This is a genomic window from Bradyrhizobium sp. 149, from assembly GCF_023073915.1.
Classification (GTDB): Bacteria; Pseudomonadota; Alphaproteobacteria; order Rhizobiales; family Xanthobacteraceae; genus Bradyrhizobium.
In genome coordinates this window covers 1-57671 of record NZ_JADPKK010000005.1, presented here as the reverse complement: position 1 = coordinate 57671, position 57671 = coordinate 1, and the positions used below count along the sequence as shown (strand labels likewise).

The 57671-nt window shown below is 61.9% G+C and carries 49 protein-coding genes, 1 tRNA gene and 1 pseudogene (1 of these 51 running past the window's edge); 29 read left to right on the top strand and 22 right to left on the bottom strand.

Annotated elements, in window-relative coordinates; genetic code table 11:
* The 3 genes from IVA88_RS01490 to IVA88_RS01480 all read right to left on the bottom strand — a co-directional run.
* Nucleotides 1-420 carry the start of an EamA family transporter gene (locus tag IVA88_RS01490; RefSeq protein WP_247495538.1) on the bottom strand. Its footprint begins 447 nt before the window's first position, so 420 of the gene's 867 nt are visible here — the first part of the coding sequence; its start codon is at nucleotides 418-420; the stop codon falls past the left edge of the window.
* Between the two features lie 85 nt (nucleotides 421-505).
* Entirely contained in the window at nucleotides 506-1231 is a 726-nt protein-coding gene (gene phbB / locus IVA88_RS01485; RefSeq protein WP_247495537.1) for an acetoacetyl-CoA reductase, read from the bottom strand.
* Between the two features lie 253 nt (nucleotides 1232-1484).
* Nucleotides 1485-2663: an acetyl-CoA C-acetyltransferase gene (locus tag IVA88_RS01480; protein WP_247495536.1), complete on the bottom strand. Its 1179-nt coding sequence runs from the start codon at nucleotides 2661-2663 to the stop codon at nucleotides 1485-1487.
* A gap of 304 nt (nucleotides 2664-2967) precedes the next feature.
* Here IVA88_RS01480 and phaR point away from each other — a divergent pair, with 304 nt between their 5' ends.
* Nucleotides 2968-3564 carry a polyhydroxyalkanoate synthesis repressor PhaR gene (gene phaR / locus IVA88_RS01475; RefSeq protein ID WP_247495535.1) on the top strand — a complete coding sequence of 199 codons (597 nt, stop codon included), beginning with the start codon at nucleotides 2968-2970 and terminating at the stop codon, nucleotides 3562-3564.
* Nucleotides 3565-3622: 58 nt separating this feature from the next.
* A complete protein-coding gene (locus IVA88_RS01470; RefSeq protein ID WP_247495534.1) occupies nucleotides 3623-4249 on the top strand; it encodes a class I SAM-dependent methyltransferase in 627 nt (208 codons plus the stop codon).
* 39 nt (nucleotides 4250-4288) lie between these two features.
* Here the strand turns inward: IVA88_RS01470 and IVA88_RS01465 are convergent, their stop codons facing one another.
* Nucleotides 4289-5176, bottom strand: coding sequence for a branched-chain amino acid aminotransferase (locus tag IVA88_RS01465; RefSeq protein WP_247495533.1), 888 nt, complete (start codon nucleotides 5174-5176; stop codon nucleotides 4289-4291).
* A 112-nt stretch (nucleotides 5177-5288) separates the two neighbouring features.
* Here IVA88_RS01465 and IVA88_RS01460 point away from each other — a divergent pair, with 112 nt between their 5' ends.
* Complete coding sequence (locus IVA88_RS01460; protein WP_247495532.1) at nucleotides 5289-6224, top strand: alpha/beta hydrolase; 936 nt, start codon at nucleotides 5289-5291, stop codon at nucleotides 6222-6224.
* Nucleotides 6225-6233: 9 nt separating this feature from the next.
* Here the strand turns inward: IVA88_RS01460 and IVA88_RS01455 are convergent, their stop codons facing one another.
* The 4 genes from IVA88_RS01455 to IVA88_RS01440 form a co-directional block, all read right to left on the bottom strand.
* Nucleotides 6234-6479 (bottom strand): hypothetical protein, encoded by a 246-nt coding sequence (locus tag IVA88_RS01455; protein ID WP_247495531.1) that lies wholly within the window; start codon nucleotides 6477-6479, stop codon nucleotides 6234-6236.
* Nucleotides 6480-6603: 124 nt separating this feature from the next.
* A complete protein-coding gene (locus IVA88_RS01450) occupies nucleotides 6604-7164 on the bottom strand; it encodes a carboxymuconolactone decarboxylase family protein (RefSeq protein ID WP_247495530.1) in 561 nt (186 codons plus the stop codon).
* Between the two features lie 107 nt (nucleotides 7165-7271).
* Complete coding sequence (locus tag IVA88_RS01445) at nucleotides 7272-8435, bottom strand: PLP-dependent cysteine synthase family protein (RefSeq protein ID WP_247495529.1); 1164 nt, start codon at nucleotides 8433-8435, stop codon at nucleotides 7272-7274.
* A 45-nt stretch (nucleotides 8436-8480) separates the two neighbouring features.
* Entirely contained in the window at nucleotides 8481-8945 is a 465-nt protein-coding gene (locus IVA88_RS01440; protein WP_247495528.1) for an Lrp/AsnC ligand binding domain-containing protein, read from the bottom strand.
* Between IVA88_RS01440 and IVA88_RS01435 the strand changes: the two genes are divergently transcribed.
* Nucleotides 8944-9105 carry a hypothetical protein gene (locus tag IVA88_RS01435; protein WP_247495527.1) on the top strand — a complete coding sequence of 54 codons (162 nt, stop codon included), beginning with the start codon at nucleotides 8944-8946 and terminating at the stop codon, nucleotides 9103-9105. The two genes, IVA88_RS01440 and IVA88_RS01435, sit on opposite strands and share 2 nt — an antisense overlap.
* A gap of 2 nt (nucleotides 9106-9107) precedes the next feature.
* A complete protein-coding gene (locus IVA88_RS01430; protein ID WP_247495526.1) occupies nucleotides 9108-10121 on the top strand; it encodes a 1-aminocyclopropane-1-carboxylate deaminase in 1014 nt (337 codons plus the stop codon).
* A gap of 11 nt (nucleotides 10122-10132) precedes the next feature.
* On the opposite strand, the gene recQ is transcribed toward IVA88_RS01430, so the two are convergent.
* The 6 genes from recQ to IVA88_RS01400 form a co-directional block, all read right to left on the bottom strand.
* Nucleotides 10133-11998, bottom strand: coding sequence for a DNA helicase RecQ (gene recQ / locus IVA88_RS01425; protein WP_247495525.1), 1866 nt, complete (start codon nucleotides 11996-11998; stop codon nucleotides 10133-10135).
* 127 nt (nucleotides 11999-12125) lie between these two features.
* Nucleotides 12126-12869 carry a polysaccharide deacetylase family protein gene (locus IVA88_RS01420; protein ID WP_346657551.1) on the bottom strand — a complete coding sequence of 248 codons (744 nt, stop codon included), beginning with the start codon at nucleotides 12867-12869 and terminating at the stop codon, nucleotides 12126-12128.
* A gap of 105 nt (nucleotides 12870-12974) precedes the next feature.
* Nucleotides 12975-13976, bottom strand: a complete 1002-nt coding sequence (locus IVA88_RS01415; RefSeq protein WP_247495523.1) for a homoserine O-succinyltransferase — start codon at nucleotides 13974-13976, stop codon at nucleotides 12975-12977.
* Between the two features lie 12 nt (nucleotides 13977-13988).
* A complete protein-coding gene (locus IVA88_RS01410) occupies nucleotides 13989-15290 on the bottom strand; it encodes an O-acetylhomoserine aminocarboxypropyltransferase/cysteine synthase family protein (RefSeq protein ID WP_247495522.1) in 1302 nt (433 codons plus the stop codon).
* 248 nt (nucleotides 15291-15538) lie between these two features.
* Nucleotides 15539-17113, bottom strand: a complete 1575-nt coding sequence (locus IVA88_RS01405) for an amidase family protein (RefSeq protein WP_247495521.1) — start codon at nucleotides 17111-17113, stop codon at nucleotides 15539-15541.
* Between the two features lie 212 nt (nucleotides 17114-17325).
* The gene (locus tag IVA88_RS01400; protein ID WP_247495520.1) at nucleotides 17326-18507 is read right to left on the bottom strand and encodes an MFS transporter; all 1182 of its coding nucleotides are present in this window, start codon (nucleotides 18505-18507) and stop codon (nucleotides 17326-17328) included.
* Nucleotides 18508-18605: 98 nt separating this feature from the next.
* Between IVA88_RS01400 and IVA88_RS01395 the strand changes: the two genes are divergently transcribed.
* The 3 genes from IVA88_RS01395 (at nucleotide 18606) to IVA88_RS01385 (ending at nucleotide 21472) form a co-directional block, all read left to right on the top strand.
* Complete coding sequence (locus IVA88_RS01395; protein WP_247495519.1) at nucleotides 18606-19559, top strand: LysR family transcriptional regulator; 954 nt, start codon at nucleotides 18606-18608, stop codon at nucleotides 19557-19559.
* Between the two features lie 161 nt (nucleotides 19560-19720).
* Nucleotides 19721-20944, top strand: coding sequence for a site-specific integrase (locus tag IVA88_RS01390; protein WP_247495518.1), 1224 nt, complete (start codon nucleotides 19721-19723; stop codon nucleotides 20942-20944).
* 243 nt (nucleotides 20945-21187) lie between these two features.
* Nucleotides 21188-21472, top strand: coding sequence for a transposase (locus IVA88_RS01385; RefSeq protein ID WP_346657550.1), 285 nt, complete (start codon nucleotides 21188-21190; stop codon nucleotides 21470-21472).
* A gap of 10 nt (nucleotides 21473-21482) precedes the next feature.
* Here the strand turns inward: IVA88_RS01385 and IVA88_RS01380 are convergent, their stop codons facing one another.
* Entirely contained in the window at nucleotides 21483-22127 is a 645-nt protein-coding gene (locus IVA88_RS01380; RefSeq protein ID WP_247495517.1) for a TetR/AcrR family transcriptional regulator, read from the bottom strand.
* Between the two features lie 100 nt (nucleotides 22128-22227).
* On the opposite strand from IVA88_RS01380, the gene IVA88_RS01375 reads away from it, so the two are divergent.
* From IVA88_RS01375 to IVA88_RS01305, 15 genes are all read left to right on the top strand, one after another.
* The gene (locus IVA88_RS01375; protein WP_247495515.1) at nucleotides 22228-23124 is read left to right on the top strand and encodes an NAD(P)/FAD-dependent oxidoreductase; all 897 of its coding nucleotides are present in this window, start codon (nucleotides 22228-22230) and stop codon (nucleotides 23122-23124) included.
* A 21-nt stretch (nucleotides 23125-23145) separates the two neighbouring features.
* Nucleotides 23146-23619 carry an isoprenylcysteine carboxylmethyltransferase family protein gene (locus tag IVA88_RS01370; RefSeq protein ID WP_247495703.1) on the top strand — a complete coding sequence of 158 codons (474 nt, stop codon included), beginning with the start codon at nucleotides 23146-23148 and terminating at the stop codon, nucleotides 23617-23619.
* A 339-nt stretch (nucleotides 23620-23958) separates the two neighbouring features.
* Nucleotides 23959-24957, top strand: coding sequence for a hypothetical protein (locus IVA88_RS01365; protein ID WP_247495514.1), 999 nt, complete (start codon nucleotides 23959-23961; stop codon nucleotides 24955-24957).
* A gap of 86 nt (nucleotides 24958-25043) precedes the next feature.
* Nucleotides 25044-26024: a hypothetical protein gene (locus IVA88_RS01360; RefSeq protein WP_247495513.1), complete on the top strand. Its 981-nt coding sequence runs from the start codon at nucleotides 25044-25046 to the stop codon at nucleotides 26022-26024.
* A gap of 64 nt (nucleotides 26025-26088) precedes the next feature.
* The gene (locus IVA88_RS01355; RefSeq protein ID WP_247495512.1) at nucleotides 26089-27135 is read left to right on the top strand and encodes an endonuclease domain-containing protein; all 1047 of its coding nucleotides are present in this window, start codon (nucleotides 26089-26091) and stop codon (nucleotides 27133-27135) included.
* Between the two features lie 22 nt (nucleotides 27136-27157).
* Entirely contained in the window at nucleotides 27158-28522 is a 1365-nt protein-coding gene (locus tag IVA88_RS01350; protein ID WP_247495511.1) for a hypothetical protein, read from the top strand.
* A gap of 129 nt (nucleotides 28523-28651) precedes the next feature.
* Nucleotides 28652-29356: a hypothetical protein gene (locus tag IVA88_RS01345; protein WP_247495510.1), complete on the top strand. Its 705-nt coding sequence runs from the start codon at nucleotides 28652-28654 to the stop codon at nucleotides 29354-29356.
* A gap of 362 nt (nucleotides 29357-29718) precedes the next feature.
* Nucleotides 29719-29940 carry an AlpA family phage regulatory protein gene (locus IVA88_RS01340; RefSeq protein ID WP_346657548.1) on the top strand — a complete coding sequence of 74 codons (222 nt, stop codon included), beginning with the start codon at nucleotides 29719-29721 and terminating at the stop codon, nucleotides 29938-29940.
* A 3-nt stretch (nucleotides 29941-29943) separates the two neighbouring features.
* Entirely contained in the window at nucleotides 29944-30939 is a 996-nt protein-coding gene (locus tag IVA88_RS01335; protein WP_247495508.1) for a bifunctional DNA primase/polymerase, read from the top strand.
* 453 nt (nucleotides 30940-31392) lie between these two features.
* Nucleotides 31393-32463 carry a hypothetical protein gene (locus IVA88_RS01330; protein WP_247495507.1) on the top strand — a complete coding sequence of 357 codons (1071 nt, stop codon included), beginning with the start codon at nucleotides 31393-31395 and terminating at the stop codon, nucleotides 32461-32463.
* Complete coding sequence (locus IVA88_RS01325; RefSeq protein WP_247495505.1) at nucleotides 32460-33236, top strand: hypothetical protein; 777 nt, start codon at nucleotides 32460-32462, stop codon at nucleotides 33234-33236. Before IVA88_RS01330 ends, IVA88_RS01325 begins: the two co-directional genes overlap by 4 nt.
* 222 nt (nucleotides 33237-33458) lie before the next feature.
* Nucleotides 33459-35255: a site-specific DNA-methyltransferase gene (locus tag IVA88_RS01320; RefSeq protein ID WP_247495504.1), complete on the top strand. Its 1797-nt coding sequence runs from the start codon at nucleotides 33459-33461 to the stop codon at nucleotides 35253-35255.
* Nucleotides 35252-37852 carry a DEAD/DEAH box helicase family protein gene (locus IVA88_RS01315; protein ID WP_247495503.1) on the top strand — a complete coding sequence of 867 codons (2601 nt, stop codon included), beginning with the start codon at nucleotides 35252-35254 and terminating at the stop codon, nucleotides 37850-37852. The genes IVA88_RS01320 and IVA88_RS01315 overlap by 4 nt, the downstream gene beginning before the upstream one ends.
* Nucleotides 37853-37897: 45 nt before the next feature.
* On the top strand, nucleotides 37898-38545 hold the full coding sequence (locus IVA88_RS01310; protein WP_247495502.1) for a hypothetical protein: 648 nt from the start codon (nucleotides 37898-37900) through the stop codon (nucleotides 38543-38545).
* Nucleotides 38542-39456 (top strand): GIY-YIG nuclease family protein, encoded by a 915-nt coding sequence (locus IVA88_RS01305; RefSeq protein WP_247495501.1) that lies wholly within the window; start codon nucleotides 38542-38544, stop codon nucleotides 39454-39456. The genes IVA88_RS01310 and IVA88_RS01305 overlap by 4 nt, the downstream gene beginning before the upstream one ends.
* Nucleotides 39457-39520: 64 nt before the next feature.
* On the opposite strand, the gene IVA88_RS01300 is transcribed toward IVA88_RS01305, so the two are convergent.
* Complete coding sequence (locus IVA88_RS01300) at nucleotides 39521-42145, bottom strand: AAA family ATPase (protein ID WP_247495500.1); 2625 nt, start codon at nucleotides 42143-42145, stop codon at nucleotides 39521-39523.
* A 308-nt stretch (nucleotides 42146-42453) separates the two neighbouring features.
* Nucleotides 42454-42543, bottom strand: a tRNA-Ser gene (locus tag IVA88_RS01295).
* A gap of 196 nt (nucleotides 42544-42739) precedes the next feature.
* On the opposite strand from IVA88_RS01295, the gene IVA88_RS01290 reads away from it, so the two are divergent.
* On the top strand, nucleotides 42740-43081 hold the full coding sequence (locus IVA88_RS01290) for a hypothetical protein (RefSeq protein ID WP_247495499.1): 342 nt from the start codon (nucleotides 42740-42742) through the stop codon (nucleotides 43079-43081).
* Nucleotides 43082-43135: 54 nt separating this feature from the next.
* Here IVA88_RS01290 and IVA88_RS01285 read toward each other — a convergent pair whose 3' ends face one another.
* The 3 genes from IVA88_RS01285 to IVA88_RS01275 form a co-directional block, all read right to left on the bottom strand.
* A complete protein-coding gene (locus IVA88_RS01285; protein ID WP_247495498.1) occupies nucleotides 43136-44599 on the bottom strand; it encodes a trehalose-6-phosphate synthase in 1464 nt (487 codons plus the stop codon).
* Nucleotides 44600-44854: 255 nt separating this feature from the next.
* Complete coding sequence (otsB, locus tag IVA88_RS01280) at nucleotides 44855-45694, bottom strand: trehalose-phosphatase (RefSeq protein WP_247495497.1); 840 nt, start codon at nucleotides 45692-45694, stop codon at nucleotides 44855-44857.
* 3 nt (nucleotides 45695-45697) lie between these two features.
* Nucleotides 45698-47185, bottom strand: coding sequence for an MFS transporter (locus tag IVA88_RS01275; RefSeq protein ID WP_247495496.1), 1488 nt, complete (start codon nucleotides 47183-47185; stop codon nucleotides 45698-45700).
* A 180-nt stretch (nucleotides 47186-47365) separates the two neighbouring features.
* Between IVA88_RS01275 and IVA88_RS01270 the strand changes: the two are divergent.
* Nucleotides 47366-47702, top strand: a pseudogene (locus tag IVA88_RS01270) (DUF3175 domain-containing protein).
* A gap of 39 nt (nucleotides 47703-47741) precedes the next feature.
* On the opposite strand, the gene IVA88_RS01265 reads toward IVA88_RS01270, so the two are convergent.
* On the bottom strand, nucleotides 47742-49775 hold the full coding sequence (locus IVA88_RS01265) for a HAMP domain-containing methyl-accepting chemotaxis protein (protein ID WP_247495495.1): 2034 nt from the start codon (nucleotides 49773-49775) through the stop codon (nucleotides 47742-47744).
* A gap of 307 nt (nucleotides 49776-50082) precedes the next feature.
* Complete coding sequence (locus IVA88_RS01260) at nucleotides 50083-52122, bottom strand: HAMP domain-containing methyl-accepting chemotaxis protein (RefSeq protein WP_247495494.1); 2040 nt, start codon at nucleotides 52120-52122, stop codon at nucleotides 50083-50085.
* 340 nt (nucleotides 52123-52462) lie between these two features.
* On the opposite strand from IVA88_RS01260, the gene IVA88_RS01255 reads away from it, so the two are divergent.
* The 4 genes from IVA88_RS01255 (at nucleotide 52463) to IVA88_RS01240 (ending at nucleotide 57514) form a co-directional block, all read left to right on the top strand.
* Nucleotides 52463-52963 (top strand): (2Fe-2S)-binding protein, encoded by a 501-nt coding sequence (locus IVA88_RS01255; RefSeq protein WP_247495493.1) that lies wholly within the window; start codon nucleotides 52463-52465, stop codon nucleotides 52961-52963.
* Between the two features lie 86 nt (nucleotides 52964-53049).
* Nucleotides 53050-55392: a xanthine dehydrogenase family protein molybdopterin-binding subunit gene (locus IVA88_RS01250; RefSeq protein ID WP_247495492.1), complete on the top strand. Its 2343-nt coding sequence runs from the start codon at nucleotides 53050-53052 to the stop codon at nucleotides 55390-55392.
* 15 nt (nucleotides 55393-55407) lie between these two features.
* Nucleotides 55408-56208 carry a xanthine dehydrogenase family protein subunit M gene (locus IVA88_RS01245; protein WP_247495491.1) on the top strand — a complete coding sequence of 267 codons (801 nt, stop codon included), beginning with the start codon at nucleotides 55408-55410 and terminating at the stop codon, nucleotides 56206-56208.
* A gap of 199 nt (nucleotides 56209-56407) precedes the next feature.
* Nucleotides 56408-57514, top strand: a complete 1107-nt coding sequence (locus IVA88_RS01240; RefSeq protein ID WP_247495490.1) for a CaiB/BaiF CoA-transferase family protein — start codon at nucleotides 56408-56410, stop codon at nucleotides 57512-57514.
* The last annotated feature ends 157 nt before the right edge of the window (nucleotides 57515-57671 follow it).

The window sequence follows — 57671 nt, the reverse complement described above, 5'->3', positions numbered from 1 at the left end:
GGTGTTACCGGCGAACAGCAGCACGGTGCCGACGAGGCCGAGCACGGCGCCGATGATGTGATGCACGGCAAGCCGCTCGGCCGGCAGAAACGACGAGAACAGCACGATCAGGAGCGGCCACAGATAATTCAGCAGGCCGGCTTCGGCCGGCGGCGCGAAGCGTAGCGCGAGGAAATACAGCGCGTGATAGCCGAACAATCCGCCGACACCGACGGTCCACACGGCCAGCGGCTGACGCAGGCTTTTGGCCGCCTCGCCGCGGCCGATCCAGGTGAGCAGGCCGACGAGACCGCCGATCGCGAACGTCATCGCGGCCAGCTGGAACGCCGGGATCCTTCCGGTCGCCACCGTCATCACTGACAGCAGCGACCACATCAGGATCGCGGTCAATCCGATCAGCGTCGCGGTGCGGGGGGTCATCAATCGAGGGCTCTGAGGACGCGGATGCCCGGCACGAGGCCGGGCATGGCGTCTTCATTATCGTCTTGTTGCGCCAAACGCCATATCAGGCGTGGTACTGGCCCCCGTTGATAGTCAGCGTCGAGCCGGTAATAAAGCCGGCCTCGTCAGCTGCGAGGAACACCACGGCGCGCGCGATTTCCTCGGGTTCGCCAAGACGATTCACCGGGATCTGCGGAATTACGTTCTTTTCCAGCACATCCTTGGGCACGGCCTGCACCATTTCGGTGTTGATGTAGCCCGGCGCGATCGCGTTGACGGTGATGCCACCCTTGGCGTTCTCGATCGCTAGCGCCTTGGTGAAGCCGATGTCGCCGGCCTTTGCGGCGGAATAGTTCACCTGGCCGAACTGGCCCTTCTGGCCGTTGATCGACGAGATCGAGATGACGCGGCCGAACTTGCGGGCACGCATGCCTTCGATCACCTGGCGTGTCATATTGAACAGCGAGCCGAGGTTGGTGTTGATCACGGCGTTCCACTGGTCGAGCGTCATCTTGTGGAAGGCGGTGTCACGGGTGATGCCGGCATTGTTGACGAGCACGTCGACGGGACCGAGATCTGCCTCGACCTTCTTCACGCCTTCCGCGCAGGCGTCGAAATTGCTGACATCCCATTTGTAGACGGCGATGCCGGTCTCGGCCTTGAACTTCTCCGCCGCCGCATCGTTGCCGGCATAGCTCGCCGCAACCTTGTAGCCGGCCGCCTTCAGCGCCTTGCTGATCGCAGCTCCGATGCCCCGCGTACCACCCGTCACCAATGCAACACGTGCCATATCGTATTTCCTTCCCTTGGACTCTTCGGACGTTTCTGAAGTGATGGTTTTTAGCGGTGGATTATGCGGCAGGTTTGACGGACATCAAGAACAAAACGCCCGGCGTTGAGCCGGGCGTTTCTCTTTAATCGAGGCTTGTACGGTTGCGAAGAATATTTGATTTGCAACCGCTGCCTTTTTAATCGCGTGCAACGCACTCAATCACGTGTGCAGCGCACGCGCAAATTACGCGTCAGTCACGCGTAAGCTATCGTCAGTCGCGCGCCAGACACATCGCGATACCCATGCCGCCGCCGATGCACAGCGTGGCGAGGCCCTTCTTCGAATCGCGCTTCTGCATCTCGTGCAGCAGCGTCACCAGCACACGCGCGCCGGAGGCGCCGACCGGATGGCCGATCGCGATCGCGCCGCCGTTGACGTTGACCTTGGAGGTATCCCAGCCGAGATCCTTGTTGACGGCACAAGCCTGCGCCGCGAAGGCTTCGTTGGCCTCGATCAGGTCGAGATCGCCGACGTTCCAGCCGGCCTTCTTCAGCGCGGCGCGCGAGGCCGGGATCGGGCCCGAGCCCATGATCTTCGGATCGACGCCCGCCTGCGCCCACGACACGATCCGCGCGAGCGGCTGCTTGCCTTCCTTGGCGGCCTGCTTGGCGGTCATCAGCACCACGACGGCAGCGCCGTCATTGATGCCGGAGGCAGAGCCTGCCGTGACCGTGCCGTCCTTCTCGAAGGCGGGACGGAGCTTCGCCATCGCGTCGATCGTTGCGCCGTGACGGGGATATTCGTCGGCGCTGACGACGACATCGCCCTTGCGTCCCTTGATGGTGACGGGAACGATTTCGTCGTTGAATTTACCGGCCTTCTGCGCGGCCTCGGCCTTCTGCTGCGAGGCGACCGCGAACTCGTCCTGCTGGGCGCGGGTGATCTGCCACTGCCGCGCGACGTTCTCGGCGGTGTTGCCCATGTGATAGCCGTTGAAGGCGTCCCACAGGCCGTCCTTGATCATGGTGTCGATGAATTCGACTGCACCCATCTTGACGCCGCCGCGCAGATACTGGGCGTGCGGAGCCATGCTCATGGATTCCTGGCCGCCGGCGACCACGATCTCGGAATCGCCGTTGAGCAGCGCCTGATAGCCGAGCGCAACAGTGCGCAGGCCCGAACCGCAGAGCTGGTTGACGCCCCAAGCCGGGCTCTCGACCGGAATGCCGGCATTGATTGAGGCTTGGCGGGCGGGGTTCTGGCCTTGAGCGGCAGTCAGGATCTGGCCCATGATGACTTCGGAGACCCGGCCAGGCTCGATGCCACCGCGCTCCAGCGCAGCCTTGATGGCAATGGCGCCGAGATCGTGGGCGGGAAGGGTTGCGAACGCTCCGTTGAAGCTTCCGACCGGGGTGCGGGCGGCGCTGACGATGACGACATCGTCTGACATGGGCATCTCCTGGGTTGAATGGGGGCAGACGGGGCTGGGGAAACGGCTCGCCAGTCTCGGATGGCATCCTGTTAACGTCGTTGAGGCATGTCAATCGGCCGGCGGCCGAATTCATCCCGCAGCGCATTCAAAATAGCGTTCTTGGCGCTTTCGCAAGCACGTTTTTGCTGCCCGATTAACCGTGGCGCACAAAACGGTAGCGTGACCCCTTTGAAAATGCTTATTTTGTTGCGTTGCGTACTCTTCCCGCCCTGCGGCATTGGCCCGACAGGTTCCCGTTCTCCGCGTTTGCAAGTGAGAGCCCATGGCGAAATCAGACCAACCCACCACCATCAAGAAATACGCGAACCGCCGGCTCTATAATACCGGAACGAGCACTTATGTGACGCTGGAAGACCTCGCCTCCATGGTCAAGGACGGCGAAGATTTCCTGGTCTACGACGCCAAGACCGGCGACGACATCACGCGGTCCGTGCTTGCCCAGATCATCTTTGAGCAGGAGAACAAGGCCGGCCAGAACCTGCTCCCGACCACCTTCCTGCGCCAGCTCATCCGCTTCTACGGCGACAGCATGCAGATGGTGGTGCCGAAATATCTGGAGCAGGCGATCGCGTCGCTCACGCAGGAGCAGGAAAAGTTCCGCAAGCAGATCGCCACCTCGCTCTCCGGAACCCCGTTTGCGCCGCTGGAGGAACAAGTCCGCCGCAATATGGAGTTGTTCCAGCAGACCTTCTCGATGTTCAAGCCTTTCGCGCCCACCGCGGGCCGCCCCGCAGGCTCCGCGGAGCCGGAGCCTGACGCGACCGCCGAAGCGCCGAAGGACAGCAATATCGACGAACTGCGCCAGCAGATGAAGGACATGCAGGAACGCCTCGAGCGGATGTCGAAGAAGGACGAGTAGATCGTTCCTATGCGCCGGCTGCCCGGCAAGGGCTCCCCGGCAAGCCGGAGGACGCGCCATGTCCGACCGAAGCACCCATTGGGACAATGTCTACGCCACCAAGGGCGAAGCCGAGGTCAGCTGGTTTCAGGACAGTCCGGCGACCTCGCTCGCGATGATCAGAGCGGCCAATCCGGACCGCGGGGCCGCCATCCTCGACGTCGGGGGCGGCGCATCGCGGCTGGTCGATGCTCTCCTGCTGGACGGATATCGCGACGTCGCCGTGCTGGATCTCTCTGCCAATGCGCTTGACGCGGCAAAGAAGCGAATCGGCGGAGCCGCTTCAATGGTCGACTGGATCGTTGCCGACGCCACGACATGGCGCCCGGCAAAAACATACGATCTATGGCACGATCGGGCGGCGTTTCACTTCCTGACCGATTCCCGCGACAGGACCGCTTACATCGAGCGCCTGCGGTCCGCGCTTGCGCCCCGCGGCCACGTCATCATTGCGACGTTTGCGCTCGGCGGCCCGGAGAAGTGCAGCGGCCTGCCGGTGCAGCGTCATGACGGCGCGAGCCTTGCGGCAGAGCTCGGGCCGGCGTTCGAGCTGATTGAAACGCGCAACGAGGCGCATCAGACGCCATGGAATTCGACGCAGGCGTTTCAGTTCAGCCGGTTTAAGCGACGCAGCCAGCTCCCGTAATCTCCGGGGTTTTCCGGGCATGACCACGGAAAGACCGGATCAAGCCGCCAGCTTCACCGCATGGGCGAAGTCCCAATAGAACTTGCGCGCGCGCGTGTAGAGCGGGCCCGGCTTCAGCTCGCGATCGTCGATGCGGATCACCGGCGCGACTTTTGCGAAATTGCCTGTCGAAAAGATCTCGTCGGCAGCGAGGAAATCGGCATAGCGCAGCGTCTTCTCGGCCACGGTGACGCCGTCGCCACGAAGCAGGCTGATGACGCGCTGGCGCGTGATGCCGTTGAGGAAGGTGCCGTTCGGCACCGGCGTGTAGACCACGCCGTCCTTGGCCATGAACACGTTGGAATTGCCGAACTCCGCGACGTTGCCGAGCATGTCGAGCATCAGCGCATTCTGGAAACCACGCGAGGCGGCTTCAGCAAGCGCGCGTGAATTGTTCGGATACAGACACGCGGCCTTGGCCTCGACCGGAGCGCATTCGGCGGTGGGCCTGCGGAACGGCGAGAGCGTGATCGCGTTGCCGACGGGTTTTGGCATCGGCGCCTCATAGATGCACAGGCACCAATCGGTGGTCTCGGGATCGAACAGCACGCCGCCGCCCGAGCCGTTCCGCGCCCAGTACATCGGACGGACGTAGAGCTCGGCATTCGCTGCGAAACGTGCGATGCCCTCGTTTGCGAGTGCCAGCCAGGTGCCGGTATCGACCACCGGCTTCAGGCCAAAGTTGATCGCGGATTGATTGGCACGGGCGACGTGACGGTCGAGATCGGGCGCGACGCCTTCGAACGCACGCGCGCCGTCGAACACGACCGAGCCAAGCCAGGCCGCATGCGTGCGCGGGCCCATGATCGGCACATTGCCGTCATGCCATTTGCCGTCGAAGAAGGTCCAGCTCGGCGAATATTCGATGGGCTTTTTGATTTCGGCCATGACCGGCCTCCCCTTGGCATGGTGCCGCATTATAGCGCCACTATTGGGCGCAATTTCTAAATGATTCCCTGCGGGAAAGTGAGCTACCCTCCCACAAGGGAAAGGAAGCACCATGCCGCTCGATCCGCTCGCAAAGCGTTTGTTGACCATGATGGCTGCGGGTGCGCCGCAGGCACGGAGCCGGCCGAGCGTGGAGGCACGGCGACAATCATTGGCAAAGCTGATGCAGTTCGCGCGCACCGATGCGCCTGACGTGACGACGTCCGACGGCGTGCTGCCTGGTCCCGCCGGCGCGCTGCGCTATCGCCTCTATTCACCCGCAAGCGCCGGTGATCGAGCGCCCGGCTTCGTGTTCTTTCACGGCGGCGGGCTCGTTGCCGGCAGCATTGCCACGCATGACCGCGTCGCAGCCGCGCTGGCACACGCGACCGGCTGCCGTCTCGTCTCGGTCGATTACCGGCTGGCGCCCGAGCACAAATTCCCCGCCGCCGTGGACGATGCGATCGCCGCCACCGAATGGGTGGCGCGCGAGGCCTCATCGCTCGGCATCGATGCCCATCGTCTGGTGCTCGGCGGCGATTCCGCCGGTGCAACGCTCGCTGCGATCGTGTGCCAGGAGGCGGCGCAGACCGCAGGTCTTTCCATCGTCGCGCAATGCCTGATCTGCCCGGTGCTGGACTTCGAGGAGACTTCACCTTCGCGCGAGGCGTTCGCCGAGGGCTACCTGATCGACCGCGTCACGATCGAAGCCGATCTCGCCGACTATCTGCCCGAGGCCTTTGATGCCGCCGATCCGCGCATCTCGCCTTTGCGCGCGACACGGCTTGCGGGCCTGCCGACCGCAATCATCCACACCGCCGAGTTCGACCCGATGCGCGACGAGGGCAATGCCTATGCCCGCAAGCTGCTCGCGGCGGGCGTCGCCGTGGAGCACGTTTGCCACGACGGCATGGTTCACAATTTCCACGCCATGGGCGCAATCCTGCCGCAGGCGCGGCTCGTGCTGTCGCAGATCGGTGAGCAGGTCAGGCGGGCGGTGGGGGCGTGAGAGCCTGAATCAGACGCGTGCGTCGAGCACCGCCCTGGCTGCCACGACATATTCGGGCCAATGCGCATCCGCATAGCGCTCGGACTGCCGCGCGCAGGTGACGTCGGGCGCATGTGCGGCTGCGATCGTGCGCGCAAAGCGCTCTTCAGCGACCGTCACGCCATCGGCCGCGGCCAAGGGCGCGGCTCCTGCGGCGGTTGGCGCGACGGCGAGCCCTGCCAGTCCGGCAAGCAGGAGGCGGCGTGACGTATCCATGGCTTCCATTCCCTATTGTCTTGCTCTGCTATTGCACTTCGATCGTGACCGGCGAATGCGTCGCCACGGCGGCGGCAGGGTACCGTTACGCTTCCGTCCGGTCCAGGAGCCGCGACAACGCGGCCTACTCCGGCACCGGCACGTCGAACGTGTTCAGCGTGACCGACACCATGCAGTAAACGCCGACGAGATAGGACAGCTCGGCCGCGCCGTGCTCGCCGAATTCCTTGACTGCGGCCCGATAGGTCAGTTCCGGCAGCACGCCGCCGCCAACCAATGCGGACGCCACGTCGTAGGCGACGGCCTCCTGCTTGGTGAGATCGACCGGCCGCTGTCCGGCGACGATGGTCGCGAGCTTCTCGTCGGAGAGGCCGCGCTGCTCGGCGACCAGCACATGCGCATAGAGCTCGTAGCCGGAGCGGAAATGCGAGCCGGTGACCAGGATCGCGACCTCGCGCACCGGCGCCGGCAGCAGCGGGTTCGACGCGATGGCCTTGACCAGCTCCCACACCGGCTTGCCGAAGCGCGGCTCGCGGATCCATGGATTCCACGGCCCGAGCAGCGCGCCGTCGTCGCGCATGTTTATGAAGCCCTTGAAGTGGTCGGTGATGCCCGTTCGCATGTCGTCGTAGAGCGGCTTCTGTTCGGCAGTCAGGTCTTTCGGATCGAGAATGGGAAGGCGCACGGCAGGTCTCCTCGTTGAGAGGCGCAAGGCTCGCCCGCGTGACGGCGCAAGGCAAGTGAAGTTGCCGTGACGACCGTGCAATTTTGCAGATGGCAGGGAGGCCCCGGCTATAAGACCGCAGGATTTCGTAAGTTCTGCGGATTCGTTACGTCTTCGAACTCAAGCGCCAGTGGCTGCGCTGTATCGAGGAACGACGACAAGGCCGCTTCGAACGGCGCGGGATCGAGACCGCGTGCTTTCAGCCACGCGGGCTCATAATAGGTCTGCCGGTAGCGCTCGCCGGAATCGCAGATCAGCGTCACCAGCGACCCCGCCTGATTGGTCTTTCGCATCTCCGAGGCAAGCCGGCACACCGCCAGGAAATTGGTGCCCGTAGAGCCCCCCACCGCGCGGCGCAGCCGGCGCGACAGCACGTTCATCGCCGCGATCGAGGCCGCATCCGGGATCTTCATCATGCGGTCGACCACGCCCGGCACGAAGGAGGGCTCGCAGCGGGGCCGGCCGACACCTTCGATCAGCGAGGGGCGGTCGCAAACATGCGAGCGGTCCTGTGTACGGAAGCAGTCGAAGAAGGCGGAATGCTCGACATCGGCGACGCACAGCCGTGTCGGATATTGGCGATAACGCAAATAACGTCCGATCGTGGCCGAGGTGCCGCCGGTGCCAGCGCCCATCACGATCCAGTCCGGCAGCGGTCTCGGCTCGCCCTGCAACTGCGTGAAGACGGATTCGGCGATGTTGTTGTTGCCGCGCCAATCGGTGGCGCGCTCGGCGAAGGTAAACTGGTCCATGTAGTGGCCGCCCAGCCGTGCGGCCAGCGCGCCGGCTTCCGCATACAGCGCGCGGCCGTCGTCGATCAGATGGCAGTTACCGCCGTAATGCTCGATCGCGGCGATCTTTTCCGCCGAAGTCGTGCGCGGCATCACGGCATAGAAGGGCACGCCGATCATTTGCGCGAAATAGGCTTCCGACACCGCGGTCGATCCCGACGAGGCCTCGACGACAGGCGTGCCTTCGCGGATGTGGCCGTTGCAGAGCGCGTAGAGGAACAGTGAGCGCGCCAACCGGTGCTTGAGGCTACCGGTCGGATGCGTGGATTCGTCCTTCAGATAGATATCGATGCCTGATAGCGCCGGCACGATCAGCCTGATCAGATGCGTGTCGGCCGTGCGGCACTGGTCGGCCTCGATCGCGGCGACCGCCTCGTCCACCCACCCGCGCCGATAGGCCGGCCCGGCCGGGTTGAGGTGGCGGAAGGGGAATGTCTGCATCACCTGAATCTCTCATGATGCGGATCGCGCATCAATAGCTTCCGTTCAAAACTCCAGCGGCGCGTTGTCGACGACTTCCTTCATCACGAAGAAGGTGCGGGTCTGGCGCACGCCAGGCAGCGCGATCAGCTGCTCGCCGTGGATACGGTTGAAATCCTCCATGTCGCCGACACGGATCTTGAGGAAATAGTCGAAGTCGCCCGCGACGAGGTGGCAGTCGAGCACGAACTTCAGCCTGGCGATCGCCTGCTCGAAGATCGCAAAGCTCTCTGGCGTCGAACGGTCGAGCACGACGCCGACCATCACCAGCGTGCCCTTTGCCACCTTCTTCGGCGCGACCATGGCGCGGACGGCGGAAATGAAGCCGTGCTCGAACAGGCGCTGGGTGCGCCGATGGCAGGTGGCCGGGCTGATGGCGACGGTTTCGGCCAGATCCGCGTTACTGAGCCGGCCGTTATTTTGCAGCAATCGCAACATCTTAAGGTCTATGCGGTCGAGACGAGCGGACATGGAAGAAGCTTCCGTTGCTGGCGGCTATTACGAAAGAAACAGTATCTCTTGTCAGCCATTCCGCAAGATCGTGCGCAATAAGACCGCAACATTTGAAAGCACCTTTTTGCGCCGCGATGCTAGCCTTTCCCCAACACCAACGCCAATCGGGATGACCTGACGATGCTCGAAAAATTCGCGCGCTATCCGCTGACCTTTGGTCCGACGCCCATCGAGAAGCTGGAGCGGCTATCAAAGCATCTCGGCGGCAATGTCGAAGTCTATGCCAAGCGCGAGGACTGCAATTCCGGGCTCGCCTATGGCGGCAACAAGCTGCGCAAGCTCGAATACATCATCCCCGACGCGATCGCCTCAAACGCGGACACGCTGGTCTCAATCGGCGGCGTGCAGTCGAACCACACCCGTATGATCGCCGCGGTCGCGGCCAAGATCGGCATGAAGTGCCGCCTGGTGCAGGAGGCCTGGGTGCCGCACGAGGACGCCGTCTATGACCGCGTCGGCAACATCATGCTGTCGCGCATCATGGGCGCCGACGTGCGCCTGGTCGACGACGGCTTCGACATCGGCATCCGCAAGAGCTGGGAGCAGGCGATCGAGGAGGTGAAGGCGGCGGGCGGCAAGCCCTATGCGATTCCCGCCGGCGCCTCCGTGCACAAATTTGGCGGCCTCGGCTATGTCGGCTTCGCCGAAGAAGTGCGCAAGCAGGAAGCCGAGCTCGGCTTCAAGTTCGACTACATCGTGGTCTGCACCGTCACTGGCTCGACCCATGCCGGCATGCTGGTCGGCTTCGCCGCCGATGGGCGCGCGCGAAAGGTGATCGGCATCGACGCCTCCTTCACCCCGGCGCAGACCAAGGCGCAGGTGCTCTCGATCGCGCAGAACACGGCCAAGCTCGTCGAGCTCGGCAAGGATCTCGTCGCCGATGACGTCGTGCTGATCGAGGATTACGCTTATCCAGCCTACGGCGTGCCGTCGGAAGAGACCAAGGAGGCGATCCGCCTCACCGCGCGTCTCGAAGCCATGATCACCGATCCCGTGTACGAGGGCAAGTCGATGCAGGGCCTGATCGACCTGACGCGGAAGGGCTATTTCGAGAAGGGTGCAAAGATCCTCTACGCTCATCTCGGCGGCGCGCCGGCGCTGAACGGCTATGGGTATGCGTTTCGGAACGGCTAAGATCCGTAGCCCTACCGTGCCCTGACAATCTGCAGCAGCTCGTCGCCGTAATGCTCGAGCTTCTTGTCGCCGATGCCGGGCACATTGCGCAGCTCGTCCAGCGTGGTCGGCCATGCGCGAACGATGCCGTCGATGGTGGCGTCGTGCAGCACGACATAGGCCGGCACCCCGCGCTCGCGGGCTATGTCCGAGCGCCATGCTCGTAGCCGCGCGCGCAATTCGGGATCGACATCGCCCTGCGGCGCGTCGGTCGCCGGCGCCAGATCGCCGCGGCGGGATTTGGCGCGGCTCGAACGTATCCGGGTGCCGGGCGCTTCCTCGCGAAGCCACACTTCCGTTTCGTCGCGCAGCACGCCGCGCGACGAATCGGCCAGCTTCAGCGCGCCAAAGGCTTCGCTGTCGCTCCACAAATGTCCCATCGCCACGAGCTGCCGCAGCACCGTGCGCCATTGCTTCTCGTTGAGCTCGCGTCCGATGCCGAACACGGTGAGCTTGTCGTGGCCGAACTGCGTCACCTTCTCGGTCAGGCGTCCGATCAGCACGTCGATGAGATGCATCGCTCCGAAACGCTGGCCGGTGCGATAGACGCAGGACAGGAGCTTTTGCGCCAGCACCTTGCCGTCGCGCATTTTCGGCGGCGTCAGGCAATTGTCGCAATTGCGGCAGCCCTCGCCCATCACAATCTCGCCGAAATAGGCGAGCAGCCGCCGACGCCGGCAGTGGGGCGTTTCGGCAAGGCCAACGAGCGCATCGAGCTTGCCGATCGAGACCCGCTTGAAGTCGTCGGAGCCGCTCGACTCGTCGATCATGCGGCGCTGCTGCACGATGTCCGAAAGACCGTAGGCCATCCAGGCCGCCGACGGCTTGCCGTCGCGGCCGGCGCGTCCTGTCTCCTGGTAGTAGGCCTCGATGCTCTTGGGCAGATCGAGATGGGCGACGAAGCGCACATCCGGCTTGTCGATGCCCATGCCGAAGGCGATGGTCGCGACGATGACGATGCCGTCCTCGTTGAGGAAGCGGTCCTGGTTGCGCGAGCGCACGCTGCTGTCGAGCCCGGCGTGATAGGGCAGCGCCGCAATGCCGGCATCGTCGAGCGCGGCGGCGACCTCCTCGACCCGTTTGCGGGACAGGCAATAGACGACGCCCGCGTCTCCCGCGTGGCGCTCCCGGATGAATTCCTTCAGCTGCGACACAGCGTTGCGCTTGTCGACGATCTCGTAACGGATGTTGGGCCGATCGAAGCTGGAGACGAAGTGCGGACTGTGTGCAAGCTGAAGCCGCTCGACGATCTCCTTGCGGGTCAACTCGTCGGCCGTCGCGGTCAGCGCGATGCGCGGCACGTCGGGAAAACGCTCGGCGATGACGGACAGGCCGACATATTCTGGGCGGAAGTCATGGCCCCATTGCGAGACGCAATGCGCCTCGTCGATCGCGAACAGCGCCACCTTGGCCCGCGCCAGCAGCGACAGGCAGCGCGGTGTCACCAGGCGTTCCGGCGCGACATAGAGCAGGTCGAGTTCGCCCGCGATCAAGCGCCGCTCGATATCCGAGGCTTCCTGCGAGGTCAGCGACGAGTTCAGCGCGGCGGCGTTGACCCCGGCTTCGAGCATGGCGGCGACCTGATCGCGCATCAGCGCAATCAAGGGCGACACCACGATCCCGCAGCCTTCACGCAGCAGCGCCGGCAATTGATAACACAGTGACTTGCCGCCGCCGGTCGGCATCAGCACCAGGCAATTGCCGCCGTCGGTGACGTGCCGGATGATCTCGCCCTGCGCGCCGCGGAACCCGGGCAGGCCGAACACCGAATGCAGCACCGACAGCGCATCGCGGCCCTTGGCCGGCGCAGGCAGCGGAGCGGTGGAAGGAGAGGACATGGGCATGTCGGGGTGAGGCCGTGAGATTTGTCACAAGGCCAGTCGCATGACCGCGCGGGCGTGGCAAGACTGTTTGCGCGGCAGGACGCCGTCTTCCCCCTCGACCTGTTGAGGAAAGAAAGCTTTCTTACGCCCCGATCCTTCGCAGTGCTTCCGCGACCGTCACGATGGGCATGTCGCGCTTCCCGGCCGCCTGCAGCGCATGGCGCATCAGGTCTGGCGTGCAGCCATACGGGCTCGGCGCGGCGGCGATGTCATGACCATAGAAGATCAACCATCCGCCGCTCTCGACCGCCTCGTCAAAATAGCGATCGACACCTGTCGTATTGATCTCGCGATCGACCAAGGGCGAAGCGCGCAGGAACTGGAGATCGATGACATCGCGATTGACGCCGGGAAGGATGCCGCGCGCCGAGCGGAAGGTCTTGGCGAGCTGCGGCTTGCGCCACACCGACGCCATGCCATAGGGGTAAGCGAAATTTTCCAGTGTGATCGAAGAATCGATGCCGCGAAAATGGCTGCGGTTTCGCTCGATCTCGCTGGCCATGGCGGCCTCGTCGAGATTGGCCGCACTCTGGTGCGAGAAGGTGTGGCAGGCGATCTCGTGCCCGGCCCGGTGAAGCCGCACGACCGCGTCGTTCGACAGGCCGTGCCAGTGGCTCGAGGGACGATCGACCAGGCTGCCGGCAAGATAGAACGTGCCGCGGCCGCCATGCTGCTCCAGGAGCTCGGCGCCCTCGCCTGCGGCGCTATCGGGGGCGTCGTCGAAGGTGAAGCTCACCATGGGTGCATGCGCGGGCAGCCGGTGCGGTGCGGCGCGGAAATGCCGGGCCAGCCGATTGCTCACGCGTCCCTGGAGTGCCGACCACACGAATCGCATGTCCTGTCTGTCCCGCCCCCTCACTGAAGCATTCGCGCACTGGTTGAGGCAAGCTTCACACTTCGTTAGTCCTAACGTCGAACCCATCGTCCTGACCTAACGCGCAAGCGCCGGCGCATCGGTTCCCGCGCCAAGATATTGCAGCCAATTCCGAAACAATGCCGCCGCGGCGCTGCCGGCGGCGATATCGCTACGCAAATTCAGCGCAGGCAGTTCGTTGCTGAGCGCGGGGTGGCGTTGGTGCGTTGCCTGTTTCTCGAAGCGGACAAGCTTCTCTTCGGTCGCTGCGTCAAAATAGCTCACGGGCAAACGCGGATAATTGTCGTGCTCACGCGCGAGATAGCGGCCGATGTCGCGCAGATATTCGCGCTGAAGCGACAGCGCGTCGTATTCCGGGTGACCCTGGAAGAACACGAAGCGGCTGGCATATTGCCGGACGAAGATATCGACGCCGGCCTTTGCCGAACGCGTCAGCACCTGGTAGCCGGCCTGCGCGAGGTCGCTCTCGGCGATCTCGTTGAGACGCGAATGCGAGACTTTGAGGAGCGCAGGCGCGGCCCGCGTGAGCGGATCGCTGGTCACGGTTTCGCAGTCGAAAACGCCATGACATTTGGCTGGCAGCCGCCGCCGTTCGATACGATCGAGATGCAGCACCGCAGCATGCGCAGCGAGGCACGACCAGATCGTCGAGCGGGTGTTGATCTTGGCCCAGTCGATCAACTCGGTGAGATCGCGCCAGTACGGTTCCCGGTCAAGCTCGGGCGCGACCGGCTCAGCGCCGGTCACGATCAAGCCGTCGAACTTGTGGCGCCTGAGCTCGGTGAGTTCCGAATATTCGCTCTCGACATGCCACTTCGCTTCCGGCGAACGCTTCACCGAGGGCAGCGAGAAACAGTGGAAGCGGATGCGGCGCGGACCCGCCGCGGCCTGCAGCAGCTTCATGAACTGCCGCTCGGTCGCCTTCAGCGCCGGATCCGGCATGTTGTTGATCAGCCCGATGGTGAGCTCGGCGCTGCCGCGCTCGCGCGCCAGATCGCCCTCCCCCGGCACCAGTGCCGGGCTCGATATGCCTTGATCCCTGTCGATCAGGATCGTCATCGGCGCGGCCGCCTACTCCGCGGCCTGGAGGCGCTCCGACGGGCAGGCCTTTTCCAGTGCCTGGTCGAGATCCTCGATGATATCTTGGGAATGTTCGATGCCGATCGACAAGCGGATCGTTTCCGGCAAGACGCCGGCGGCGCGCTGCTGCTCCGCCGACATCTGCCGGTGCGTGGTCGAGGCCGGATGGCAGGCCAACGACTTGGCGTCGCCGATATTGACGAGGCGCGTGATCAGCTTCAGCGCATCATAGAAGGACTTGCCGGCTTCCATGCCGCCTTTGATGCCGAAGGTGAACAGCGAGGACGCGTTCCCGTCCAGATATTTCTGCACCAGCGGATAATAGGGACTGTCCGGGAAGCCGGTGTAGTTGACCCAGGCAACGCGGGGGTCCTTGCGCAGGAATTCGGCGACCTTGCGGGCATTCTCGCAGTGGCGCTCCATGCGCAGCGCCACGGTCTCGATGCCCGGGAGCAGCAGGAAGGCGTTGAACGGCGACAGCACCGAACCCATGGTGCGCTGATAGATGCTGCGCGCGCGCTCGATATAGGCGGTCTTGCCGAAGCGCTCGGCATAGACGAGGCCGTGGTAGGAGGCGTCCGGCTTGTTGTAGCCCGGGAAGCGGGCGGCGTACTTGGCCCAGGGAAAGTTTCCGGAATCGACGATGGCGCCGCCGAGTGTCGTGCCGTGGCCGCCCAGAAACTTGGTGAGCGAATGCACGGCGATGTCGGCGCCGTAATCAAACGGCTTGAGCAGGATCGGGGTCGCGACCGTGTTATCGACGATCAGCGGCACGCCATGCGCATGCGCGATCTTCGCCAGCGCCTCGATGTCGCAGACATTGCCGGCGGGATTGCCGATGGTCTCGGCGAACACGGCGCGGGTGTTCTCGTCGATCAGCTTTTCGATCGCCTCCGGCGTGTCGCTCTCGGCGAAGCGGCCGGTGATGCCCTGCCGCGGCAGGATGTGCGAGAGCAGCGTATGTGTGGTGCCGTAGAGCTGCGGCACGGAAACGATGTTGCCGCCGTGATCGGCGACGTTGACGAAGGCGAAATGCAGCGCAGCCTGCCCGGTCGCGACCGCGAGCGCGCCGACGCCGCCCTCGAGCTCGGCGATACGCTTCTCCAGCACCGCGCTGGTCGGATTGGCGATGCGGCTGTAGCGATAGCCTTCTGCCTCGAGATTGAAGAGCGCCGCGCCGTGATCGGCGCTGTCGAAGGCGTAGGCCGCGGTCTGGTAAATCGGCACGGCAACCGCGTGCGTGGTGGCTTCGGGCTCGTAGCCGGCGTGAATAGCGATCGTCTCGTTGCGCATCGTGCCACCTCCGCGTGGAGCGGGCCGCACTTATTGGCCTGTATGAGGCAGGTGCGTTGTCCGCCGTCCCTCTGTTAGAGGCGGGTGGTAAAGCGGACAATAATTCGTCTAGAGATCGAGGAAGTAACCCTAACGGTTGTTGGGGAATTGGCTAAAATTCGAGTCAAATTGAATTAATGAACTTTTGCGTCGCCAGCTGGGTGGCTTCCTTCTCCCCTTGTGCCGGGGAGAAGGTGAGATATTCGCACCTATAAGCCCATCTGCTCCCACAGCCGATGGGCGATCACGCCGGCGCGCTTCTCGATCGCTGCTGCCGCGTCGAGCGCGAGGTCCTCGCGATAGCGCCCGGCAATAAGCTGCACGCCGATTGGCTTGCCATCGTGCACGGCCACCGGCACCACGGCGCCGGGCAGGCCCAGCACGTTGATCGCGGAGACGAAGCGTATCTCGCCCCAGAAAATCTCGCGCACGCGCTCGGGGCTGACAGTGTCCTCGCGCGGGCCCGGCGTCGGCTTCACCGTGGTCGGCGCCAGCACGACCGGATACTCTTCGAAGAACAGCTGCCAGGTGCGGATGTGGCCGTTGCGCGCGGCGGTCGCCTGCATCCAGGTCTTCAGGTCGAGCACGTTGGCCTTGGCCTTCATGCCGCCCCACGCCTTGTGGAAATCCTCAGACGTCACCTTCAGCATGCCGGCCTCCTGCATCACCATGGTCTCGTTGGTGATGATGTCGCACCAGGTCTGCCACACGCCGTCGATGTCGGGCACATCGACCTCGCTGACCCGATAGCCCGAACGCTCCAGATGATCGGCGGCCTGGCGCAACGCCGTGCGCACAGACGGGTCGACCTCCATGTCCTCGGGGATCTTGGCCAATGCGACCTTGATCGGCCCCTTCGGCTTTGGCCCGACCAGCGGCGCCGGCACCCACCAGGGATCGCGCGGATCGCGCTGGCTCATCACCTCCAGCGCGAGACGAACGTCGGCGACGTGGCGGGCGAGCGGCCCCTGCGCCGACATCAGATGCGCCAGCATCGGCCGCTCGGCGGTTGCGCTTCCGTTGAACGCCGGAATACGTCCCTGCGTCGGCTTGATGGTCACAACGCCATTGCAATGCGCGGGCCAGCGCAGCGAGCCGCCGATGTCGTTGCCATGCGCGATGGTGCCGATGCCGGCGGCGACCGCCGAACCCGCACCGCCGGAGGAGCCGCCGCAGGTGATGTCCGGATCCCAGGGGTTGAGCGTCAGCCCGTGCAAGGGATTGTCGGTGAAGCCGCGGAAGGAGAATTCCGGCGTGTTGGTGAGCCCGATGACGATCGCGCCGGCCTTCTTCAGGTTGCGCACCACGGGAGAATCCGACGGCGCGATGAGGTCCTTGTTGGCGGGAACGCCATTGAAATTCGGACGGCCTTCGTAGTCGACATTCTCTTTGATCGTGATCGGTACGCCATGCAGGAGGCCGAGTTCGCCGCCCTTCGCGCGCTGCTTGTCGGCCGCATGCGCCGCAGCCAACGCCTCCTCCGAGAGATCGACGACGACGGCGTTCAGCCTCGGATTGACGGCGCGCATCCGGTCGAGATGCGCCTGGACGGTCTCGACCGCGGAGATGACGCCGGAGCGGATTGCGGCTGCGGTCTCGACCGCCGACCATTGCCAGGCCGGCCCTCTGGGGCGGCGTGGTGCGGATGATTTGCGCGTGGCGGCCTTCTTGACCGGCTTCGTTGCAGCCTTCACAACCATGCCCTTGCGGACGGCGCTTTTCTTGCTGGAAGTCTCCGCTGTTTCATTTGAAGCGCTTTTCTTCTTGGTCGCCGTCTTCGCCACGTCGCTCTCCTGAAGTTACACTGCGGAAGTTATGGAGGTCACGCGCCCGTGTACAGGCACGTTTCTGCATGGCGCGGTGATCCTGTACAGCGTCTACGGACAGAGCGGCGGCTCCAAGCACAAGAACGAGCGCGGCATCGTCGTCTATCGCAACAGACGGTTGAAGGCCGTGCTCGGGGCGGCAACATCGAGGCCGTCGTCTCGCTGTCCTCTCACTCCGCCGGGCAAGCCGCAACGGCGGCCTGCGCGCGATCGAGCCGAACGCTCCACAGCGCCAGCACGAGACCAACCGTCGTGATGCCGGCCGCGACCAGCGGCAGCGCGGAGAGGCCGAGCCCGCGATCGATGGTGACACCGCCAACCCAAGCTCCAAGCGCATTGCCTAGATTGAACGCTGCGATGTTGAGGCTCGAAGCGAGCGTGCGTCCACTGGGGCCGGCGGCTTCCAGCACACGAAGCTGGAGCGGGGCGACCGTTGCAAAGGCCGCGATGCCGAGCAGCAGGATCAGCACGATGGCCGGGATCTTGACCGACAGCACGGCGCCAAGGCCGAGCAGCACGATGGCGAGCGCGGCCAGCGTTCCGATCAGCGCACGGGTGAGGCCACGGTCGGCAAGCTTGCCGCCGGCGACGTTTCCGATCGCGAGACCTGCGCCGAATATCAGCAGGATCGGTGAGACCGCGGCCTCCGGGAAGCCGGTGAAGCGCGTCAGGATCGGCTGGATATAGGTGAAGACGACGAACAGGCCGGCAAAGCCGAACACGGTCATGGCGAGGCCGAGCAGCACCTGCGGACGGCCGAGGACCAATACTTCCTCGGCGAGCGAGATCGGCTTCTCGCCGCTGCCAACATGGCCGGGCACCAGCGCCGCCACCACCGCAAAGGCGATCACGCCGATGACGGTCACCGCCCAGAACGCCGCGCGCCAGCCGAGCATCAGGCCGAACCAGGCGCCGAAGGGCACGCCGAGCAGCGTTGCGACCGTGAGGCCGATGAACATGGTCGATATCGCGGAGGCGCGCTTGTCCTCGGCAACAAGGCTGGTCGCGACCACCGAGCCGACTCCGAAGAAGGTGCCATGCGCGAGCGAGGTCAGCACGCGCGCCGCCATCAGCAATTCGTAGTTCGGCGCCAGCGCGCAGGCTGCATTGCCCAGCGTGAAGATCGCCATCAGCGCCAGCAGCACGGCTTTGCGTGGCATCCGCCGTGTAGCCAGCGTCAGGACCGGCGCGCCGATGAACACGCCCAGTGCATAGCCGGAGATGAGCAGCCCCGCGACCGGGACGGAGACATGCATGTCGGCAGCGACCTGGAGCAGCAGGCCCATAATGATGAATTCGGTGGTCCCGATGCCGAAGGCACCGGCGGTGAGCGCGAGGACAGCGGGAGGCATGCGTTACTCCAATGCGAGGGACGAGCCACGCAGATAGCCGCAACGCAGCAAAACCATTAGAATGTCCGCAATCCAATCATTTGTGACGTGAATTCAACATGGCTCGCTTCGATACCAACCGCTCCGCCGAGATGGAGGTTTTCGTCCGCGTCGTCGACTTGGGCGGATTCACCCAGGCCGCACGGAAATTGCGCCTGACGCCGTCGGGCGTGAGCAAGCTGATCTCGCGGCTGGAAGCGCGGCTCGGCTCCCGGCTGATCAACCGCACCACGCGCAAGCTCACGCTGACGGAGGAAGGCCAAACCTTTTACGAGCGCACGGTGCGCATCCTCGCCGAGATGGAGGAAGCCGAGCGCGAAGCGGCCTCCGGCACGACGCCGCGGGGCCGCCTCACGGTCAACTGCAACATTCCTTTCGGCATGCTGCATGTGATGCCGCTGATCCCGCGTTTCCTCGAGCTGCATCCAGACGTGACGCTCGACCTGGTGCTGACCGATATGTTGATCGACCTGATGCAGGAGCGCGCCGACGTCGCGATCCGCGTCGGCCCGCTGCGCGCGTCACGTCTCGTCGCGCGAAAGCTCGGCACCAGCTGCATGGTCGTTGTCGGCGCGCCGGACTATCTCGCGCGATGCGGCACGCCAAAGACGCCGGCGGAGCTCAACAAGCATCGCGGTATCGGCTGGACCTTTCCGCGGGCGATCCGCGGCTGGCTATTCAAGCGCGGCGACCACACCGAAGAAGCCGTGCCGCCGCCCGTCGCGCGCGTCAGCGACGGCGAAGCCGCCCGTCGGCTTGCGCTGGGCGGCGTCGGCCTCGCCCGTCTCGCCCTTTTCCACATCGGTCCCGACATCGAAGCGGGTCGTCTGGTGCCGGTGCTGCAAAACCACAATCCCGGCGACCGCGAAGACATCCACGCCGTCTATGTCGGCCACACCGCCCCGCTTCCGGCGCGCGTGCGCGCCTTCATCGATTTCCTCGCGGAGCATGTGCGGGTGAGCGATCCCGCGCTGAAGCGGGCCGGGGATGGGAGGTGGAGGCTGACAGGGTGACGAGTGGCGGAGAGAGTGTCCGCCTTACCAAAGTCCAACAGCATCCAGCACAGTTTCGGTAGACACTGTATTTCAAGCACTTTACGACATTCTCTGTCCGTTGTCGTCCAGCCGAATCCTGCGAAATCCAGAGGCTCGGGTGGGGAAGAGGGTGGGGAAGAATGCCAAGACTCGTCAATAAGCTGAGTGCTCGCAAAGTCGCGACTCTCACACAGCCCGGTCGTCATTCGGATGGCGGTGGGCTGTATCTGAGCATCAGCCCGAGCGGCGCCCGTTCATGGGTGTTCATGTGGAAAGTCGCCGGCAGACGTCGAGAGATGGGATTAGGCCCGCTCCAAGGCGTCCCCTTGCAGAAGGCCCGAGAGAAGGCCGCCAATGCTCGTCAGCTCGTCCTGGAAGGGCGCGATCCTCTGGCCGCCCGCGATGCCCAACAGTCACAAATGACGTTCGGTGAAGCGGCCGACGCCCTGATTGAGAGCATGTCGCCGTCCTGGAGAAACGAGAAGCACCGAGCGCAATGGACGATGACGCTGACGGCCTATTGCCAACAAATCCGATCGAAGCCGGTCGCAGAGATAACCACGGATGACGTTCTGGCCGTTCTGGAGCCCATCTGGCGTTCAAAGTCAGAGACTGCCTCCAGACTGCGCGGACGAATTGAGCGCGTCCTGAGCTTTGCCAAAGCCCGCGGGATGCGGTCTGGAGAGAACCCGGCGCAGTGGCGCGGACACCTGGACGCGATCTTGCCGAAGCGACCGATGCTGACGAGAGGACACCACAAGGCTCTGCCCTTCCAGGAGGTGCCCGCGTTCATGCGGCAGCTACGGGAGATGGAAGGAATAGCACCGAGGGCATTGGAGTTTGCAATTGTGACCGCGGCACGATCCGGCGAAGTGTTCGGCTTGACATGGTCTGAGTTGTCGCTTGACGATCGACTGTGGATCGTACCGGGACCGCGAATGAAGGGCGGTCGTGAGCACCGCGTTCCACTAACCAGTCGCGCCGTTCAAATCCTGCTGCAGATGGGACGGCTCCGGACCGAGGAAAGCGAACTCGTCTTTCCTGGGGGGAAACGTGGTCGACAGTTGTCCGAGACGTCACTGCAGGCGGTGCTGGAGCGGATGGGCGTCGACGCGACGCCTCATGGATTCCGCAGCTCGTTCCGAGACTGGGCGGGCGATGCCACCTCGTTTCCACGGGAGGTCGCGGAAGCTGCACTTGCGCATATCGTTGGAGACAAGGCGGAACGTGCGTACAGACGTGGTGACGCCCTGGAGAAGCGCCGCAAGCTCATGGAAGCTTGGCAGTCCTATTGCCAGGGCACGACACCGAGGCGGAAAACTAGATCAGCACCGCAACGAGCCTCCCCGAGCGCGCCAGACTAACGACGGAATGGAGCGTCACGGCGCAGAGACTGTCCCTATGGAAGTGGAGTGACTCCGCACCGCAGATTGGCGGGACGCGGGACCGACTCCCTCCGGCGAAGGGTAGCTTGTGCCTTGCGCGAGCTGGGGTAATCCGATCCCGGCGTGCCTCTCGCTAGCCTTGTGCTGGGATTGATTCGGCCCAGCAAGGGAGAAGTGCGATGACTCTATTCGTCGGATTGGACGTCGCTCAGGACAACTTCGATCTGTGTCGTCGAAGCGGACGGCTCGCTGGTATGGGAAGGCAAGGCAGAGAGTGAACCAGCGCAGCTCATCAAGGCGCTCTCCCGGGGGCGAGCCGCGATAACGCTCGTTGGCATCGAAGCCTGTCCGCTGTCCGAATGGCTGTACGGCGCACTAGTCGAATGCGGCTTTCGGACCGTTTGTATCGAAACGCGGCACGCGCAGCGATTTCTATCATCGCGCCCAAACAAGACCGACCGCAGCGATGCACGCGGTATCGCCGACAGGGGCCGCCATGACTTATAGATCGTTTAGGCTATCCGCCCGCGTGGTCGTTGCCACCGTGCGCGGCGATGAACATGGCGACGGCCGACCGGCAATAGGATTCGATTTCGTTGTCGTCCTCTGCTCTCGCCTCATCGAAGCGTGCGATCATCAGGAGATCGGATCCTTTGAAAAGCGCGGCAAACAAGCGGGCGGACTGGAGAGGATCGGGCACGTTCAGAACCGCCTTCGCGTGCAACTGACGCAACAGGGCCTCGATTTGGGCGATGACATGGGCGGGGCGGGCTTCGTAATGGAGCTTGCTTAACGACTTTTGATTCGTCTTGTCGGCCATGATCATGGCTTCGACACTGCGGACGTCCGGCCTCAACAGCGTGCGAAGCAGGGATGATCCCACCGCCATGAGCTGATCTTCGGCCGAACCGTCGACGCCTTCAAAAAGGGCCTGTGCAAACTGATGGCAGCCGGCCGCGATGGCCGCGCTGAACAGCGCCTCCTTGTTCTCGAAGTGCCGATAGATGCTGAGCTTGGATATTTTCGCCCGCTGGGCGACCTTGTCCAATGTCGTCGCTTGAAAACCCAATTCCACAAAGAGTTCGCACGCGGCGTCGATTATCGTTTGGCCAAGCGCCTCGTTGGCGGGCCGGCCGCGCCGGGCCTGGCTGTTTTCGGTCACGATAATTCCAGTCCTTGACAGTATCCTAATTCTTGCATTACGATACCATGTAGTATCTGAAATGTGCAAGCCCTCCATCAACAACACGGAGCCCATCACCATGGATGACGTCATCATCATTGGCGGCAGCTTTGCCGGTCTCGCCGGCGCCCTGCAGCTCGGCCGTGCCCGCCGCAAGGTCACCGTTCTCGATACCGGCCTGCCGCGCAACCGCTTCGCCGGCCACTCGCATGGTCTGCTCGGCCACGATCACAAGCCGCCGCTGGACATCCTGGCCGAGGCGCGGCAGCAGCTGGCGCGCTATCCCACGATTAGGCTGGTCAATGCCCGGGCTGACAGCATCTCCGGCACCATCGACGATTTCTCCGTCCTCACTGGCGATGGCGAAAGCCTTGGGGCGCGCCGCCTGATCCTGAGCTATGGCATCGTTGATCAGATGCCTGATGTTCCGGGCTTTGCCGAAGGCTGGGGCACGTCCATCGTGCCCTGTCCCTATTGCGACGGCTTTGAAGTCGCCGGCCAGCATTGGGGCCTCGTCTGGTCCGGCCCGCAGTCGCACAATCAGGTCAGGCTGTTCCACGATTGGACCGACAGGTTGACGCTCTTCGCCGATGGTCACGACATTCTTCCGCCCGATATCCGGGCCGATCTGGCGCGCCGCAACATACCTGTCGTCGAGGGCCGGATCACCGAGATCGCCCATCACGGGGGCCATAGCGCCACCGTCAAGCTCGATACCGGCCCCGATGTCGCGGTCGACATCCTGTTCGCGCATCCGCGCAACAAGCCGTCCGCAAGCCTGCATGAATCACTGGGTCTCGCCACGGTCGATACGCCCCTCGGCATCGCCCTCAAGGTCGACGAGCGCCGCGAAACCAGCATGCCTGGCATCTACGCCGCCGGCGACCTCGCCAACCCCCTCATGCCCTCGGTCACCACGGCATCATGGCAAGGCGCGATGGCGGGTATCTTCGCCCAGCAGTCGATGCTGGTTTGAGAGCACAGACTGGAGATGAGCATGGCCGTCGAACCGGACAGCGCGGGTGTGCGCTTCCCTCCGCCCTTCGTTTATCTGGGAGCGCTGCTGTTGGGGCTGGCGGTGGAGCGGTTCGTCACCCTGCGCTCTTTCGGCATCGACTGGCGGTTGCTCGTCGCGACGGGCGCGCTGCTGTTCGTTGCCGGCGCGGCGATGATGCTTGCGGCGGCGGGGCTGTTTCGGCGGCTGGGCACCAACGTTCCGCCGTCGCAGCCAACGACCCTCATCGCAACGACCGGTCCTTATCGGTGGACCCGCAATCCCATGTATCTCGGCATGGCGCTTATCTATGCCGGCCTTGCGATCGGCTTCGACGGGCCGATCGCCTTCGCCTTGCTCCCGTTGGTGCTGATCGCGATCCAGACGCAGGTGATCGCCCGCGAGGAGCGCTATCTCGAAGCGAAGTTCGGCGACGACTACCGCCGCTACAAGGCCGAGGTTCGCCGCTGGCTCTGACTATTCCGCCGCTGCCGCCTGCGGGGCCTTCTGATAAACCAGCACCGGCTTCCTTGCCGCGAGCTATCATATTCTGAAGGTTGCGGGCCGGTGTCACGGAAAACCGACTGGCCGGCTGACCGCTCGTTCCCTACAACCGGACATCCAGTGGGCTCGAAAGGGCTTGACCTCACCGATCGGATTACAGAAGGGATCGTCACCGGATGGCCGGGACAAACGTTTTGCGATCTTCGCGGCAACGGCGCCCGGTGAGTGCCAGCGAAAAGAGCCCGGTCGGCTTGCAGACGACCCGCCAATTCTTACCTTCCATCACGAACCGATTTGATGGATTGTTTTCAGATGCTTTTGTTTCTCGCCTCAGTACTCGAACAACTCGATCTCGCCCTGGAGCACATCGCCAAGGGCGACGTGCATAACGCGCGTTTCGGCCTGATGTTGACCGACAATGCTGTCGAGCTGGTGCTTCATCAGATCGCCAAGGATAAGGCGTCCGACCTGAAATCCTATTCGTTCCTGCGTGAGGAATACGCGCACCAGGACGCGCTGAACAAGGCGCTCGGCCGCAACTTCGATGCCAAGCTTAAATTCGCGAAGATCGAAGCCAGTCTTTCGGATGAGATCACGCAAACGATCACGATCCTGCATGGCTACCGTAACGAGGTCTATCACGTTGGCCTCCGGCACGAAGCCATTTTGCCCGCGCTCTCGGCGTTCTACTTCGACACGGCGTGCGGCTATCTTGGCACCTACAAGCCGCGCGGGTTGGGCTGGAGTTCAAACCAGAAGCTACCGGAACGGGCAAAGAAGTATTTCCACGGTCACGCGACATTCCCCGGTGGGTTCGATGATTTTGCGAACGGCTGCGCATTGTTACGCAAGACCTGCGATCATGATCCAAAGGCCACGATCTCGGCGCTCGCCGATGAAATGGACGAAATCATTTACCAGCAGAATGTCTGCATCGATATTGTAGCGGATGGCGTATATGTGGGCCAGCAGACGACACGCGACGAAGCGGTAGTGAGCACTCAGGCATGGCGTCTTGCATTCTCGGAGGAAGGCAAAGCGTTCGCGATGAACCATAGCTGGAGCGGAAACTTGCTCCAGCTGGTCGAATGGCTCGGGAAGAACTATCCGCACAAATTCCGGTCCGACCCTATCCCGTCATGGGAGAAGCAGGCAGCGCGGTTAAGGGCGAACAAGAATCCGCACACCGTCTTGTCGAAGTACCAGTCTTTCATGGCCTCGACGGCGGATATCCGAGAGGCGTTGGAAGAATCCGCCGCCGCCGCAGAGCGCGAGATTGATGCGGCGATCGATCACGCTCGCGGTAAATAAGACGCAGCGGCCTGTTCAACCTTGAGCCTCGAAATGGTATTCAAAAAAACATGACGGACACAACAGTCACAAAGTCAAAAATCTCAATGCTGGAGTTGGTCTATCTGCCAATGTCCAACCAGGAGGCTGTTTGGTTTAAAGGTGACCCAGAGGTAGAGCCACTGCTTAGGGAAAGCGACTTCTACATTATCGGAGGCCGTCCGGAAGCTAAATTCATCGATTTCCAAACGGAAGACGATGAGATTTTGACCTTCAGGTTCGCAATCGAGGGCGGTCCCTCGGACGAAGTGCGTCTCGACATACGTTCGCTTCCCGGCGTCGTCGGCAATAAGAGCCCGTTGTGGTTCGAACTTGGTCCCAAAGGCGTCCGAATTTGGGACGGGCCCATAAAAGAAGAGGGATCAAACGTTCTGGAGTGGTTCACGACGGAGAAATTGTTGTGCGATCGATCGCATGGCCGACCGGGGATCGAGGGCTTGGATCGCCATGCCGAGTTCTCCGTCTACGACCTTTTGTATGTTGGCATTGCCCGCACTGGAGACAGTTTCGACCGCCTCATTGCGAAGGGTCATCATGCGCGAACCGAAATTCTTGCAAATGAGCCGCAGCGCTATCCAGGAGCGCGGGTGTCGGACGAAACATATCTTTTTCTTTTCCGGGTCAATTCCCTCGTCTTGCAGACCTTTGAATTGGATCACGATTTCAGAGACGATGACTTCGAGGACAAGCTGAATCGGAAGCAGGTGGTAGCCGATGCAGAGAAGGCGTTCGTCAGTCTTCTCAAGCCCGGCTATAACAAAGTCCAGTTTGCCCAATACCCGAAAGGTGCGGATGGTCTCTATGGCGCTGGGTTCGCTCGGTACGGATACCTCATCAACGAAGACCTGACCTTCCACACTGCGCACGGTCGTGTTCGTGGGGCGCGGGACCCTAACGGTGCCATATCGAACAGCGCCGACTTTATATTTGTGAACGGCGAGGACGTTAGACTCTTCATATCCGGCATAGATTTTCCAGCTACATCATGGCGAACCCCGAAGGATCCGCCGAGCGGGCTCACCAGCTAAAAAATCGGCTCGCAACTCTGGCGTTTGTCTTTGGATTTTGCGACGTCCGAGGTAACGTCCCCGGATGATTGAGAACAGACCCGCTTCACTGTTGGCCGACTCGGCTTACGGAATACTGCCGAAATTGCCGTTCGCCTTGGATTGGTCGTCCGTCCCGGAGCTGATCCGAGTCGCCACCCTCGATCTCGGAGGGATCCAGCCGGTTACGAAGGCGATGGCCGAGGCGGCGGGCGGCACGTTGCACGACAAGCCAAGCGATGGAGAGGTCGAGCTATTCCGCAAGCGGGGCACAAACTTCCAGCTGGTTTCTATCGTCCTGAGTTGCGTGCCTGCCGGTGAAGTGGACGGCGTCCTTCAAGTCCGGCCTTTTGCGATGACACTCATTCCCGCGTCGAAGCGGGACAAGGTTCAGGAATCGACGATTGATCTGGTCGCGAAGCTTGATGTTGACGGGTGGCTCGCGACCGAACCGATGTACGCGGGGTATGATCCGTTCTCGGGTGGGTGGCGCCTTTTCGGGAATTTGCCGGGCTATATGGACGGCGAAAGAAGGGGCTATCTCGACGAGATGGGGCTTGTAATCGATCAGTTCTTTCTGGCGACGGAGCAGGCTGAAGATGACGAAATCCTGACGATGGATATCAAAATGCCTTCGGAACAGATGAAGACACGTTACGAGAAGCACCGCCGCAAACTGTTCTTCACACCGTTTAAACAGGTTGAAGCGCGGCGAGTCTGGGGAGCCGAGACACCCATTGAATTGTTTGTGATCCAGGCGCTCGCGAAGGAGAAGCTGTTTCCAGCGTGCCAGATGCTGATCATGAGTGACGGGGCGACGTTTCCGTCTTGGTACCATCTCTGGAACGACGTAGAATTTCGCCATACAGACGGCCTAGTAACGGAAGCGGACTTGTTCTTCTCGGACGAGCGCGTCGCAGTCTTCTGCGATGGAGGACATCATGCCCGCGCCAAGCAGATGGCGAAAGACGCCGTCATCACCGAGAAGCTTGCGGCATTGGGCATTCGCCCCGTTCGCATTCCTGGCGATGAAATCAGGAACGACCTGCCCGCGGCCGTCGCCCGAATAAAAGAAGCGTTGGGCCAAAAATAACTTCGTTCAGAGCGTGGATTATATGAGCAGTCCGGAAAAGGTCATTGAAGACATCCTCGCTGCGCTCCGCGCAATCCAGGGAAAATCCGCATCATCGCTGATCTCGGATGACAGCTTCAGGCTCCCTCGTCTTATCCCGGCAGGTGACGGCGGCACAATCCAAATCACCGAAGAGATCGACAACCTGATAACGCGGTTGGCACGCGATCTGAAGACAAAGCGTCCAACGCTGACGCGGAGCATCAAAGACAGCGAGTGGCGAGATTGGGTGCGAACGACCATTGGGCCGTTGCTCGCTGGCGCTTCGTTGAAGACGTCTACAGTCAAACAAGCGCCTCCTCTGCTGAAAAAGCTTGATGACTCTCTCAACGGCATCGTTGCCAATCTAAACCCGCTTGAGCATGCGTTCGGAACGACGCTGTTTTCCAGCTCTGACGTTTCGCCATTCACGATTGGACCGATCACATTTGAACCGCGCCTGACTTGGCTTGACCGAAAGGCCACTGAGGGTGGCGTCACCGTGGTCACTCAGCGACGTGTCAAGCGGATCTGGGGCGGTTCGCGTGCCGGTCCTCGCAAGGACGGCCGCGATAAGCTGCGGGAAGGTGACATACTAAAGGCTATCGGATCATGCGAGTACGTCTGCACGGCCAAGCTATCTTCGGCATTTGCTGCGGAGGCGGGTCTTGAGACTGCATTGACCGCCGCACGATTGGCTTTGACCTGTGCCGCGCTGGCTTTCGAGACGCCCTCCGAAACGTTGCGGGGCTTTAGTCTGCACTATGATGGCCCGATCCATATTCAAAGCGCGCTCCTATTTGTTCCTGGGAAGATCGTTCTTTCAGGATCCCGCTTAAGTCGTCGTCCTGCGGGGCCCTTCATTCGGGCGAAGGATTGGCAGGCGGAGCTAACCCGTATGGCAAATGCGTTCGTGACGTGCGGAGAAGTGCTGAACAATCTTGTTGATCCGGCCAGGAGCACCGCACGTCCTGAGCTGTTGGAGGCCCTGCTGCAGGCGCTTATCTGGTTCGAGAAAGGTTGCCGAGAGGTTGGGGACCTCATGGCCACTGTCGGATTTGCTGCTTCTCTTGATGCGCTTGGCAAGGGCACGAAAACGAACGGCATCCTAACGATGCTTGAGGCCCGGCTGGGTATCAAACGAACCGACCCCATTAATCCGCAGGGCCCCACGTTCCAGTCTGTTCTTGAAACAATTTACGGCGAGGGTCGGAGCCGCACGATCCACGGCACCAGTCAGAAGATTGGTTATGACTGGGCCAGCACCCGGGGCACAGCTGAACAGCTTGCCCGTTACGCTTTGCTCGCGTGTCTGGATCACGTAGCGAAAACGCCCGCCGCGACGCGAACTGACGATCTCAAGAAATGAACTGCTTAGAATAGCCGGCATAGTCACCCGGGAGGCGAACACAGCTGACCACGGTTCCCGCATTCCGGAGTTGATTGCGCTTAGCTAGTGCTCTATCCCGCCGAAGGTTGAGCAACCTCCGGAAAGCAGATGTCTCAAGAGTGGTACGAAGAAGAAGAGGAAGACCTGGTAGAGGATATTTACAGGGTCTGGTGCAAGATGCCGTTCTGGACGGCATTCGAATCATCTGCCTTGATTCACCAGTGCGATCCGAGCGAGCAGATCGAAATACCTTCCGCTCAGCGGGTCGTTAACCGGACGCGCACGCTCATCGAGCGCCACTGCGGAACCGAATTGCTGCCCGGCTCTCCGGACAAGATTTCTCCCCCCATTCTTCTCCCTTGGGCGAAACGCATGGGATTGCGGATCAACTATCCCCTGAGAGCGTGCATCACGAGGTCCTATCCAAAAGTCCGCCGGCACCCTGATCTCGCTTCAAGCCGAGAGGCCCTACTCGCTCGCGTGGCCGAGCTGGAAGCAGACCGGCAAAAGCTGGCGGACGACCCCCCGCCAAACTTCAAAGAACGTCAATCCCTGTTAACGCTGGTCCTGGGAATGGCGGTTGCAGGTTATACCTACAACCCGCGGGCCCTGAGAAACGCGGCAACCAGAGACATAGTCGATGACCTCGAGCGCAAGGGACTTCCGACTGTCACCCAGGAAACTGTTTTGAAATGCCTAAGAACGGCGATGGAGGAACTTGATTGGCCGCCACCGGAAGAGGATGGTGACGGCCAACCAAAAGTCAGCCCGGCGAAACGGCCGAGCAGAAAACGTCCTCCAGCCGGTCGATGAGGTCCGGCACAAGGTGCGCGGCTAGATGGATGCACGTATCTGAGCCCGGTTGCTCGCCCTGCTGTCGAACAACGACCGTGCCGGTCGTGGAGAGATAAACCGCGATTGCATTCTGCTTTCTGACCGAGACCAACTCGTCGTTAGCCGTCCAATCAAAGTTCTCTGTCAAGTCAAACTCCCTTCTCAATGGCGAAGGCCAAGCTGTCCCACGACGCCCGCCGTCGTTGGGCGATTTGAGGCAGCACCAATCCGAAATCGGCTTGCAGAGCCGCGGAAGTTCTCCGAAATCGGACAGCGGTTATCCGAGTTCGTCCAAGGCGATCGGCGTCTGATCAATAAGGCACCTCCTTCTCATCAGAGCATTGAGGTGTCCCTTGAACTCGCACTCTTCGAATGACCGGCTCCTGCGCCTCTCGGCAGTCCTGGCCCCGGCTGGTCCCATCCCCGTCAGCAAATCAACGTGGTGGGCCGGCGTGAAGTCCGGCCGGTTCCCCAAGCCCGTCAAGCTGGGGCCGCGCATCACGGCCTGGCGCTCTGACGAAATCCAAGCGCTCGTGGCCACCGGCTTCACCCAGGAGCCGTAAGTCATGGAGGTGGGTGTTTTCGGGAAATGGCAGCCGGAATATTCTGCCCGTGGCCTTCCGACGTTCCCGGTGAAGGTCATCGGTAACGACAAGCGACCGGCAGTCCGTGGATACATGAAGGTCGGAAGCTTGACGAGTGAGCGACTCGCAAAGCAATTCGCCGATGCGAGCGCATTTGGTCTGGCTTGCGGCCGTCTCACCGGCCTGACGGTCCTCGATGTTGACTGCAAGGACGAGCGAGTTCTGGCGGATGCCTTGGCCCGTCATGGCGAGAGTCCGTTCGTGGTCCGCACCGGCTCGGGAAACTTCCAAGCGTGGTACCGCCATGGAGGAGAGAAGCGCCAAGTCCGGCCATGGGGAAATGAGCTTCCGATCGATCAACTTGGCGACGGGTACGTGGTCGCGCCACCGTCGGAAGGCAAGCGCATGGCCTATCAGATCGTTCAGGGCACACTGGACGATCTGCCTAACCTGCCCTTCATGCAGAACGCCTGGAAGCCCGGCGATCAGGCGCGGCCCAGAACCGCTTATGAGGGCGAACGTAATAAGGCGCTCTGGCGGCATTGCATGCACGATGCTCACCACTGCGACACGCTCGATGACCTTCTCGATGTGGCGCGCACGTTCAACGACACTTCTTGCATGCCGCCTTTGGACGATGACGAGGTGGTCAAGGTCGCGAAATCGGCCTGGAAGTACACGATGGACGGTACCAACCGTATCGGGCGCCATGGAGCTTGGCTCAGCGCAGCGTCTCTCGACGAGATGGTGCAAGACCCCTACTTCACGACGCTAATAGCTTGGCTGCAGGCTCAAAACGGGCCGGAGGCCAGGTTCTTGGTCGCGGATGGATTGAGAGAGAAGTTCGGATGGCCACGGGAGCAGTTCCGGCGTGTCCGTCGCAAGGCGGTGCGTACCGGCTGGATCGTCCCGCTCACGAAGCCCAAGCCAGGCAAGGCGGTAGAATATCGCTGGGGTAAGGCCAGGAAGCAGAGGTGAAGGAGACGCCTACCGTTCTTGGTAGGCTATCCTCTATGGTACACTTCTCTATGGGTACTAGCACCCACCCAGGTCCTAGGATCTAGGCACAACCCCGTCCCAGAGAACATTTCCCCAGCGGTCCAAGAGTGCACATGCGGTGCACGCAAGGAAGCAATCGCTAGTCCGCGCGATAGGCGCGGTCCTCATGATGATGACCCAGCCAGCAATGGCAAAATAGAATTTTCAGGGATTTTTTTCGAATTTTGATTTCGTAAGAAGTGCCTGCGACGCACGGGTTTCTCTCACTTTCGGTCAAAAAATCGAAATTCCCCTTTATGAAGAGGGCAAGTTGCCCCTGACCGCCTCGGGCAAGCACTTGACCTTCACGACTTTGCCCTTGACCCGACTCGATTCGTGGTTGAAACCTGCGCGCATTGCTCGGAAGGGTTCATTTTCAAGGGGTTCATTTAGATGGGTTACGAGATTGACTTTCTGCCCGTGGGAGACAGCAACGGCGACGCCATTTGCATGCGCTACGGCACTCCCCAAACCGGCTACACGATCCAGGTGGTGGACGGCGGCTTCACTGACACCGCGAAGACGGTGATCGATCACGTCGAGACGCACTACGGCAAGGGCGTCACTATCAACCACATGATCCTCTCGCACGCGGACAACGATCACGCCATGGGCCTAATCGGCATCCTGAACCACTTCGAGGTGGGTGCGATCTGGATGAACCGGCCGTGGCTCTACGCGGATCAGTGTATCGACGCCTTCCATAGCAATTATACCCTGGATGGCCTGATCAAGCGTATGCGCGAACTGCACCCGTACCTCGTGGAGATCGAGAACATCGCGAACAAGCGCAACATCCCGATCTATGAAGCCTTCCAGGGCACAAACATCGGCCAATTCCACGTCCTGGCACCGAGCAAGCAGCGCTACATCTCTCTCATCCCTGAACTCGACAAGACGCCCCAGTCCTACATCGAGCAGGTCGCGTCGAAGGGCATCGGCACAATTATCGCGGACGTACTGAAGGAGGCGCGAGAGTGGGTGAAGGAGCAATGGGGCAGCGAAACCCTGGCCGATGATCTCAAAACATCCGCGTCAAACGAGACCTGTCTCGTGCAGATGGGCTTCTTTGACGACCGTCGCGTTGTCCTGACCGCCGACGTCGGTCCGATTGGGCTGATCGAAGCGGCCGACTATGCGCAGATGCACAATATCCTCGCGCCTCCACGCATGTTCCAGGTGCCGCACCACGGCAGCCGCCATAACGTCTCGCGAACGGCACTCAATCGCTGGCTCGGCGATCCTCTGCCGCAAGGCTCTGCCAATCGCGGATCGGCCTTCTGCTCGGTCGGGAAGAACAAGGACGATTACCCGCGCCGGATCGTAAGCAACTCATTCTTGCGCCGTGGCTACCCTGTCCACTCGACCAAGGGCCTGGCGAAGCGCCATAGCCACGACATGCCTGATCGCGACGGCTGGTCCGCTTCGGACCCCGCACCCTTCTACGAGGATGTGGAAGGATGAATGTGATCTCGATCGACGAATATACGGTCCGTGCACGCCTCGCTCCCGCGGTCATCGCGGTCATGCCGGCGTTCGCCTTCGCGGCGATTTTCGTGTCGTGGGGGAAGCTCGGCCTGCCGCACGTGATTGCGAGCCTTGGGCTGATGATCCTATTCGCTGCCTTTTCCGATATCGCGCGGAGGCGCGGACGGAAAATCGAACCAGGGCTTATCGCGAAGATGGGCGGACTGCCTTCGACTACCATGCTCCGGCATCGCGACGACTCATTCGATGCGGGCACGAAGGCAAAGGTCCACGCCTTTCTCGCAAGCAAGCTCGTGGCTCCCGCGCCATCCGCCGCTCAGGAAACAGCCGATCCGAAAGCGGCCGACGACTGGTACGCGCGCGGAGGCACGTGGCTCCGCGAGAACACGCGAGACACGCGGAAGTTTCGTCTCCTATTCAATGAGAACATCAGCTATGGCTTCCGTCGAAACCTGCTCGGGTTGCGTATGCCCGGCTTGTTGCTCAATGTTGCGATCGTGCTGACTTGTGCAGGCGTGCTCGCATACCGCTGGCCGATTGATCTCGACAACTACTTCAATGACGCCCTGATCGCAGTCATAGCCGCTTCCGCAATTCATGCGGCGTATCTCTCCCTGGCTGTCACCGAGGATTCGGTCTTCGATGCCGCGCGGCTCTATGCCCGCCAGTTGATTTTAAGCGTGGAGAAGCTTGACAAGGTCCCAACGACCACGACGACAACGCGCTCGCGTGTAACAAAGCAATCGTAGTGGCCGGCCGTGACACCCCGAAGCCGAGCCGGGACGACTTAGAGCCAGCTTGCGCCTCGAGTCCGAGTCTGCCTCAATGCTGCGGTCGTTTTCTGTGCGATTCGCCAAACGGATAACGGCCCCGCGATGCATCCCGATTGATGCGCGAACCCTGTACCTGCTATCGGTTGCGAACCTGTGACGCGAACGTCGGGCGCCAGCGGGGAACAAGAAGGGGCGTGAATGACCGAGCTGAATTTCAAGGGCAAAGAATTTGTCTACAACCACCACTTGGCTGTGCCATTCCGCCCACTTGTACCACATCCTAAGAAGGGCATCGGACCTGTAGCACTCGATGGCAACCTGATCATTCATGGCGACAATCTGCACGCCCTGAAAGCGCTGCTGCCGCTGTATGCCGGCAAAGTGGACTGCATTTTCATCGATCCACCTTACAACACTGGGAACGAAGGTTGGGCCTACAACGACAACGTCAACTCACCGATGATCAAGGAATGGCTCAACTCCAATCCAGTCGGTATCGAGGACGGGCTACGTCATGACAAATGGTGCGCGATGATGTGGCCGCGGCTCAGGCTCCTTTATGAACTACTCTCCGACCACGGAAGTCTGTGGATGACGCTCGATGATAACGAGGTTCATCGCGCGAGATGTTTGCTGGACGAGGTTTTCGGGGCAGACTCTTGCGTAGGACAGATAGCTTGGCAGAAGCGTACTTCTCGCGAGAATCGAGCGACCCTTTCTCCCAGTATCGACCACTTGCTGGTTTACTCAAAGCCGTTGCCGGATACGTGGAAACGGCGTCGGAATTTTTTGTTGCCAACAGAGGACGGCTACTCGAATCCGGACAATGATCCACGAGGCAAGTGGGCTTCCATTCCCTTTTCGGCGCAAGGATTTCGCGAAAACCAGGTGTACTCAATCACCACTCCTACGGGAGTAAAGCATAGGCCTCCCAAAGGCAGATGCTGGGGAGCGACCGAGCCGGAGTTCGAAAAGCTGAAGGCGGATGGTCTCGTCTATTGGCCAAAAGGGGGCAATGGCAAACCGAGAATCAAGCAGTTTCCGGAAACCGCGCAGGGACTCGTTCCTCTGACGTTGTGGCCAAGTAGCGAAGTCGGAGACACTGAAGAATCCAAGAAGGAACTGATGGCCATCTTTTCGGATCGTGATTCCATTGAATTTCATGCACCGAAACCTCCCGCTCTGATTCAGCGAGTTCTGCAAATCGCAACAAAGTCCGACAGCCTTGTACTCGACTCATTCGCCGGGACGGCATCAACCGCGCACGCCGTCCTGAAACAAAATCGGACAGACGGCGGGCATCGTCGATTCATTCTCGTCGAAATGGAAGACTATGCGGACCAGCTCACGGCCGAACGGGTTCGACGTGTGATCAAGGGATACAAGTTCAAGGGTACGCAAAAAACAGAGCTGCTTCGTCAGAACTTAAACTGGAGCGCACTGACGAAGGCGGCCGACCTCGTTCATCGCGTGGAGGGCATCGAAAATCTGGAGGGGCACAGCTATGACCGCATAACGAAGCAGTTAAAGGACGGTGAGTTGATCGTCACCGGCGAAAAGGTAATTGCGGAGCGCGCCGAGGGCCTTGGCGACGCTTTCACCTTTTGCACTCTTGGTCAGCCCGTCGAACTGGAAAAGTTGCTGAGCGGAGAGGCGCTTCCCTCGTACGCCGCGATTGGTGCCGCGCTATTCCACATGGCCACTAATCGTGCACTCGATCCCAAAACCGTACGCCAGAAAGACTTTTATCTAGGCGAGACCGAGAGTCAGCACGTCTGGCTGATTTATAAACTCGATCTCGAATGGCTGAAGAGCCCAGCGGCAGCTCTAACGCTCGACAAGGCAAAAACGTTTGCCGCTCTTGATCTAAAGAAGCGACATTTGGTGTTTGCTCCGGCCCGTTTCGTCAGCCAGAAGATGCTGGCGGAGGAGAACTTGCCGGTCGAATTTGTGCCGCTGCCGTTCGCGCTCTATCGCATCGATCGGGGTCAATGATCATGTTCCGTCAACTCGACTACCAAGAGCGGGTGGTGGCGGCGCTCGACAGCTATCTTGATGTCTTGAAGGAAAAGAAAGCACGCGCCGACCAGATTGCCGAACTAGCCCAGAAGAATGCAGATCTCGGTATCCCTGTGCCGGATTTCGCCAAGGACACATGGGAGGTACTGAAGGCGACCGGCAAACTCCCAATCTCCAGGGCGGACATTCCGTTCTCACCTCGCACCGACGGCTGCGGTCGACCAGTACCCAACATTGTGCTGAAGGTGCCGACGGGCGGCGGCAAAACCTGGCTCGCGATCTCCGCCGTTTCGCGAGTCATGGGACGCTATCTTAACCGCAACACCGGTTTCGTTCTCTGGATCGTGCCAAACGAGGCGATCTACTCCCAGACACTCAAACACCTGACGGATCGGCAGCATCCTTACCGGCAGGCCCTCGATCGGGCTGCCGCCGGACGGGTCCTGATTATGGAGAAAACGGATCGCCTCGACGTGCGAGACGTGGAAACAAACCTCTGCGTCATGCTTCTGATGCTGCAATCAGCGAACCGCGAAACCCAGGACTCCCTGAAGATGTTTCAAGACCGGGGTGATGTGCATGGCTTTTTTCCCCCCGAAGGAGAGCAGCAGGCCCACCGGGCTGCGTTCGATCTTACGCCGAATCTTTCCGGCTACGAAGGCATGTTTCCGATGGTGAAGGACTCATTGGGTAATGCCTTGAGGATCATCCGCCCGATGGTCGTGCTCGACGAAGGCCACCGGGCCGTTTCAGACCTCGCATTCCGCACACTCTACGGCTTCAATCCTTGTTTGGTTTTGGAATTGACTGCAACGCCGCAGGATGTGCAGCCACGTGGCGGAAAAAACCCGCATGAGGGTCGATATGCCAACGTGCTCGTCGAAGTCACCGGGCGGGAGCTTGATCGTGAAGGCATGATCAAGATGCCGCTCAATCTCGACCCGAGACAGGGGACTGACTGGAAGGCGACTCTTAACGCAGCGCTCGCGCGACTTAAGACGCTAGACCGCGAGACGAAGAAGCTTCGTTCCAATACCGGACGGTACATCCGGCCAATCATGTTGATCCAGGTCGAGCGCACAGGTTCTGAGCAGCGCTCCAAGAAACATATCCACGCCTACGACGTCAGGGACTGGCTTTTGACGGCGGGCCTTGATGAAGCAGAGATTGCAGTCAAGACCGCCGAGCAGAACGACCTAAGCCAACCCGAAAATCAGGATTTGCTCTCGCCTACCAATCGGGTTCGCGCGATCATCACAAAACAGGCCCTCCAGGAGGGCTGGGACTGTCCCTTCGCTTACGTGTTGTGCGCGCTGGCCGCTAGTTCAAATCTTAAAGCTATGACGCAGTTGATCGGCCGCATACTTCGCCAGCCGGGTGCACTGAAGAGCGGTATCGCCTCCCTGGATGAATGCCACGTTATCACGCATCATGCGGGCACGGCAGAAGTAGTGGAGGCGATCAAGGACGGACTCGAACAGGATGGACTGGGCGATCTCGTCCGTCAAATCGTTTCGACTGACGGATCGAGCAAAGGACAGACCGCAAGAAAGATAAAGAGACGGCCCGCCTTTGCTTCCACGGACATCTACTTGCCCAAGGTGATGTTTGCGGACGGAGATCAAGTTCGCGATCTCGATTATGAAACCGATGTGCTGTCGGCTATCGATTGGCGCGGCTTTGATCCTCAGCGCATTGCGGACGGTATTCCCGAGAACGCCCAAGCCGCAGAAGGGCAACTTCAACGGATTAGGCTTGCCGATGATGGGAACGAATTGCTGGTCGGAGAAGTGGTTGCGCCAAATCCAGAAATTTTGACGTTCGATCCGTCCCATACCGTGAGGATGATTTCAGACATCGTTCCTAATTCCTTCGTTGGTTGGGAGATTGTCGGTAAGCTCCTCGCGAGCCTGCGTAGCCGAGGCTTCGACGACGACAAGTTGGGAAGGCACGCCAGCTTTATTATTGAAGAGATGCGCAGAGGCCTTGAGATCGCCCGGGACGAACATGCCGAAGCCCTCTTCAAAGCCGCCGTCGCTGCCGGGCGCGTCCAGTTCCGACTCAGGCTAGACGGCCGCAACTGGCGAATGCCTTTCAGCATCGAGACGACAGAGCCGGAAAATGCGCCTCAGCTTCTCAGCAAGACCGGTGGGGCTCTGGAGAAAAGTCTATTCGCGCCCATCTACGCCAACGAACTCAACAGTGAGGAGCGCGATGTTGCCGTATACCTCGACGGCGAAAAGGCGCTCAGCTGGTGGCACCGGAACGTCGCTCGATCTCAATACGGTCTGCAGGGGTGGAGGAAAGCCAAAATCTATCCCGATTTCGTCTTTGCTGTTCAGCACGACGGCCAGGCAAGCCGCGTCACAGTTCTCGAAACCAAGGGAGACCAGCTCGACAATCTGGACACTGAGTACAAGCGGAACGTGCTTGCGTTCCTGTCGCAGCATTTCAAATGGGACGATACGAAACCGGTTGGCGAGCTTGAGCTAGTTAAGAACGGAGGCGAGATAGTGCAGGGCACGCTGATTCTCATGAGCGAATGGAAGTCAAAGCTTCCGACGTATTTGTAATTCGCCCTCGTCGAGACTCCTCCAACAGATCACCGAACGATCGAAATGAAATTCATGCCGCAGCACTTCGTCGTCCTCACTCAGTATGAAGATTACGACCGCGACCGTGGAGCGTACGTTGGTCGCGATATCACCAACTCATCTTGGGCTATAGCCGACAGCAAGTATCACCTGGCGGGCCTGATCGGAGTGTTTGAGCGGGAAGATGCCGTGCGAAATAATTCTAAGGCCCGCTGCGAAATGGATAGCCCCGAGTCAATCCAGCAGCTTTGGTTTGTTCGCGCCCTTTCTAAGCGCGGCGCGGCATCGAAAGCGATCCAGGGGCAGGGTGAACTACTAGAAGTTCGAAGCCTCTCGCGGCAAGAGGTGGCGCAGAACAAAGCCAAAGATCGCGAAGAAAGTGTCCGCAAGTCGCGCGCCGACCTTGTGAGGTACAGGACTCTGCTAGAAGAAACGCACAAGAAATATCCGCACCTCTCTCGCGAACACATACCTGAGCCGGACCCAGACCATCCGCAACGAGAACAGGTATACTTGGATCGATACGCGATTGGCCTTTACCGATGCGGAGCGCTGACCAGCAGGGAGATGGACCTGTTCCGCAAGACTCTTGAAACAGGGTACTCGGATCATCGGCAGAGCAAAAATTTTGTAGAGATCATCAATCAACACGATGAGGGGCGCTGCGCATGACCTCGCCATCCCACGGCCGCAGCCTGGAACTCTACTACATCAACGGACAGCCCGATGGGATGCTGACAGCCGAGATGTTCAACTGGACCGGCCACGTCCTGATGGTTCCCCGCACTCAGTTGTCCCAGGCACTTGCCCGCTCTGAAGCTGGCTACGCCGGCATCTACGTTCTTCTGGGCGAAAAGGAAGGCGAACCCTTAGCCTATGTAGGCGAAGGTGAGGACATCAGTAGTCGCATTAAGTCGCACGATGCTGCCAAAGATTGGTGGAGCATGGCAGTGCTCGTAACCACCGCCGGCAATAAATTGAATAAGGCTCACGTCCGATACTTGGAAGCCCGTCTGATTGAACAGGCTCGGGCTGTCGGCCGGACGCGCCTTGATAACGGAACCAACCCGCTTCGCCCGACTTTAAGCGAGGCCGATGTGGCGAAGATGGAAGCTTTTCTCGAAAACATCTTCATCATCCTGCCGGCGGTGCGGGTGGACCTGTTTATACAACGCACTCGGCCTGCACCCAAAGTGGTGCCCACTGAGAAGGCCCCGTCCGCGGAGTTCGTCCTTGAAACAAAAAAGCATGGCCTGAAGGCAAGAGCTGTACTGGTGGACGGCGAGTTCGTCGTCGAAGCCGGGTCAACGGCACGCCTGGCGTGGGAAGGCGTAGGCTCGGAGATGACGAGCTACGGTCAGCTTCACCAAGAGCTTCGGAACGAGGGCGTGCTTCAGCCGCAAGGGTCCGTGTGTGTGTTCACGAAGAATTACGCCTTCAAGAGCCCCAGCGCCGCAGCCGCGGTGGTTAACGGGCGCCCTGCCAATGGCACCATCGAGTGGAAGACGGTGAACGGCGACACTTACAAAGAATGGGAGGCCCAACAGCTCAACAGGACCGCAGCAACGCTAGGCGCTGCGTAAAAGCACGATAGCTCCGCGCCGACGTGCCACTATCCGCTCAGAACCGCGACAGCAGCTTCGCCGCTCACTTGTTGAAGGTCTTTTGCCGAGCCCGAATCCCGTCCACCCAAGGACGCACCTGTCCGATATCCGCCATGACTTCGTCTGGAGGTGGGGAAGATGCATTTCGGCCGCGAGAAGGGTCATGTGCATTGGTCTGGTCGCAGCACTTCTTGTACCCGGCTTGGAAGCCTTTCACGTCAGACTCTTCCAGGACAGTCACCTTCATCAGGTCCTTTGAGTTAATGTAATCGCGATGTCGTGTGATTACGCCGCAGAACGCCACGTCCTCCAGGGCGCGCTCCCAGGTGCTGCGAAGTCTATTGTAAATCTTGGCGACCGCTTCAGCGTAGCCGGCATCATCGTGCGCATCGTAAAGGACCTTGGCGTCGCGGGCCTCCTTCTCAAGGTTGTCGATGCGTTCGGGCACCTTAGCAGCAATCCAAGGCAACTCTGAGCTGACCACGCCCGCGCCATCGGCTGACTGTATCAGCGACAATGCGCTGTGTGCCACACCGTTCTCCTGGGCGAGGGATTGCAGGTCGTTGAGAAAGATCAGATCATGGGTGAAGACGATGATCTGTCGCACCGCCGCTTCTTCAACCAATCGTTCTGCCACCTTGTGCCGCCAACGGTGGTCGAGGGACGATACAGGATCATCGAATACCAGAGTTGAGCGGTGCGCGCTGGTCGCCAGCTCGGTCAGGAAAGCCGCCAGCGCGACACAGGTTTGCTCCCCTTCGCTCAGCACTTCGCCAATCTTCGCCTTGTCGTTGGCGAAGAGTCGGATTTGATAATGAGGTGAACCGTATTTGCCTCCGGATCGGACGATATCGACGCGAACCCGACTGGCCGCGAGCTTCTGAATCTCTTCCTGAAATCGGTCCCTTACGCGCGGGGTAATCACCTCGTCCGCGATGCCGTTACCCAGGCCTGTGATTGCATTTGTCGCCGTCTCCGATATGCAATTCTTCAGCAGGGCGAGTGAGCCGAGCCGTGCCACCTCCTTCCGTGCCTTAGGCAACAGCTCGACCAAACCCGCTCGGTCGCGCAACTCATCACGCTCCTGTTCGAGGCGCTTGCGGCCTTCCAAACTGGCCGCCTCGGCCAATTCGTTCGCATAGGCCATTGTATCGCTCGCCAGCTGCCGGATCGTGGCTTCAGGGCTAGGTGGCAGCTCCGGCATCAGCACTTCACCGCCGGCCTTAGCTGAAGCCAGCGCAATGGCCCGCCGGAGGCGTGCCGCCGCCAGGCAACGCAGGATCGAGCGGGCAAGTTCAGGTTTTTTGAACACGAGTTGCTGGCGCACGCTGAAAGCAGATATCTTCACCGGCTTCGTCAGCAGCTTCTGATAACATTCGGAGAAAGCCGCTTCTGCTTCTTTGGCCTGTCGCTCGGTGTCGGCCTTCACGAACGCCTCGAATGCGCTCATGCGCTCGCCGGCATCCTTTTGCAGTGCCTGGTGGCAAAGAACACAAAGGGCGTCTGCACCTGTATGTGGGAAGGTCTTATCCGGATAGGCAACTTCCGACGAGTAGCGCCGAGCTGCGTCCCAAAGAGAGCGCCAGGTTGCTTCGCCAACGCCCCGCATGGCGGCGCCACCGAAAGCAGTTTCTGCCGCTAAGTCTGCTGCTGCTCGCTTGTTCCGTGCTTCGTCACCTAATGCCAGCAGATGCGAGAGCGGCGTGTCAGCTGTGGTCGCCAGCACAGTCGCCAAATCATTGGCGAGATGTGTAAGCGAACCAACAAAAACCCGCTGCTCTTCCGATGCGATCAAAGGATCCCGCGTTAGGTCCGCGTTGAGCCGCTGGAGCTTGACTTCTTCCTCCGGCGTAAGCGTGGCTAGGGCCTCCAACGGCGCAAAATCGGTCGTAGCGGAGAGCGCGCCGAGGACTTTGCCCACGGCCGAGTCAGCGCTGAAGGCCGGCCGGGTGAAGGCGCCGTCTTGCGCGCCTTCTAATGCCGTTTGCTCGATGATGAGCGCTTCTTTAACAGCGACCGTAAGCGCAGCAAGGTCGTCCGGTATGTCGAGACCAAACGGACGGAAGGCAACTTCGTTTTTCGCCCGCACATGAACTTGTCCACTATCGCGGTCGAACACACTAACAGCAGCGAGGATCGGATGCGGTGTGCCGTCATCGGTCCACGCGATCGGGTCCGCTGGCGTCCCACCAGCCATATAAGCAATCGTCGCGGACGGATGCCTCGGCGCCATAGGATCGAAGGCATTGGGCAGAATTTCCCCGGGGAAGCGCGCTCGGCAGACGCGCTTTAGGACGCGGGAATAGCCCGACTTGCCGACACCGTTGTCACCATAGACGACAGTGATGCCTTGCGGAGCGAACGGAAGTTCCTGGCCGGCCGCGAGACGATTCACGCCCTCCACATCTCTGATCGAAGTGAGCACGATATCAGAGCCTGCAGCCGCTGCGGTGGCGGGGATATGCGCAGCGGATAGTGGTATCGCGGTCAGGGTGATGTCCGCGGCGCCGCACCCCTTCTTGCAGAGCTGGACCATTTCTGCGACGCCGGCCGCATCGAGCGCGCCTCCGACAATGATGCGGCGAAGCGCGTCCTGTTGCCAGGCCGACCTTGTGGCCGACCAACCGAGGATCATGTCAGCAACTGATTTCCGCTGCGCAGTCGACATAAGGCCTTCCTCCGGATCATCCAATCGCGCTGCTTCCGCGAAGTCGGCACCGGCCGCTAGATAGCGCAACGACTCCTAGTAGAGTATGTATTGCGCAACACGTAGGCGGATCCGGCCGGACTCCCCAGAAAATCGCCTTTTGCAAATTCGAGAATGGAGGCCCTCTCCCCGACTGGGGGCCATACCGAAGAAAAAAGAAAGGGTGCCCCTTGTCAGCGAGCAAGCGCTTCAGGGTGGGGATATGGGTGGGGATACATTTGGCAACTGATAGTATTATGCAATAGAAACAATGAGATAGCTGGCTATACTGGCGGAGAGAGTGGGATTCGAACCCACGGTACGGTTTCCCGCACACACGCTTTCCAAGCGTGCGCCTTAAGCCACTCGGCCATCTCTCCGGAGCGCCCTCTCTTGAAGGGGCGCCGATGATTTTGCAAGGGATCGCGGGGAAATCGGGTGAAATTTCCGTAAGCCGTTGCATTCTATAGGCAATATGGGACGCCATCGCAACGCTTGGAACCGCCCGCCGGCTGAACCGGCGGCGGGTTTGGCGCGACGATTCACTCAAGGCCGTCAAACCAGACCGGGGGCAGCATGACTATCCGCAACATCATCGCCGCGCTGGGCCTGATTACGGCCCTTGCCGCCGCCTTCGCCGCACCGGCCGCCGCCCAGGTCTGCACCCGGCAAGGAGGCGACGTCAGTTGCGACGATGGACGGCGCGGGATGCTTTCGGGCGATGCCATCCTCTGGCCGGACGGCACGCGCTCGAGCTCGACACCGCATCAAAGCGTGATCATCGGCAACAAGAGCTCGGTGCATGTCGGGCCCGGCGTGTTCGTCGGCCAGGGCAAGGGCATGGTGCCGCTGGACGATCCGAACGCGCCGAACAAGCGGCAGTGCGCGATTTTGGAAGGCGTGTCGTATTGCTATTGAGGCCGCGGGCCCTCACCCGACCTCTCCGCCCAAGAACGGGGCACGGGAGAAGAACTAGATCAACCGCACGCCCGAGATCGCCGACTTCAGCCAGCGCAACGCCTGCGGCGGCTGTGCTGCGAGCGGCGCTACTGCAGCCTTCTCCGTCCGGCACTTCTCCAGCTCAGCGACGAAATCCGCCGACCATTGCTGGATGGTGTGGCCGCGCAGCTTCTTCATCATCGCATCCCAGCGCATCTTGCGCTCTGTGAGCGGCATCGCGGCCGCGACCGCGATCGCGCGCGCCATGCCGTCGATGTCGTGCGGATTGACCAGCAGGGCGGCGTCGAGCTCGTTGGCCGCGCCGGCGAATTTCGACAGCACCAGCACGCCGGGATCGGCGGGATTTTGCGCCGCGACGTATTCCTTGGCGACGAGGTTCATGCCGTCATGCAGCGGCGTCACCACGCCGATCTGCGCGGTGCGGTAGAGACCCGCGAGCACGGCCTGGCTAAAGCCCTTGTTGAGATAGCGGATCGGTGTCCAGTCGGCCTCGCCGTGGCGGCCGTTGACGTCGGACACGAGACGCGCGACCTCGTTCTGGAGGTTGCCATAGGCCTCGATGGCACCGCGCGAGGGATTTGCGATCTGCAACAGCGAGATGCTGCGCGAGAACTGCGGGTGCTCGGTCCAGAGCCGGTCGAACGCGCTGATGCGGTTGACGAGGCCCTTGGAATAGTCGAGCCGGTCAACGCCGATCGCGAGCCGCTCGCCGTTGAGGCTGCGGCGCAGCCGCGACACGTCCGGATGCGAAGCCGACTTCGCCGCATATTGCGCGAACTTCTCGGCATCGATGCCGATCGGAAAGACTTCGCAGCGAGTTCGGCCATGCTGCGAGATCGCAACGCCATCCTCCACAACAAGGCCCAGTTCGCCCGCGACATAGCCGAGAAAATTCTGGCAATCGTCATTGGTCTGGAAGCCGAGCAGATCGTAGGCCAGCATCGCCGTGATCAGCTCGCGATGATTGGGCACGCCCTGCATCACCGCGGCGACCGGCCATGGCGTATGGAGGAAGAAGCCGATCGGATCGTCGACGCCCAGATCGCGCAGCTCCGCGCCGAGCGCGAGGAAATGATAGTCCTGCACCCAGAACGCGGTTTGTGCTTTCCGAAAGCGCATCAACGCGCGCGCCATGAAGGCGTTGACCTCGCGATAGCTGACATAGTCGTCACGCGAGACGCGGATCAGATCGCTGCGCGAGTGCAGCGCCGGCCACAAGGCTGAGTTGGCAAAGCCTTCGTAATAGCCGCCGTAATGCGCCGCTGGCAGATCCAGCGTCGCGATTGCGCCCGAACCCAGCGCTTCGATCTCGGCGAACGGCTCCTTTTGATGACCGTCACGCACGCGGCCCGAAGAACCCACCCAGATCGCGCCCGAATGTTCCACGACAGGTAACAAGGCCGCCGCGAGACCGCCCGTCATGGGCTCATTGGGTTTGCCGCGCGCGACGCGATTCGAAACGACGACTAAGTTCACAGGTCGTCCCCTCCTGTTTCATTCCACCCATTTAACTGCTGTTCATCAATATGGTTCCTGATCATCGTTTCAACCAATTGAAACCAAATTCAGGCCCTGCGCGTTGGAACCAGTTTTCTTCGCGGAACCCGGCGATTTCACTGAACAAGTCCGTTTCAGGGCTGTATTGCGCGGCACGAAGCCCGCGGGCAAAGGAATTACGAGGGAATTGGAAGTGAGCTACCAGCGATAATGCGGCTCTGAGGTGTCGATGCCTTATTCCAACCTTGTATCGTCGAGCAGGCGCGCAAGGAACGCGCGCACATCGTTCGGCGCATCGAAATGTCCGTTGACACCGATGGCGCGGCGGCCGACCGAGAAAGCGAGCCCGTTCATGTCGGGCATGATCGCAAACACCGTCTCGTCGGTAACGTCATCACCGATGAAGATCGGACGACGTCCCTTGAAAGGCTCGTGCTTCATCAACTCGCGCACGCCAGTCGCCTTGGTGAAACCGGAATGCTTGATCTCGCAAACGAACTTGCCGGGCAGCACCTCGATCGGGGCATTGGGCAGGTCGGCGCGGATCAGCGAAACGGATTCATAGATCGCTTTCTCCGCATGCGGCGCAAGGCGGTAGTGCAGCGCCAGCGAATAACCCTTGTCTTCGAGCAGAATGCCGGGACTGAGCTTGGCAACTGCCGCGAGCCGCCGCTTCAACTCCTTGTCGAGCGGCGGCGCGCTGACAGCATCGGCCTCGCTGTCCAGCGAAAGCCGCATCTCCGCGCCGTGGCCGGCGACGGCGCGAAATACATCGGGCGCGAAAATCAGGTCGATGTCGTTGAGCGAACGGCCGCTGACCATCGCCAGCGCGCCCGACGTGCGCTCCGTCAACCGGTTCAGCGTTTCCGACAGGCCGGGCGGCACCCATACCTCACGCGGCGTCGGCATCAGGTCGAGCAGGGTGCCGTCAATGTCGAGCAGGATCGCTGTTTCACCGAGATGCGGGACGAGGGCATGCGGCACCGGGACTGCGTCCGGAGCATCTTCGGGAATAGTGCGCTCCTGATTCAATGCCATGTCCTTGAATGCCATGTCTACCAGTTCCGATTTCATAGTCTACTCCATGGAAGCAAGCGGCCGCGCGATTTCTTCGAGCGATCTGCGTTCCGCCGAGACGGCATAGCGCCACGCCACGATCGCGGCCGCGATCATCAGGAATGCCCCCAGCAAATAGCCTCCGAATACGCTCGTACGTGATCCGGTGTCGATCAGCACACCGAACAGCGCGGGGCCGATCACGCCGCCGATGCCGGTGCCGACCGCGTAGAACACCGCGATCGCCAGCGCGCGGACCTCCAGGGGAAATGTCTCGCTGACGGTGAGATAGGCGGCGCTCGCGGCGGGCGAGGCAAAGAAGAAGATCACCATCCAGGCGATAGTCTGCCCCTGCGCGCTCAACGCGCCGATCGAGAACAGATAGCCCGACAGCGCCAGCAGCAGGCCCGACGCGCCATAGGTAAACATGATCATGGTGCGGCGGCCGAGCGTATCGAACAGGCGGCCGAGCAGCAACGGACCGAGGAAATTGCCGGCGGCGAAGGGAAGCAGATACCAGCCGACATGATCGGCGCTGATCCCGTAAAAATCGGTCAACACCAGCGCAAAGGTGAAGAAGATGGCGTTGTAGAAGAAGGCCTGCGCGATCATCAGCACGAGGCCGACCATTGCCCGCTGGCGGTAGACCGAGAACAGCGTGTGCACGACCTCACGGATCGGCGTGTGATCACGCATCTTCAGGCGGATCTTGGCGAAGCGTCCGTCGTTCGTATCCTGGCCCCGTCCGATCACGGAGCGCTCGATCTCGTCGACGATGGCGTGGGCCTGGTCGGGACGGCCGTGGATCATCAGCCAGCGCGGACTCTCCGGAATCCACATCCGCATCAAGAGCACGACGAGCCCGATGGTCGCGCCGATGAGATAAGCGAGGCGCCAGCCGAGATCGGGGGCGATCACCGCGGGATCGAGCAGCACGATGGCCGCTACCGCGCCCATGGCGGCGCCGATCCAGAAGCTGCCGTTGATGACGAGATCGGTCCAGCCGCGATAGCGCGCCGGCACCAGTTCCTGGATGGTGGAATTGATCGCGGTGTATTCGCCGCCGATGCCCGCGCCGGTGAGGAAGCGAAACAGCGAATAGCTCGCGACATCCCATGACAGAGCGGTCGCGGCCGTTGCCGAGAGATAGAGCGCGAGCGTGATGAAGAACAGCTTCTTGCGGCCGATGCGGTCGGTCAGCCAGCCGAAACCGAGCGCGCCGAGCACAGCACCCGCAAGATAGGCGGAATTGGCGAAGCCGAGATCAAGATTGGAGAAATGTAGGGTGGGGCTCTGCTTCAGCGCGCCGGAGAGCGAGCCGGCCAGCGTCACCTCGAGGCCATCGAGAATCCAGGTGATGCCGAGCGCGAGCACGACGCGGGTGTGAAAGCCGCTCCACGGCAGCGCGTCAAGTCGTGAGGGAATGCTGGTCTCGATGATGCGATCGGCCGCGGCCGCCGTGGAGACCACAGGTCCATCATTCGGCGCTGGGCTTCGCTGCAATTCCATCGCGTTGTTGCATCTGACCAAGGGACGCGGCCCCGGCACCTGACGTGGACGCGGTCGATCCGATCAAGAGGGTGCGGCATTCGGCCTGCCACCTGCGACAACGTCTGCGGCGAGGCCAGGTTCCCACGACAACAGCAGTTCGCGCGGCTGCTTTCCGATGGAGCCGCAAGGAGTTAGCGCATGGCTCACGTCAGAAAGACGACACATTCTCGCGAAACGGCGGCACGCAAGAGCACCAAACGCGCCTCACCGAAGCGCTGGTCGCAGCGCGTGACGAAGAGAGCGACGCGCTCGACCTCAAACACGGCGTGTTCAAGCTGACCAGCGCGAAGAAGATCGCGACGTCGCTGAAGCGCTCGGCCGAGCACAGCGCGCGCCGCAAGACCGGCGCCTACCGCTCGGCACTGTCGATGCTGACGTTCTACATCAACCGCGCCGGCAAGACCCTGCCGCAGACGGAGCGCACGCGGCTGGAGAGGGCAAGGTGGAGCTGAAGCGGGCATTCGGGAAGGAGTGAGCGCGGAAAGCGCGCCCCTCGCTCTACCATAACGAGGCCCTACGCCGCCCGGATATTCCCCATGAAGCGGTCCAGCTCGGCGCGCAGGCGGGTGCTTTCGGATGACAGCGTCTTGGCCGAGTGCAGCACCTCTTCCGAGGCCGAGCCGGTTTCGGCGGCGCCGCGGTTGACCTGACCGATGTCGGTGGCGGCGGTCTGTGTGCCCTGTGCGACAGTCTGCACGCTGCGCGCAATTTCCTGCGTCGCCGCACCTTGCTGCTCGACTGCGCTCGCAATCGATGTCGATATCGACGAGATTTGGCCTATAGTCGCTCCGATCTCCTTGATCGCCGCAACCGACTCGGCGGTCGCACCCTGCATGCCTGTGATGTGCGAGGAAATCTCGTCGGTGGCCTTTGCGGTCTGGCTCGCGAGCGACTTCACTTCGCTGGCGACCACTGCAAAGCCGCGGCCGGCTTCGCCGGCGCGCGCCGCCTCGATGGTCGCGTTGAGCGCCAGAAGATTGGTCTGCTCGGCGATCGCCGTGATGAGCTTGACGACTTCCCCGATCTGCTGGGCGGCATGCGAGAGCTTGCCGATGCGGTTGTCGGTCTCCTTTGCCTGCACCACGGCGGCCTCGGCGATACGGCTGGAATCGCGGACCTGGCGGCCGATCTCCTCGACCGAGGCCGAGAGCTCTTCGGTCGCGGTCGCGACCGACTGCATGTTGCTGGAGGCCTGTTCGGAGACGTCGGCGACCTGGCTCGACAGGCTCTGCGTGGTCTCGGCGGTGCGGGTTAGCGTCGAGGCCGCCGATTCCAGCTGCACGGCGGAAGCCGAGACGTTGGAGACGATGGCACCGACCGCGCTCTCGAAATCGTCGGCGAATCGAATCAGCTCGGAACGACGGCTTGCGGCCTGCTCCTTGTTCTGGAGTTCGTTGGCGGCGGCATCGCGCTCGGCCTTGGCCACGGCCTGGACCTTGAATTCTTCTACCGCGCTGGCCATTTCGCCGATCTCGTCCCTGCGCCCGAGGCCCGGCAGCACGACGTCGAAATTACCCGAGGCCAGCTCGCGCATCGCCTTGCACATCGCGATCATCGGACGCGAAATGCCATTACCCAGCATCAGGGCGAGCGCAGCGCCGACGGCAAGGCCGCCCAGCGCCATCATCAGCATCAGCCGCTCGGTCTCGCCGATGGTGGCATTGGCGTTCACCTCGATGCGCTGCTGATCCGCCGTCAGCTCCGACCGCAGCTCACCCGAGAGCTTGAGAATGGAAGCGGCCGTCTTGGTCATCTCGCCGTTCAGCTTGACGATGACCTTCACGTTCTCGGTCAACTTTGAAAAGGAGGTGCGGTACTGCTTGAGAAGATTGCTGATCTCGGTGACGCGGTCGGTGATCTTCTGGTCGTTGGCATAGATCGAGACCAGCAAGGTCTCCAAGAACTTGATGCGGGCGGTGACGCCGTCGGCAGTCTTCGGCTCCGGCTTGGCGACGAAGGCGCTGACCGAGGTGGAGACCGCAAGGTATTGCGATGTAATGTCCTTGGCCGTGCCCTGAACCGAGTTCAGGCCCGCCAATGCCGCGGTATCGGCGAGATCGTCGAACTTGAAGCGGATCTTGTTGCCGACGCTGTTGAGCTCATCCGTCGCGATCTTGCCGTTCTCGCGCGTCAACGTGATGATCTCGCCGAACACCTTGGTAAAGCTCTTGAAGTCGGCCTCGAGCCGGCCGACCTGCTCGCGGCGCGCTACGCCCGTGGTGGCCGCCGCCGACTTGGCGATCGCGGCCCTCAAATTCTCTTCGGCTGCTTTGGCTGCGGTCTCATCATCCGCCGCGCCGGTCAGCGTGTAGGCCCGCGCCAGCCCCTGATAAGCGATCAGTTCGCGATCGACCGTCCGCGCAAGGTCCGCTTCGCCGACGCTGGAGCGGTAGGAGGCCACGGCCGCCTGGATTCGCTCGAAGCCGAAATACGCGAAAGCCATGCTGACGGCCAGGATGGCGAGCACCGCCACGAAGCCGAGGATGATTTTTGCGCGAAAACGCAAGGTGAGCAGCTTCGATGTGGTCGACTTCGACTTGACGGGCATTCCCCCACCCCATTCCATTCGCGGAAAACCAGGCGCAGCCCGAAAGCAGCCCGCTTCCTGACTCGCGAGCACGGTAAAGGGCAAAGGATAAGCGGCGGTAAACTTGTGGCGCCGCAACCGGCGGTTAGGTGACGCGCGGTTGTCCGTCGTCTTGGACAAGCGAAGCGGAGCGCTGATCCAGGACCCATTACCCAGGGAGCGGTTTGGCGGAGACACGGGGTTACCGGCCCGCGCCGCAACTTCTCGTCGGGGTAATGGGTCCTGGCCTTCGCCAGGAGGACGGCGGAGTGAGTGGCGCGCTTCGAGCCTACGCCGCCCGGATATTCCCCATGAAGCGGTCGAGCTCGGCGCGCAGGCGGGTGCTTTCGGATGACAGCGTCTTGGCCGAATGCAGCACCTCTTCCGAGGCCGATCCGGTCTCGGCGGCGCCGCGGTTGACCTGACCGATGTCGGTGGCGGCGGTCTGTGTGCCCTGTGCGACAGTCTGGACACTGCGCGCAATTTCCTGCGTCGCCGCGCCTTGCTGCTCGACTGCGCTCGCAATCGAGGTCGAGATCGATGATATCTGGCCGATGGTGGCGCCGATCTCCTTGATCGCTGCAACTGATTCGGCGGTGGCGCCCTGCATGCCGGCGATGTGCGAAGAGATTTCGTCGGTCGCCTTCGCGGTCTGGCTCGCGAGCGACTTCACTTCGCTGGCCACCACGGCGAAGCCGCGGCCGGCATCTCCGGCGCGTGCCGCCTCAATAGTCGCATTCAGAGCGAGAAGATTGGTCTGCTCGGCGATCGCCGTGATGAGCTTGACGACTTCGCCGATCTGCTGGGCCGCGCGCGACAATTTGCCGATGCGACCATCGGTCTCCTTCGCTTGCACCACGGCGGCTTCGGCGATGCGGCTGGAATCGCGGACTTGGCGGCCGATCTCTTCGACCGAGGCCGAGAGCTCTTCCGTCGCGGTCGCGACCGACTGCATGTTGCTGGAGGCCTGCTCGGAGACGTCGGCGACCTGGCTCGACAGGCTCTGCGTGGTCTCGGCGGTGCGGGTCAGCGTCGACGCCGCCGATTCGAGTTGCACGGCGGAGGCCGAGACGTTGGAGACGATGGCGCCGACCGCGCTCTCGAAATCGTCGGCGAAGCGAATCAGTTCGGAGCGGCGGGCAGCGCTCGCTTCCTTGTTCTGGGCTTCGTTGGCGGCGGCGTCGCGGCCGGCCTTGGCCACGGCCTGGACCTTGAATTCTTCTACCGCGCTGGCCATTTCGCCGATCTCGTCCTTGCGCCCCAGGCCCGGCAGCACGACGTCGAAATTACCCGAGGCAAGTTCGCGCATCGCCTTGCACATCGCGATCATCGGACGCGAGATGCCGGTGCCGAGCAGGAAGGCGAGAAGCGCGCCAAGCAGCGTGCCGCCGACGGCCAGCATTAGCACCAGCTGCTCGGTCTTCCCGATGGTCGCTTCCGATTCGGACTCCAGCCGCTGCTGTTCGGCAACGAGGTCCGCTTTCATGGCGGTGGCGCCCTGAAGGATCGCTCCCGCCGAGCCGCTCATCTCGGTGACGAGATCGTCGACCATTTTGGCGTTGGCGATCAGCTTCTCCAGCGCTTCGCGATAGGCCCCTAACAGCGCCTTGGCGTCCTTCAGGCCGGCGACGATCTTGTCGTCCATGGAATAGACCGCGCCGAGCGAGTTCTCGACGAATTTCAGCCGCGCCAGCGCGCTGGTCGCGATCGCCTGGTCGGACGTCAGCACGAAATTGGTCGCCGCCGCGTTCGCGGTCTGGAATTGGGCATTGACCTGCTTGGTGCCGAACTCGATCGCCTGCGCCTCGGAATCGGAAGCGTTGTTGCCGACGTCGTCGAGCTTGTATTTCAGGAGGTTGGCGTTGCGCGTGAGCTGGTTCTGCACCAGCAGCGCGCTGTCACGCTTGGCCTGGAGGACCTTTGCGAAGGTCGCGGAGAAGTTGGAAAACTCCTTGGCGAGCTTGCCCAGGCTCTCCTGGCGCGCCGGCTTCTTGGCGCTCTTGATGGCCTGGTCGACGGCGCTCTTCAGGCCGGTCTCCGTGTCCAGCGCCGCCTTGGCGTCGTCCTCCTTGCTGGTGACGACGAAATATTTGACGGCCGAGCGATAGGCGAGCAGCTCCCGGTCGATGTTTCGGGCGAGATCGGCCTCGGTGACGCTGCTGCGGTAGGTCCCGACCCCGGACGCGACCCGTTCGAAGCCAAAATAGGAGAAAGCCATGCTGCCGGCGGAGATCACCAGCACGGCGGCAAAGCCCAGAATGATCTTGGCGCGGAACCTGAGGGTCGGCACTATTGTGCGCTTCGAGGACGACGCGATACGCCCGGACATTCCCACCCCCATTTTTGATTCAGCCGCGATCCGGTGGCGCCCCGCCCCCTGATCTGGCTGGGCAAAACTAAGGCACAATCGATAAGGGGCGGTAAATTCGGCGCGTCCGCGGAATTTCCGGCTCCATCGGCCAGGCGGACCGCTTAAGGATATAGAGGCTGGCATCCCGGACCCGCCTTGGCGCCGCGTCCGATCCGGTCGGCTCGCCCCCAAATCAACGTCGGCCATTCCAGATCAATGACTTTTCCATGACGCGGGCGACCAAAATCCTAGTTGCAATGTTCCGGGTCGCTGTCTCTAATTAGAAACAATCAAAATCGATCCCGGGAGGACATCAACCGTGTCTACAGTCAAACTGACGGTGAACGGCAAGGCCGTTGCTGTCGACGTCGAGGACCGCACGCTGCTGGTTCAGCTGCTGCGCGACCACCTCAACCTCACCGGAACCCATGTCGGCTGCGACACGAGCCAGTGCGGCGCCTGCGTCGTCCATATGGACGGCAAGGCGGTCAAATCCTGCACCATGCTGGCGGGCCAAGCAGACGGCGCCAACGTCACCACGATCGAAGGCATCGCCAAGGGCGACGAGCTGCACCCGATGCAGGCCGCCTTCCGCGACAATCACGGCCTGCAGTGCGGCTATTGCACGCCGGGCATGATCATGTCGGCGATCGATATCGTGCACCGCCATAATGCTCAAGGATCTGGCGGCCGGCTCGACGAGGCCACCGTCCGCCACGAGCTCGAAGGCAATATCTGCCGCTGCACCGGCTACCACAACATCGTCAAAGCCGTGCTGGATGCGGCTGGCCGCATGAAGGTCTCGCAGGCGGCCGAGTAAGCGGCCCGCCTCGAAATAAGAAACCTACCGCCGCTGCTTTCGAGGGAAAGCGCGGTCAAGACAAATTCCGGTCGGGAGGACCAGACATGGGTGTTGAAGGCATTGGCGCGCGCGTCGTGCGCAAGGAAGACAAGCGATTCATTACCGGCAAGGGCCGCTACGTCGACGACATCAAATTGCAGGGCATGACCCACGCCCATTTCATCCGCAGCCCGCACGCGCATGCCAAGGTGAAGGGAATCGATTCCTCCGCCGCGCTGAAGATGCCGGGCGTGGTCGCGGTGCTGACGGGACAGGAGATCGTCGACGACAAGGTCGGCAACCTGATCTGCGGCTGGGCCATCACCTCCAAGGACGGCAGCCCGATGAAGATGGGCGCATGGCCGGCGATGGCGCCGGAGACGGTGCGCTTCGTCGGTCAGGCCGTCGCTGTCGTGATCGCCGAGAGCAAAAATCTCGCGCGCGATGCAGCCGAAGCCGTGGTCGTGAACTACGAGGAGCTGCCCGCGGTCGCCGACGTCCACGCCGCGATCAAGTCCGGCGCGCCGCAGCTGCATCCCGAAGCTCCCGGCAACCAGGTCTATGACTGGGTGATCGGCGACGAGGGCGCCGCGGATGCCGCCTTCGCCAAGGCTGCCAACGTGGTGAAGCTCGACGTCACCAACAACCGTCTCGCGCCGAACGCCATGGAGCCGCGCGCGGCGATTGCCGATTACGATTCGGCGGAAGAGCATTTCACGCTCTACACGACGTCGCAGAACCCGCACGTCGCCCGCCTGGTGCTGTCGGCGTTCTACAACATCGCACCCGAGCACAAGCTGCGCGTGATCGCACCCGACGTCGGCGGCGGCTTCGGCTCGAAAATCTTCATCTATCCCGAAGAGATGGTGGCGCTTTGGGCTTCGAAGAAGGTCGGCCGTCCCGTGAAATGGACCGGCGACCGCACCGAAGCCTTCCTCACCGATGCGCATGGCCGCGACCACGTCACCCATGCCGAGATGGCGTTCGACGCCAACAACAAGATCACCGGATTGAAGGTGAAGACCTACGCCAATTTCGGCGCCTATATGTCGCTGTTCTCGTCGTCGGTTCCGACCTATCTCTACGCGACGCTGCTATCGGGCCAGTACAACATTCCGGCGATCCACGCCGAGGTGATCGGGGTCTACACCAACACCACGCCGGTCGATGCCTATCGCGGCGCCGGCCGCCCCGAGGCAAGCTACCTGATCGAACGTCTCATGGAGACGGCGGCGCGGCAGTTGAACGTCGATCCGGCCGCGCTGCGCCGGACCAACTTCATCACCCAGTTCCCGCACCAGACGCCCGTGATCATGGCCTACGACGTCGGCGACTTTAATGCCTCGCTCGATGCCGCGATGAAGGCGATCGACTATGCGGGCTTCCCTGCCCGCAAGGCCAAGGCGAAAGCCGACGGCAAGCTGCGCGGCATCGGCGTGTCCTGCTACATCGAGGCCTGCGGCATCGCGCCGTCCAAGGCTGTCGGCAGCCTGGGCGCCGGCGTCGGCTTGTGGGAATCCGCCGAAGTGCGCGTCAACCCGGTCGGCACTATCGAGATCCTCACGGGCTCGCACAGCCACGGCCAGGGTCACGAGACCACCTTCTGCCAGCTCGTTGCGGAGCGCCTCGGCGTTCCCATCAGCCAGGTCTCGATCGTCCATGGCGACACCGACAAGGTGCAGTTCGGCATGGGCACCTACGGCTCGCGCTCGGCGGCCGTCGGCCTCACCGCGATCCTGAAGGCGATGGAGAAGATGGAGTCCAAAGCCAAGAAGATCGCCGCGCATGCGCTGGAAGCCTCGGAAGGCGACATCGTCATCGAGAACGGCGAGTTCAAGGTGGCCGGCACCGACAAGGCGATCGCCTTCCCGATGGTCGCGCTCGCGGCCTACACCGCGCACAATCTGCCTGACGGGATGGAGCCGGGCCTGAAGGAAAGCGCCTTCTACGACCCGACCAACTTCACCTTCCCCGCGGGCACCTATATCTGCGAGCTCGAAGTCGATCCCGGCACGGGCAAGACCTCCTTCGTCAACTTCGTCGCGGCCGACGATTTCGGTCGGCTGATCAACCCCATGATCGTCGAAGGCCAGGTCCATGGCGGGCTCGTGCAGGGCATCGGACAAGCGTTGCTCGAGCACGCGATCTACGACTCGAACGGGCAGCCGGTCACGGCCTCGTTCATGGACTACGCCATGCCGCGTGCCGACGACGTTCCATCGTTCAATCTCTCCCACACCACGACGCTGTGCCCGGGCAATCCCTTGGGCATCAAGGGTTGCGGTGAGGCCGGCGCGATCGGCGCCTCTGCGGCCGTGATCAACGCGATCACGGATGCGATCGGCAAGAACAATCTGGAAATGCCCGCAACCCCCGACCGGGTGTGGCGCACGATCCACGCGGCTTAAGAGGGAGGAACGAAGATGTACCAGACCGTTTATCATCGCGCGTCCTCGGTTGACGAAGCCGTCAGCCTTTTTGCCAAGGGAAGCGAAGCGAAATTCCTCGCCGGCGGCCAAACGCTGCTGCCGGTCATGAAGCAGCGCCTCGCCAGCCCCTCGGACCTGATTGACCTCGGCAAGATCAAGGAGCTGCAGGGCGTCGAGCTCTCAGGCGACGTGCTGACCATCAAGGCCGGCACGACCTATTTCGACATCATGCAGAATGCCGATGTGAAGAAGGCGATTCCCGCAATCGCCTATCTCACCTCGGTGCTCGGCGACCCCGCCGTGCGCTATCGCGGCACAATCGGCGGCTCGATCGCCAACAACGATCCCGCCGCGGATTATCCGGCTGCGCTGCTCGCGCTCGGCGCCGCCGTGAAGACCAACAAGCGGTCGATCGCGGCGGATGACTTCTTCCAGGGCCTGTTCACGACAGCGCTGGAAGACGGCGAGATCATCACCGCCGTGTCGTTCCCGGTTCCGGCGAAGGCCGGCTACGAAAAAATGCGCCACCCTGCGTCTCGCTTCGCGCTGACCGGCGTGTTCGTCGCGCTGACGAAGTCGGGCGAGATTCGGGTGGCCGCCACCGGCGCCTCGCAAACCGGCGTGATGCGGGTGCCCGCGATTGAGGCGGCGCTGAAGGCGAACTGGTCACCGTCGGCGATCGACAGCGTGAGCATTTCGGCGAGCAATCTGCTGGCCGACATCCACGGCACTGCGGAGTACCGCGCCAATCTCATCAAGGTGATGGCGCAGCGCGCGGTAGCTGCCGCAGGCTGATAGCGCCTCGACGCAAATTTCCCGCGGCGCGCACTTCGGTGCGCGCCGTTTTTATTTTGGCCGTGCGGCATGGAAAACGCTTGCCTCGCTGGCGTGAAGGCGAGAAAAGTTAATCAGCCAATTAACTCGCCCCACAGAGGAAATGTCCGAGGCGATTGCCGAACAACGGCATCCGCCCGCGACCCGAGGAAACAACGACGTGCTCGACAAACCAGCCCCCACCTCCTCCGTTCGCGCCTCCGGCCCGCTCTCGGGTTTCCGCATCGTCGAATTCGCCGGCATCGGACCCGGCCCGTTCGCCTGCATGATGCTGGCCGACATGGGCGCCGACGTCGTCACACTCGATCGGGTCGGCGCCAGGAAGAGCATGAAGTCGGTCGCGGGCCGCGGCCGCAAGGTGATCGAGCTCGACCTCAAGGACAAGGCGGCGATCGCAGAGGTCCTGGACCTGCTTGCGAATGCCGACGCGCTGGTCGAGGGATTTCGTCCCGGCGTGATGGAGCGGCTCGGCCTCGGACCTGACGTGGTACTCGCCCGCAATCCAAAGCTGGTCTACGGCCGCATGACCGGCTGGGGCCAGCACGGCCCGCTCGCCAATGCCGCCGGTCACGACATCAACTACATCTCCATCACCGGCGCGCTCGCCGCGATCGGCACCAAGGAAGCGCCGGTACCGCCGCTCAATCTGGTCGGCGATTTCGGCGGCGGCGCACTATATCTCGTCGTCGGCGTGCTTGCGGCGCTGCTGGAGGCCTCGAAGTCCGGCAAGGGTCAGGTGGTCGACGCCGCGATGTGCGACGGCGCGGCATCGCTGATGTCGTTCTTCTTCGACATGACGGCGATCGGCCGCTGGACCGAAGGCCGCGACCAGAATTTCCTCGACGGCGGCGCGCATTTCTACGGCGTCTACGAATGCGCCTGCGGCCATTTCGTCTCGATCGGCTCGATCGAACCGCAGTTCTACGCGCTGCTGCGCCAGCACGCCGGCCTGACCGATGCCGATTTCGATGCGCAGATGGACCGCAAGGCCTGGCCCGCGCTGAAGGAAAAGCTGAAGACGGTGTTCAAGAGCAAGACGCGCGAGGACTGGTGCAAGATCATGGAAGGCAGCGACATCTGCTTCGCGCCGGTGCTGACCATGTCGGAAGCGACCGAGCATCCGCACATGGTCGCGCGACAGGTGTTCGTCGAACGCCACGGCGTGAAGCAGCCGGCGCCAGCGCCGCGATTTTCGCGCACGCCATCGGCGGTTCGCGAGCCGGAGGGGGCGGAGATCGCCGCGATGACGAAGGCGTGGAAGCGGTAGGACTAGCCCGGCAAAGATCGCGTAGCAACCATTAAGAGCTAGGCTGCTTTTTCGGTCTAGGGCGTGCCGCGTTGTACGACAGTATTGGCATAGATCAGGAGCTTACGGGCGCAGGCGATCAGTGCTGCGTTGTGGGCTTTGCCCTTTGCCATGAGAC

Excerpts from the sequence above, each read along its gene's own strand:
- phbB (WP_247495537.1), bottom strand. The coding sequence starts at position 1,231 with ATGGCACGTGTTGCATTGGTGACGGGTGGTACGCGGGGCATCGGAGCT.
- IVA88_RS01480 (WP_247495536.1), bottom strand. The coding sequence starts at position 2,663 with ATGTCAGACGATGTCGTCATCGTCAGCGCCGCCCGCACCCCGGTCGGA.
- phaR (WP_247495535.1), top strand. The coding sequence starts at position 2,968 with ATGGCGAAATCAGACCAACCCACCACCATCAAGAAATACGCGAACCGC.
- IVA88_RS01470 (WP_247495534.1), top strand. The coding sequence starts at position 3,623 with ATGTCCGACCGAAGCACCCATTGGGACAATGTCTACGCCACCAAGGGC.
- IVA88_RS01465 (WP_247495533.1), bottom strand. The coding sequence starts at position 5,176 with ATGGCCGAAATCAAAAAGCCCATCGAATATTCGCCGAGCTGGACCTTC.
- IVA88_RS01460 (WP_247495532.1), top strand. The coding sequence starts at position 5,289 with ATGCCGCTCGATCCGCTCGCAAAGCGTTTGTTGACCATGATGGCTGCG.
- IVA88_RS01455 (WP_247495531.1), bottom strand. The coding sequence starts at position 6,479 with ATGGATACGTCACGCCGCCTCCTGCTTGCCGGACTGGCAGGGCTCGCC.
- IVA88_RS01445 (WP_247495529.1), bottom strand. The coding sequence starts at position 8,435 with ATGCAGACATTCCCCTTCCGCCACCTCAACCCGGCCGGGCCGGCCTAT.
- IVA88_RS01435 (WP_247495527.1), top strand. The coding sequence starts at position 8,944 with ATGGAAGAAGCTTCCGTTGCTGGCGGCTATTACGAAAGAAACAGTATC.
- IVA88_RS01440 (WP_247495528.1), bottom strand. The coding sequence starts at position 8,945 with ATGTCCGCTCGTCTCGACCGCATAGACCTTAAGATGTTGCGATTGCTG.
- IVA88_RS01430 (WP_247495526.1), top strand. The coding sequence starts at position 9,108 with ATGCTCGAAAAATTCGCGCGCTATCCGCTGACCTTTGGTCCGACGCCC.
- recQ (WP_247495525.1), bottom strand. The coding sequence starts at position 11,998 with ATGTCCTCTCCTTCCACCGCTCCGCTGCCTGCGCCGGCCAAGGGCCGC.
- IVA88_RS01415 (WP_247495523.1), bottom strand. The coding sequence starts at position 13,976 with ATGACGATCCTGATCGACAGGGATCAAGGCATATCGAGCCCGGCACTG.
- IVA88_RS01410 (WP_247495522.1), bottom strand. The coding sequence starts at position 15,290 with ATGCGCAACGAGACGATCGCTATTCACGCCGGCTACGAGCCCGAAGCC.
- IVA88_RS01400 (WP_247495520.1), bottom strand. The coding sequence starts at position 18,507 with ATGCCTCCCGCTGTCCTCGCGCTCACCGCCGGTGCCTTCGGCATCGGG.
- IVA88_RS01395 (WP_247495519.1), top strand. The coding sequence starts at position 18,606 with ATGGCTCGCTTCGATACCAACCGCTCCGCCGAGATGGAGGTTTTCGTC.
- IVA88_RS01390 (WP_247495518.1), top strand. The coding sequence starts at position 19,721 with ATGCCAAGACTCGTCAATAAGCTGAGTGCTCGCAAAGTCGCGACTCTC.
- IVA88_RS01375 (WP_247495515.1), top strand. The coding sequence starts at position 22,228 with ATGGATGACGTCATCATCATTGGCGGCAGCTTTGCCGGTCTCGCCGGC.
- IVA88_RS01370 (WP_247495703.1), top strand. The coding sequence starts at position 23,146 with ATGGCCGTCGAACCGGACAGCGCGGGTGTGCGCTTCCCTCCGCCCTTC.
- IVA88_RS01365 (WP_247495514.1), top strand. The coding sequence starts at position 23,959 with ATGCTTTTGTTTCTCGCCTCAGTACTCGAACAACTCGATCTCGCCCTG.
- IVA88_RS01360 (WP_247495513.1), top strand. The coding sequence starts at position 25,044 with ATGCTGGAGTTGGTCTATCTGCCAATGTCCAACCAGGAGGCTGTTTGG.
- IVA88_RS01355 (WP_247495512.1), top strand. The coding sequence starts at position 26,089 with ATGATTGAGAACAGACCCGCTTCACTGTTGGCCGACTCGGCTTACGGA.
- IVA88_RS01350 (WP_247495511.1), top strand. The coding sequence starts at position 27,158 with ATGAGCAGTCCGGAAAAGGTCATTGAAGACATCCTCGCTGCGCTCCGC.
- IVA88_RS01345 (WP_247495510.1), top strand. The coding sequence starts at position 28,652 with ATGTCTCAAGAGTGGTACGAAGAAGAAGAGGAAGACCTGGTAGAGGAT.
- IVA88_RS01335 (WP_247495508.1), top strand. The coding sequence starts at position 29,944 with ATGGAGGTGGGTGTTTTCGGGAAATGGCAGCCGGAATATTCTGCCCGT.
- IVA88_RS01330 (WP_247495507.1), top strand. The coding sequence starts at position 31,393 with ATGGGTTACGAGATTGACTTTCTGCCCGTGGGAGACAGCAACGGCGAC.
- IVA88_RS01325 (WP_247495505.1), top strand. The coding sequence starts at position 32,460 with ATGAATGTGATCTCGATCGACGAATATACGGTCCGTGCACGCCTCGCT.
- IVA88_RS01320 (WP_247495504.1), top strand. The coding sequence starts at position 33,459 with ATGACCGAGCTGAATTTCAAGGGCAAAGAATTTGTCTACAACCACCAC.
- IVA88_RS01315 (WP_247495503.1), top strand. The coding sequence starts at position 35,252 with ATGATCATGTTCCGTCAACTCGACTACCAAGAGCGGGTGGTGGCGGCG.
- IVA88_RS01310 (WP_247495502.1), top strand. The coding sequence starts at position 37,898 with ATGAAATTCATGCCGCAGCACTTCGTCGTCCTCACTCAGTATGAAGAT.
- IVA88_RS01305 (WP_247495501.1), top strand. The coding sequence starts at position 38,542 with ATGACCTCGCCATCCCACGGCCGCAGCCTGGAACTCTACTACATCAAC.
- IVA88_RS01300 (WP_247495500.1), bottom strand. The coding sequence starts at position 42,145 with ATGTCGACTGCGCAGCGGAAATCAGTTGCTGACATGATCCTCGGTTGG.
- IVA88_RS01290 (WP_247495499.1), top strand. The coding sequence starts at position 42,740 with ATGACTATCCGCAACATCATCGCCGCGCTGGGCCTGATTACGGCCCTT.
- otsB (WP_247495497.1), bottom strand. The coding sequence starts at position 45,694 with ATGAAATCGGAACTGGTAGACATGGCATTCAAGGACATGGCATTGAAT.
- IVA88_RS01275 (WP_247495496.1), bottom strand. The coding sequence starts at position 47,185 with ATGGAATTGCAGCGAAGCCCAGCGCCGAATGATGGACCTGTGGTCTCC.
- IVA88_RS01265 (WP_247495495.1), bottom strand. The coding sequence starts at position 49,775 with ATGCCCGTCAAGTCGAAGTCGACCACATCGAAGCTGCTCACCTTGCGT.
- IVA88_RS01260 (WP_247495494.1), bottom strand. The coding sequence starts at position 52,122 with ATGTCCGGGCGTATCGCGTCGTCCTCGAAGCGCACAATAGTGCCGACC.
- IVA88_RS01250 (WP_247495492.1), top strand. The coding sequence starts at position 53,050 with ATGGGTGTTGAAGGCATTGGCGCGCGCGTCGTGCGCAAGGAAGACAAG.
- IVA88_RS01245 (WP_247495491.1), top strand. The coding sequence starts at position 55,408 with ATGTACCAGACCGTTTATCATCGCGCGTCCTCGGTTGACGAAGCCGTC.